This window comes from Nostoc sp. (genome assembly GCF_036919575.1).
Taxonomy (GTDB): domain Bacteria; phylum Cyanobacteriota; class Cyanobacteriia; order Cyanobacteriales; family Nostocaceae; genus Nostoc.
Genome location: NZ_JBALBY010000034.1, coordinates 1 through 57,671 on the forward strand (window position 1 = coordinate 1; position 57,671 = coordinate 57,671).

The following is a 57,671-nucleotide window of genomic DNA, read 5'->3' on the forward strand; positions in this document are numbered from 1 at the left end:
TATCACTAAGAACATCAATTGCAATGTTCTTAGATTACATCTTATGCTGACTTTTTGCTTAAGTTGACACCAATGAGCAATGCTGTGCCCCTACCAACGTATTTGTATCATTATTAAAGTGAAACGGTATGAGTCAGTAGTCTAATAGTAAAGAAAAAGGGGGAAATATTCCCCCTTTTTCAGTTAATCTTTTACCCCTTTACAGTCTAATTAGAAATTTGTCAAGTAAAAAATAAGCTATTTTAAAATTTCATGGGTTTGTGTTACACTTTTGAGTTGAAGTGCGGATATAAAATTGCCAGAGCATCCCCATGCACAACAAATTATTTAATAGTAATATCGACAACGCTAACATTGAGAACGATCGCGTTTTGTTAACTCCCAATGAAGTCAAATCAAAATTACCTTTAACACAATTAGCCGAACAAAGAGTTTTAGCATATAGGCAGGAAATAGAAGATATCCTGGATTTTCAAGATCGCCGAAAATTTATAGTAGTTGGCCCATGCTCAATCCACGACCCAAAAGCAGCACTCGAATATTCTGAGAGGTTGAAAATATTGGCCGAGCGAGTCCAGGATAACCTGCTACTAATTATGCGAGTATACTTTGAAAAACCAAGAACAACCGTCGGTTGGAAAGGGTTAATTAACGATCCAGATATGGATGATTCTTTCCATGTAGAGAATGGGTTATTAATTGCACGGGATCTATTATTAAAAATTACAGAGTTGGGATTACCTGCTGGTACAGAAGCACTAGATCCAATCATACCTCAATACATTAGTGAACTGATTACATGGTCTGCGATTGGAGCGCGCACAACCGAATCACAAACTCACCGCGAAATGGCAAGTGGACTTTCGATGCCTGTAGGTTTTAAAAATGGTACTGATGGCAATATTCAAGTAGCTTTGAATGCCCTACAATCAGCTGGAAACCCGCATAATTTTCTGGGAATTAATCAAAACGGACAGGTTAGCGTCTTTCAAACTAAAGGTAATGCCTACGGTCATGTAATTTTAAGAGGTGGGACTCAGCCCAACTTTGATCCAGCAAATGTCAAACTGGTAGAAGAGAAATTAAAACAGGCAAATTTACCACCGAGAATTGTGATTGACTGTAGCCACGGCAATACCAATAAAGACTACAAAATACAAGGTAGTGTCTTAGAAAATATTGTTCAGCAAATAGTGGATGGTAATACATCAATAGTTGGCATGATGCTGGAATCGCATTTGTATGAAGGTAGTCAACCAATTACTGGTAAACAAGAAGAATTAAAATATGGTGTTTCTGTAACTGATAAATGTATTGGCTGGGAAGAAACCGAAAAAATTATTTTGGCTGCTCACGAAAAACTTAAATAAAGACAATAAGTGGAGGCGCACAGATATCATAAGCTGTTGCGCCTTTAATTTGCACTAATATTTTTTTCAATATGATTGTGGGGTGGGCGACACGAGAGCCGGTAGCCCAAGGCGGGCTTTTCGGCCCACCCCACAAGATTGGATAATTTATTTGTTGTCAGTCCCTTAGAGGATGTTTTAAAAGTAGTTTGCTGTGATTTTAGGCACTTATTGATCCCCCCTAGCCCCCCTTAAAAAGGGGGGAACCGGAATTAAAGTCCCGCTTAAAAAGGGGGATTTAGGGGGATCTAAAACGTTTTGTTACCGAGAAGAGGACTTTTAAAACATCCTCTTAGATAAAATCATTTTTCAGACTATTGATAGACCGTGATATCCGTAGAAAGATAGAAAGAATGCTTCAGCCAATCAGGTAACATGAATGTTAATCCTTATAATTGCTGTGTTTATTCAGATTATTTTTCAGTGGTCTTAGTTCTCACAAGTATTACCCCGTTTCTCCTGCGGGGTTTTTCTTTGAATTAGCGATGTCTACGACGAGCTTTGCTTACGCCAGGAAATCTACTAAGCCTGTAATGCCTTAAACCACTTATTCAAAACTGTGCTGATGGTTTTCTTAATCTGATGGTTACGGCTCCACTTCTGGAATGCCATTTCATACTCTTCGCCTTTGGTTTGAAAGGTATTCCAGACATCAAGCCCTATAGGTAATCCGCAGAATAGCAAAATGTACAGCGACCAAGAAATTCCGCCACCAGCGATTAAATCGACCAGTATCAAAAAGCCATTGAAAATTGCATAATTGCCTAGTCGCTTCTGAAATCTTCTGATGCGGTAGGCGTCAAAAGCTTTTCGCTGTTGCACTTGACCTTGTTGTACTAACCAATCACCTTCTGCTAATTTTAAAGACTCAGGTGAAATTTCTAACTCAGTAGCAATTTCTAATATCTGCTGATAAGAAAATTCTGTATCTTTGTCATCAGCTTGACGTGCGATCGCTAAGTGTAGAATTTGTTGTACATCTTCTTGGCTATAATAGCGGATGCTCTTAGGTTCAAATTCCGTCATAACTAATATCTCTTAGTGTTATTTTTAATAATTCCTCGCCCGATAGCCATAACACAGCTACGCCACCATCAACACAATTCGCACTAAATCTACACTAGCAAATTTAGACAGCGCAGGAGGTAGAGATTTCTAGACTGAAAATCTCTATTTAAAGATACTCAAATCACCAGAATCCTTGATAGGCAAGGATTGTAGGTCTTAGTTACCCGTAAACTTAAAATAACTAAAAAATAATTTATAAATTAATACTATGGACTCATTCATAATCTTAGTTGTCAAACGGGAACTCTAATCTTCTAATCTAAGGATGTAATTCAATGGTTGAAGAAAATGGATCGATTCGTACCCTATCGGTTGATATTGGCGGTAGTGGCGTTAAGGCTATGGTTTTGGACATTACGGGGAATCCTGTAACCGAAAGGGCGCGTTTAGATACACCCCAACCTGCTACACCAGATGTTGTAATTAATGCAATTGTTGTGTTAGCAGCTGCTCAAGGTGAATTTCATCGCGTTTCGGTCGGTTTTCCCGGTGTGGTGCGGTCTGGAATCACGGAAACAGCAGTAAACTTACATCCAGATTGGATCGGATTTGATTTGGAAACAGCATTATTAAAACACTTAAACAAGCCTGTACGGGTGATTAATGATGCAGATATGCAGGGGTTTGGTGCGATCGCTCTTAAAGGTGTAGAATTGGTGATTACTCTGGGTACAGGGTTTGGTTCAGCTTTATTTGTGGATGGTAAGCTAGTGCCGAATATGGAAATGGGACATCATCCGTTTCGCAAAGGACAGACTTTCGAGCAGCAGTTGGGGCGTGCAGAGTTAGAAAAAATTGGTGAGAAAAGATGGAATAGGCGTTTAGAAAAAGCGATCGCATCCTTGGAACATCTATTCAATTATGATTACCTTTACATTGGCGGTGGTGAAGCTGTGAGAGTGAATTTACAGCTACCGTTAAATGTCAAACTCATCCCCAATATCACTGGTTTATTAGGCGGTATTGCTTTGTGGCGAGATGAGAAAAGGTAAAAATTTTTTCAGTATGCACTATCCCAGGCAGCAGCAATGTTGTTGGTTAAAAGAAATATTGGTTGAAGTAAAATGAACCACAATGACTGAAATTGGCCTGATGATGACGGGCGTGTTAACAATAAGACAAGCATCTGAGGCCAATTTGCCACAGCAGCAATTATTTCAGATGGAAAATAACGTAAAGCAGTCAAAACAGAGTCAGTTAGAGATAACTGCTAAAGTCACACCACCTGAATTCATGCAGACAGATGGGATTTCCCAGGCTTCTCTCACAGATGTCGCAGTAGAGAAAGAAGATATACTTCAGAAAATCAGCAAAAAGAACCCGCGACTAGTTTTGTCTAACTTAGGTGAGTCTAAGGAGTACTCTCAGTCTGGAGGTAAACTCCGTGCAAAGGCTACAGGGCGGTTCAAGAAGTTTAGTAGCCAACCTCTGCCGACTCTTTATTTCGGTAGCTCTGGTGTTGCTGTCAGTGCCTTACAACGGCTGTTAGTGTCCAACGGTTATGCCGTTAAAGTGGATGGGGTTTTTGGCGCACTGACAGAGACTGCTGTCAAAGCCTTTCAAAATCAGCGGAATTTAAGAGTGGATGGAATAGTTGGTCAACGAACCTGGCAGGCGTTGACAATTTAGTCATTTGTCCTTAGTCCTCTCTTACAAAGTTCTGATCGGAGGAAACCTCCGCTCAGACTTTGCGCTTTGTCATTTGTCCTTAGCTAATAACAAATGACAAATGACAAATGACAAATGACAAATGACAAATGACAAACTAACGATACTTGTGCTGCTCTAATAGCTGTTGCGCTCTTGGCTTGTAAATTAAATAGAACAAAGCCTCAATATAACGCAACAAATCTTCCCGGTTTTCCTTCGAGGTAAAGTTCCAGAAGCCATAAATCCGTGCTAATGATAACAGCTTGGTTGTGTGAATTTTCCAAGTGTAGGAAGTGTAAACTCGCTCAATTCCTCGCTGTGAGATTTCATTCCAAGAGTTAGGGTTCTGTTCGCATTTAGTGATAAAGTCCACTATTTTGGTGGCTGTTTCGTCTAAATTTGTTGGGTTAATGTAAAAGCCATTAACCTTGTCTTGAATAATCTCCAGTGGTCCACCAAACTGTGTGGCAAAAGTCGGTAATCCTGAAACCATCGCCTCTAAAATTGTCAAACCAAAAGCTTCAAATAAAGCTGGTTGTACAAAAATTCCCTGATGATCGGCAATTACTCGGTAAATTTCGCCAGAATCAGTTTTAGACAGGCGCACACCCAACCAACGAATCTTTCCGTGGAGATTGTACTGGTCAATTATTTGGTAAAGTTTGATAATTTCGTCACGTTCTTCGTTGTCGCCTGATTCTTCGACACGTAACTTACCCGCCACCAAAATTAAGTTGCAATGCTCTTGTAATTCTTGACTTTGACCAAAGCATTCAGCTAAACCTGTAAGGTTTTTAATGTGGTCGAGACGCGCCATTGAGAAGAGAGGACGCTTGTTAGGATCGTCGAGTTTGCCAAAGATTTGCGCGGGGTCTTCCAGAGTAAAGAGTGTTTCTGCAAGGCGTTGGCGATCGCTCTCCACTCGGTCTTGAGTCTGCGAGTAAGGGAAATAGTAATTTTCGTTTACTCCCGGCGGTACGACATTAAATTTGGGACTAAATAATTCAATCCCATTCGTTACATGGTACAACTCCGGCATGGTGAAACATTTGTAAGACTCGTACTGTCCCACACTATCCGGTGTCCCGACAATTTCTTGGTAGGTGCTGCTAATAATAAAATTAGCAGCATTCATCGCAATTAAATCAGCAGTGAATTGCAAGGAAAAATGATATTTATCTTCCAAATCTTGCCAGTAGAGGTTACTGAACAAGTATTTAGATTTTTCTAAAGCATGGGCAACATTACATTGGGTAACTTTCAACCGTCGTGCCAGCAAAAACGCCACTAAGTTCCCATCAGAATAGTTACCAACTATTAAGTCAGGTGTGCCGTGAAATTCTGCTCGTAGTTCTCTTTCTGAGTCAATGGCGAAAGTTTCTAGATAAGGCCAAAACTCAAACCGAGAAATCCAGTTTTGAGTCATGTTGGGATTAAATTCCCGCAAAGGTACTCGCAAAATCCAGGCATTTTCGGTACCGTGGACTTTTTCTAGCCGTTGATTACAAAGGGTGCCATCACTGTTGGGAATCAAGCGGGTGAGAATAATTACCTTTGGCTGGACATTCAATCCCTCTAAACCAGCTAGCAGGACATCTTCTTGTAGCTGCTTCTCTAGGCTCTTTGCTTGATCGAGGACATAAACTACTTGACCGCCGGTATCGGGACGCCCCAAAACGCCCTCTTGCCCAAACCAACCGTGAGCTGACACTAAGACGATTTTAAAAATCATCGGAACACGAGAAATAAAGGCTTCTAGTGTCTGGGGATCGGGAGAATCAATCAATTCATCGAGAATATTTAAGGTTTCCCGCACTCGCCCTACGGTGTTACCCCAACCTGGTTCAAAACCCATTGTTTGCAATTGGAGCCGCAATTGTTCGTAGGGTTGATCGTCAGGGCGATTATTAACAAAATCTATAGCTTTCTTAACTTGCTCGGAAAGTTGCTGCTGTGATTGAATGCGATCGTTGATCAGCAGTTGAACACCGTTGTAGTGGTGCAGGCGCAAGAAATTAAATAAGCTGTCCAGCAATTGTTTGGAGTCTTGAAATAGTTGGCTGGATAGATAGCGGTTGAGAAACTGTACCCCCTTACCAATATTTTTCGGGTCGCGGATGACTGGGGTGTAGTCATAGAACGGGCCGAAGTCCAATTCTAGCAGGCCGCCCTCGTTAGGATGAAATTTGTTCACCAAGCGATCGCGCAAATCCAACAGATCCTGCACCGTCATCGGCTCAATACTCAAGTCTGATGTCAACCAATAAACTTCTTGGCTAGCAATCTTAGAACGGATGATGAAACAAAAGTTTGAGTCTTCCTGAATAATTTCCTGAGTATAGTAAATAAGTTTACCTAACTCAGAGGAAGTGTAAAAAGCCTCTGGTTTCTGGGACTTGGAGCAATACTCACTATATACATTAAGTATGTCGTTCCGCAGCAAATACTTCTTTTCTTGTTGGCGTAATTCACTAATAAAGGAACGCAAATCACTTCTTTCTTCACTATCTAAGACTGCTTGAAGCAATTCAGACATAGCAACTCCACTAGATGACGATGTTTGCATTGTTGACTTTCAAGGCGAGACAAATAAGCCTCCACCTTTTCTTAGACCACATATAAACACGAAATAACACAGATAAATCATATTTATCTGTGTACTACAAGTATCAACTTTTCAGATGGCACTTAAATCATGTTCTACTTTCTTTAAAGTATCTATGACTCAGTATTTTTGGATCTAACTAAAGGAATACAATTTTTATTTCTTTTGATAGACGTTAGGAAGTAACTTGCTATCATCTAGGAATCATATTTGATTTCTGAAAAAATTTCGGTAGTCTTGTAGTAGACTGTCTAGGCTAAAATGTTGCAAAAAAATTGTAGGTTGGGTGGAGCTTTGCGTAACCCAACATCCTGATAATCAGTTGGGTTGCGCTCCGCTCCACCCAACCTACGTCTACGTCTAATGCACTATTAAAGCCATGAGGGTCCACTACGCGCATTTCAAAAATCAAATACTAGTCCTATAGCTTTTTCCAAGGGGTGAAACAAAAGTTAATAGTTAAGCTTTCAGCTAAACTATTCATTTGAAGTTCAATGAATTAAAATCAATTTTTATTCTAGTATAGAGTAATTCTTATTTGCCCTAGTTATAATTTCAGCAAAAGTTGTTTAAACTAGGTCAATTTATATGGCTACCAATACACATAAGTTAACAGCTTATGACCACAGTATAGGCAACATCCTGATTATATGTTTACTTGCCTTCTGTGGACTGACTTTTTTCATTCTTCTAGGCATTTTCTAACAATTGAATGTGTGATAAGTAATTAAAGGTTTGTAGTAAGAGGCTTTAACCCTGAAAATAGGGCTAAAGCCCCTTACTACGAGCTAATTTACATCAGTTTTCATGTATTTGAACCACATCTATCGTAGGGGCATAGCACTGCTGTGCCCCTACCTCGTGGTCTATCTACCTGAAAATTGCTGTAATTAAATTTATATTGCGTAACATAGTTTGATTTATTTTTGGACACTTACTTGTAAAAGTTTTTACACTATTGGCGTTGCGTAAGTCCTATTTCATTTAGAAAGTAGATTTGCTTATATACATCAACTTCTTGATAAGATAAGCTAATTAATCATCGTGGGTTTGCGATCCTTTCAAGTCCATGAACTCGCAGATGGCAGATCCTTGCTAAAGTAATGGTTATGAATATTCAGAACCACAACCCATCTTTTATAGGAATATATGGATCAGTATGAAATTATGTAGGGCGAACGATGGGAATTGAACCCACGAATGGTGGTACCACAAACCACTGCCTTAACCACTTGGCTACGCTCGCCATTCAACAATTTCGATTATAGCAATAATTTGGCAAGCGATCAAGTGTTTTTGTTTAAGGAACGGACTCAGTTGATTTAGAGTCTCTGGAATCTAACGATTACAAGGAATTTTACTTGGCAAACATGAAACCCTTAACCATCATTGCATATACTGGAGCAGCAGCAGGACTCGCCGTTTTGGGTGTGGCAATGGCGAAGACCAATCCTAGTCAGGTTGAATATGAAGAATATGCAGTGCAACGGCTGACTAAATACTTAAAAACCGATGTATGTAAAAAAACTACGAATATTATAGAAAATTTAATCCGTTTTAATTGTGATAAGTTGGTTGACTCGGCTAACCCGCAAATCCAAGAAATTGTTACGAGGACTACAGAAAGACAAAATTACATTATTTTTAGCATTTACCGTACAGATTTAAAAATAAATTCTTGGATACCTTCATACAAATTTGAAACAGTGGCAGCCTTTGATCAATTTTATACTTACACTGCTGAACAACAATAAGGTGAGCTGCTTTTTAGAAGGAGTTGCATTTCTGCTAAACTTGTATTGATTTTAGTAAAAATAAGGAAATGTATTTTTCACTTGACTATTAGAGCATTCATAACGTATAAAGTATTTTTTAGATGAGATGATTTCAACTAAAAAATATGTCTAGCAAGCATAGAGCTATTGATCCTCCTAATTTACCTTTATATGAAACAATGAATAAGGGTATACCAGATAACCAATTATATGAATTAGAAAGCTATCAAAATGTACATTTATCAAATTGCCAGATTGAGGGAACGAAAGGAGTAGATTTTCAGTATGCATACTTTGATAATGTTAAATCTATAAATACTTACTTTAAAAAACTTACTCTACAAGATGTTATAATTGCTAAAAGTGATTTTGCCAATACTGAATGGGAAGAAGCTTCACTTAATAGAGTTGAATTTATTAACTGTAGATTGCTGGGATTTCAAGCAATAAAGTCCAGATTCAAAAATGTTATTTTTAAAGGCTGTCAAGGACAATTATCACAATTTAATTCAAGCAAATTTGATCGTGCTATTTTTGACAATTGTATCCTTGAAGATTCTACATTTATAGAATCTTCTCTGATAAATGTAAAATTTATCAATTGCCAAATGAATAATGTTATCCTTGCTGATGCTAAATTTAAAAATACAGATTTTCGAGGTTCTAATATAGAGGGTTTACAAATTAATATAAATCAGCTTCAAGGTGCAGTTTTAGATGTATTCCAAGCGGCTTATATTCTTCAAAGGTATGCAAATGTAATAGTTAAAGCTGTTGATGAAGAAACAACGGATAACGCATAAAAGTTGAAAGTAAGTTTTGATTTGTCGTTGTAAAAGACAACAACTCTAGTACATCAGCCTTCTCTTTATCCGGGTGCATCCCGATTTGGCAGATTTACAGCGCATTTCAAGTTGGTGAGGTACACAAGCAAAGTCTCAAACCCGTGTGTAAAAGCTATTTTACTTCTGAATTCTGACCCCTGAATTCTGAATTCTGCTGTATTTGTAGTCATGCATCTTGCTCGCTGCTATCTATTACGCGAGCTACATATTACATTATGGGATGCTCCCCTGCACGAATGACCTACGGTGTATACACAAGTCAAATTACCCCCCTTAATCCCCCCGATAGATTAGGGGGAAACAGGAAATTTAGTTCCCTCCCCAATCTATCGGGGAGGCTTAGGGTGGGGTAAAACCTTGGTGAATCAGCTATTTCAGACTTGTGTATACACCGTAGGCATGAATGACAGGGGCTTTACGCATCACGAGTCGTAAAATATGAGAATTAGTAACTGAGAGTTCAAGTTTTACCAATGTCATCTGCCTACCTGCTAGTATCTCACGGAAGTCGCGATCGCCGCCCAGAAATTGCTATGCAGCAACTAGCAAAGCTGGTATGTCACAAATTGCCAAAAAACTACAATTCATCAAATAGCGAACATCTGGTTGGGATAGCTGCTTTAGAAATGAGTCCTCAGCCTTTACACGAGCAGATTCAACAATTTGCCAAGAGTGCTTTTGGCGATACCTGCGACGGGCTACGCCTACGCACAATGTCTCAAAATGAAAATCGCCTCAAAATTGTACCGCTATTTCTGCTGCCGGGAGTGCATGTCATGACAGATATTCCCGCCGAAGTAGCACTAGCACAACAGGCTGTTGGTCAAGATACGATCATTGAGTTGCAACCATATTTAGGCTCTCACCCCCATTTAGAGAAATTGCTGTTAAAGCAAATAGCTGCTATAAAAGCAGAAGCATGGATTCTATTAGCTCATGGTAGCCGTCGCCCAGCTTCTGAAGAAACTGTGTCAGCAATGGCGGCGAATTTGGGAACTGTGGCTGCTTATTGGGCTGTACCTCCTAGTTTAGAATCACGGGTGAAAGAGTTGGTAGCTGCTGGTTATAAAGAAATTGCCATTTTGCCATACTTTTTATTCGCTGGTGGAATCACCGATGCGATCGCTGCCTCAATAGAGGAGCTAAAATTACAATTTTCTGCGGTGAATTTCCAATTGGCGCAGCCCTTGGGAGCAAGTGCAGAATTAGCCGAGCTAATTTGGGATTTAACAGATAAATGAACCGCACAGAAAAACAGGAGAATAAGTATTTGGGAAAGGTTTATTTAGTAGGTGCGGGGCCAGGAGATCCAGGACTAATAACCCTGAAGGCGAAAGGTTTATTGGAATGTGCAGATGTAGTTATCTATGATGCCTTAGTCAGTCCAGCAATTCTGGCAATGATTAATCCCCAAGCAGAGCAAATTAATGCTGGTAAACGTGCGGGGAGACATTCGTTGTTGCAAGAAGAAACAACTCAATTGCTGATTGATAAAGCGCAGGATCATGCAATTGTGGTGCGACTAAAGGGTGGCGATCCGTTTATTTTTGGTCGCGGTGGCGAAGAGATGGCAGAATTAGTCAAAGCTGGAATATCAACGGAAGTTGTGCCAGGTATCACATCGGGGATTGCCGCCGCCGCCTATGCAGGTATCCCTTTGACTCATCGGCTATATAGTTCTTCTGTAACATTTGTTACTGGTCATGAAGCGGCGGGTAAGTATAGACCGATAGTAAATTGGAGTGCGATCGCTCACGGTTCCGAAACCATTGTAATTTATATGGGAATTCACAATCTGCCTTATATTGTGGAACAATTAAGTGTAGCTGGGTTGAATTTAGAAACGCCCATTGCTTTGGTGCGCTGGGGTACGCGACCAGAACAAGAAGAATTGATTGGGACTTTAGAGACAATTGTAAAGCAGGTAGAGCAAACTGGATTTGGTGCGCCGGCGATCGCAGTCATTGGACAAGTCGTAAATATGCACAGCATTTTGTCTGGTTGTCGTCCAGTTTGATAGTTGGCACAAAAAAATAAAAATCACAAGTGTAGAGAAAGCAGCTTAGATGGCGGAGTTTTACTCTTCAGTGTCTTTAACAAGTTTAGGGGTTTAAGTTTCATAGCTTCTATCAAGCAGCGCGAATTGAAGCCTAAGCTAAATCCCCGTCACAAAACTTACTTGCGACTTGCGACTTGCGACTTGTTTTAAGTTTCTCGAATCCAAAATGCCAATCCTCCTCCACGACCGCGAGCCGCAATGAAATCTTCCGTCACTAAAAAGAAGCCAAAGAAGGGTAGTTTAGCTATGGGCTGGTTGTAGAAATCTTCTATTTTAACTTTCCCAAAACGGATTGGTCTGTTGTAAATAACACGACCAAACAGACTGATCAGGATATGGTTAAAGTCAAAGCCCAATAAATTTTTCTTAGTTGAATATTGCACTAGCCCGGTGAGCTTCAACAAAACTGGGCCAAATTCAACCTGATTAACAATTTCGCCTCTGCCTGAATCGTCTTCTAAAATGGCATTAAAGGAAACATGGACTGTTATAAACTTGGCTACATAGAAACCCTTGCCTAATAGAATTCCCCCGCGCTCTCTAACTTTCTTAGTGCCAGTCACAAAGGAAAGTTGCCATTTACCTAAAAGAGACTCAAACGGATAAGTTAACCGTTGCTGTTTGGCAGATTTTTCAGCTTGTAGCAACGCATTTACTAATATTTCAGCACTAGGGCGTGTGCCTCTCTGTCCTCGATACGCAGCCGCAGCATGGGATAGCACGGTAACAAAGTCAAATGTCGCTGTAGATGTCAAATCAGCCATCATGAAGGGACTCTTGATTTAACTATTTCTTGGCTTTTCTGATAGATTGTACCGTTATCGGGAATCGGGAAGAAATATTTTTATGGTTGGTTGTAAGATTTTATCGGGATTAAGACCCAAAAACTATTAACCTCTCGTTCGTGGGCTGCTGCTGAATTGGACTAAGCTTTTCCACATTTAACTTGCTCCCATTAGGGCGGGCAAGATGCCCACCCCACAAGAGTTTGTCTTTAATTTGGTTATGCTTTCTGAGATGTTTTTCAGCTTATAGGCAGCAGCCCCTAGATGGGCATTTCCATGCAGAACATGGGAACGAGATCATGTCATGTCACCTTGAGAGGGCTAATCCCAATACGGTTCGGTTAAGGCAAGAGACGCGATAAATCGCAGTCTCTACAGAGGACTGATTATTGTAAAGACGGCGATTTATCGCGTCTTTGCGATTAGCGGCGTGTCATTAAAAAACCTTATCCGAACCGTATTGGGGCTAATCCTACCTACCCTACGAAAATACACTGCGTCTAGACCTTTGGCTCTTGTTATGTTCAAATTCTGTGACAATGGTTAACAATAAACCGGAATACTGAATCGAAACTACTCATGAGCCAGAGTTCTCAAAACACCCCTTTGCCACCTAAACCCGTTCAATCATATTTCCATTGGTTATACGCTTTCTGGAAATTCTCTCGCCCTCACACGATTATTGGTACAAGTCTGAGTGTTTTGGGTTTATATTTAATTGCCATTGCCATTAGTAATCGTACTGATTTACTATTCCCTAGTACAGACGCGATTAATCGCGTCTCTACCCACTCCCTACTCCCTGTCTTAGGCGCATGGATTGCTTGTTTGTGTGGAAATGTCTACATTGTGGGGCTGAATCAATTAGAAGATGTGGAAATTGACAAGATTAATAAGCCTCATTTACCGTTAGCATCAGGTGAGTTTTCCCGACAGATGGGGCAATTAATTGTTGCTTTGACTGGGATTTTGGCGCTAGTTGTGGCGTGGCTAACTGGGCCATTCTTATTGGGTATGGTAGCAATTAGTTTGGCCATTGGTACTGCTTATTCTTTACCGCCAATTCGCTTAAAACAGTTTCCCGTTTGGGCGGCGCTGTGTATTTTTTCGGTGCGCGGTACGATTGTTAACTTAGGATTGTATCTGCATTACAGTTGGGCATTGCAACAAAGCCAAGGAATTCCGCCCGTGGTGTGGGTGCTGACGTTATTTATCTTGGTGTTTACCTTTGCGATCGCCATCTTTAAAGATATACCAGATATAGAAGGCGATCGCCTCTATAATATCTCTACTTTCACGATCAGACTCGGTTCCCAAGCTGTGTTTAATCTGGCTCTTTGGGTGATAACTGTCTGCTATCTGGGAATAATTCTAGTTGGTGTGCTACGTATTGCCTCAGTTAACCCCATATTTCTGGTAGTTACTCATTTGGGGCTGCTAGTTTGGATGTGGTTGCGGAGTTTCACAGTAGACTTACAAGATAAAAGTGCGATCGCTCAATTCTACCAATTTATCTGGAAACTCTTTTTTATGGAATATCTAATTTTTCCTATCGCCTGCTTTTTGGCTTAGACAATGCTAGAAACCTTTCCCACTACTTCTATTATCGCTGCTCTTGTAGTTGTTCTCAGTCTCTCAATCCTGGGGTATTTCGCTTGGAAAACTTTGATTACCTCAGACTTGTTTCAAAAAGGAATGAATCTGGCTCAAGCAAAAGATTATCAAGGTGCAGAAGCAGCGTTTCGCAAAGTGATTTCCCTCAACTCTACAAATGATGTGGTGCGCTTGTTTTTAGGAGATGTTTTAAACCATCAAGGTCAAGTAGAGGAAGCAACAGAATTATTCCGGGAAGTGATTCGCCGCAGTCCGAAAAATCCTGATGCTTACTTGCGTCTAGCAAATGTTCTCATGCAGCAAAAGCAAGAAGAGGAAGCTAAAAATAACCTGCTACAAGCTAAAGATTTATTACAAAAACAGCGCCAACCTGAAAAAGCTAAAAAAATCACTCAGCTTTTAGATAAAATGAGTGCTAAGTCAAGTGAATCTTAAGTTGAGTGAGAATTGCGGAGATTAAATTTTCTTGTTGCGTCTCCTAATTTTATTTTTTTACCATTCCCATCATGATGGTGAGAATGGTTTTTATTTTGGAATTTATCAGTGTGTGCCGTAATTATGTCAGGGTAAGGTTCAGTTAAAGTTTAACTCTTTGTCAAAGTCATTTTTTTTACCAACCGCAACGCGCTGCCTCTCCTTTGCGGCTCGTTTACTCATTCTCTTATTCCTATCTTCAGACAGGATATTATTAAATTTTATCGCTTAAAAAAAATCAAGTATTTATGTCAGACATAATATCAGAATTGTGGACTAATTTTTTTACATCAGGATCATTTATTCCACATGGACACTGCTATCTATGGCAAACGAATTTAGTTTGGTTACACATATTATCTGACGCATTCATTGCACTAGCTTATTACTCGATTCCAGCTACACTCTTCTACTTTGTCCGCAAGCGGCAGGATTTGCCCTTTGATTGGATTTTTCTACTATTTAGTGCATTTATTGTAGCTTGTGGCACTGCTCATTTAATAGAAATTTGGACACTTTGGCATCCAACCTATTGGATGTCGGGGTTTGTCAAAGCAATAACTGCAATCATATCTGTAATTACAGCAGTAAATCTTGTGTTTTTAGTTCCACAAGCACTGGCACTTCCTAGCCCTGCTCAATTAGAACAAACAAATCAAGAACTTCAAATACAAATAGCCGAACGCTTAGGAATAGAGGAAGAACTGCGAAAATACCAGAATCATCTCGAAGAAATGGTTGCTGTTCGCACCAATGAAATTACCAAAACCAACGAGCAATTACAACAAGAAATCCTTGAGCGCCAACGTATCTTAGAAATTCTCCGACAAAGCGAAGAACGTTACCGTTACTTGGCTGAGGCAATTCCTCAACTTGTATGGACAACCAATGCTAACGGTGAATCTGATTATTTTAATCAAAATTGGTGTGAATACACTGGACTAACATTAGAGCAGTCCTTGGGTTATGGTTGGTTGGCGGCATTGCATCCAGATGATGTCCAAAGTGCTGATGAAGTCTGGTCTAATGCTGTAAAAAATACCACTATATATAATAATGAATATCGCTTCAAACGGGCTTTTGATGGCTCCTATCGTTGGCAGCTAGCGCGAGGTTTGCCACTCAAAGATGAGCAAGGTTTTGTAGTGAAGTGGTTTGGAACATGTACAGATATTCACGAACAAAAACAAATACTTGAAGAACGGGCGCACCTGCTGGAATTAGAACAAGTAGCACGAGCGAAAGCAGAAACAGCCAATCGAATTAAAGATGAATTTCTGGCCGTCCTCTCTCACGAACTACGCACCCCACTAAACGCAATTCTCGGCTGGTCAAAGTTGTTGCAAACCCGCGCTCTTGACCAAACAAAGACATCTGAAGCACTAGCCACAATCGAGCGGAATGCCACCTTACAGGTTCAACTCATTGAGGACTTGCTGGATATCTCCAGAATTTTACAGGGCAAACTGACGCTGAATATTACGAAGATTAACCTAGAGTCTACAGTATTGTCTGCGCTAGAGACAATGCACTTAGCGGCAGAAACAAAGTTGATTGAGGTGAATACAGCATTTGCACCGGATGTACGACAAGTTATGGGCGACTCGACTCGTTTGCAGCAAGTCGTCTGGAATCTCGTTTCTAACGCTATCAAATTTACACCCAAGGGTGGAAAGGTAGAAATACGACTAGAGCAAGCTAATGACTATGCTCAAATCATCGTTAGCGATACAGGTAAGGGAATTAGCGCTGAGTTTTTGCCTTATGTGTTTGATTACTTCCGCCAAGCAGATAGCACCTCTACTAGAAGTTTTGGTGGATTAGGATTAGGATTGGCAATTGTGCGTAATATCATCGAAATGCATGGCGGTATCGTCAAAGCAGAGAGCGAGGGTGAGAGTAAAGGAGCAATATTTACTGTTAGCTTACCGCTTCTGCCAGATGAAAGCCCAAGCCTGACGGATGAACGAAACTACCCTGCATTCTTAGCTACTAACTCCTTACTTCTCGCTGACGTTCGGGTTTTAGTTGTCGAGGATGATGATGATTCCCGAGATTTTATTACTTTTGTATTAGAGCAAGATGGGGCTTTTGTAATTGCGGTATCTTCCGCATTTGAAGCATTGCAAACCCTAGCAGAGGTAAAGCTAGATGTGTTGGTCAGCGATATTGGTATGCCCGATATGGATGGCTATATGTTAATACATCAAGTGAGAACTTGGACAGCAGAACAAGGTGGAGAAATTCCAGCAATTGCCTTGACTGCCTTTGCTAGAAACGATGACCAGCAAGAAGCCCTAAAAGCTGGGTTTCAGTTGCATTTATCCAAGCCTCTTAACCCAGAAGAATTAATTACAGCCATTGTTCAACTTCTCGAAACAAAAGTGTCAGGAATTACCTAAAAAATAATTGTAGGTTGGGTGGAGGCTTTGCGTAACCCAACATCCTGTTAAAGAAGTCGCAAGTCGCAAGTACAGTTTTGTAACGGCGATTTAGACCCCGCCACAAAACTTAAAGCCGTGCTAGAAGCACGGGGTTTTAAACCCAATTTTTTGATAATCAGTTGGGTTACGCTCCGCTCCACCCAACCTACGTCTAGGTCTAATGCAGTATTTTAGCCTAAAGGTCCACTACGTGCATTTCAAAAATCAAATACTAGTCCTATATCGAGTTAGGTTAATCACTTATAATTCCTGTTATAACCCAATACGCTTGGGTTAAGAAAAATAGTAGGTTGTGTTTTTATGATTGCAATTAGCCGAAATCTATATTACACGTAAACCAAGCAGATAAGGTAGTAAAAATGCTGAAAAACAAGGTTCTACTGGTAGCAGCTATTATCTGCTTGGGTTTGAGTAATGCTAGTACTGCCTTTGGTAAAGATGTTGGGGTTGTTTTATCAAAAATTGATGACTCTGCACAGCCCGCAGTTCCTCAGAACAAAAACGCAGTTGCTCACTTTGAGCAAGGAACCAATCTCTATAAACAAGGAGATTTAAAAGGAGCAGAGGCGGCTTTTAGGAAAGCAATTGAACTGGAACCCAACTTTGCACAAGCTTATATTGCTTTGGCAAATACTCTCGACGATCAAGGCAAACCACAAGAAGCGATCGCACTTTACAAAAAAGCCATTAGCCTCGATCCTAAAGACTCTGAAGCATACTTTAATTTGGGTTTGACTTTCGCAAGACTGAATCAGTTAGAAGCAGCGATCGCCCAATATAAGCAAGCCATCAGCCTTGAACCAAAATATGCTGAAGCTCACTATAACTTAGGAAATGGTCTGTACGCTCAAGGCAAGCTAACAGAAGCTGTTACCGAATATACAGCAGCCATTCGCCTCAAACCCAGTTATGCCCCAACTTACACGCGTCTGGGAAATGCTCTGTACGATCAAGGTAAGCTAGCAGAAGCAGTTAACCAATACAAAAAATCCATTAGCTTTGATCCCAACTATGCAGACGCTCACTATTACTTAGGGAACGCCTTGTACGCTCAACAAAAGCCAGCAGAAGCAGTGGCCGAATATACAGCAGCCATTCGCCTCGAACCGAAAAATCCAGTAGCTTATAATGCTTTGGGTAATGCTTTTTACGCTCAAGGCAAACTAGAAGAAGCGATCGCCCAGTACAAAAAAACCATTAGCTTCGCTCCCAGCTATGCAGACGCTCACTATAATTTAGCAAGCGCTTTTTACGCTCAAGGCAAGCTAGCACAAGCAATCGCCGGATTTACCGAAGCGATTCGCCTTGATCCCAAACATGCACAAGCTTACGCAGGTTTGGGAAATGCAATGGACGATCAAGGTAAACCTCAAGAAGCGATCGCACATTACAAAAAAGCCATTAGCCTCGTACCCAACGATGCATTCACTTACTATAATTTGGGAATCACTTTGGGAAGACAACAACAGCCACAAGAAGCGATCGTTAATCTCAAAAAAGCCAGAGAGTTATTTCAAGCTGACGAAAACAAGGAGATGGTTGAGCAAGTTGATCGGTTAATCCAAAAAATTAATCCGCAAACGAAATAAATGGGAGTGGGGAGTGGGGAGTGGGGAGTGGGGGAAGCAGAACTATTGATTATTGACAAATGACAAATGACAAATGACAAATGACAAATGACAAATGACAAATGACAAATGACAAATGACAAATGACAAATGACAAATGACAAATGACAAAAGAGGCAAAGTCTACCTCGTAGGTGCTGGCCCTGGAGATGTGGCATACCTAACAGTAAAAGCTTACAATCTCTTAGCTGCTGCTCAGGTTTTAGTCTACGATGCCCTGGTAGATGCTCAATTATTGCAGTGTGTACCACCTGATTGCTTGAAATTGGATGTCGGGAAACGCGGTGGTAAACCCAGTACAACCCAAACAGAGATTAACAAGTTACTGGTAAAGCATTGCCATCAAGGAAAACAAGTTGTACGGCTCAAATCAGGCGATCCGTTAATTTTTGGGCGTTGCACTTCCGAAATTGAAGCGTTGAAAGCATCTGGTTGTGATTTTGAACTAGTACCAGGAATTTCCTCAGCCCTTGCAGCACCTTTGTTCGCAGGAATTCCCCTGACAGATCCGGTGTTGAGTCGCACTTTTGCAGTGCTTACAGCTCATGAACCAGAGGTTTTAGACTGGGAGGCACTCTCACGCTTAGAGACACTGGTAATTTTGATGGGAGGGCAAAATCTGCCAGAGATTGTACATCAACTGGTGCGACACGGGCGATCGCACTTAACACCCATTGCCATCATCCGTTGGGCGGGAACTCCTCATCAACAAATTTGGATAGCGCAACTGGGCAATATTCTAGAACAAACCACCGAATTATCCCTTTCTCCAGCAGTAATTGTGATTGGCGAAGTTGTTGGGCTACGCAAGTACTTACAACCTGAGAATATATATTTAGACGAAATTATCAGGCATTCCCAGGCTGAACCTGTGAACGAGAGTACTACCACACCCCAACCTATGTTAAATAACTTCCCCCCATCTCCCCCATCTCCCCCATCTCCCTCATCCCCCTCATCTCCTCTTCCCCTGACTGGCAAAACAATCCTGGTGACACGTTCAGTCGGACAATCGAGCCAATTTAGCGATCGCCTGATCGCATCAGGTGCAACAGTCATCGAAATGCCTACTTTAGAAATCGGCCCGCCTTCCACTTGGGAAGCTTTGGATAATGCGATCGCTCATTTATCTGACTTCGACTGGTTAATTCTCACTTCTACCAATGGCATAGACTACTTTTTTGAAAGGCTAATCGCTCAAGGTAAAGATACCCGTGCCTTAGCAGGCGTTAAAATTGCCGTTGTTGGCGAGAAAACAGCCCATAGTCTCAAACAACACTCTCTCCAACCAGATTTTATTCCCCCCAACTTTGTTGCCGATTCTTTAGTGGAAAATTTCCCAGATCAACTGGATGGTAAAAAGGTTTTATTTCCCAGAGTTGAAAGCGGCGGCAGAGAAGTTTTAGTTAAGGAATTAACTGTTAAGGGAGCAAAGGTGATAGAAGTTGCCGCATATCAATCTTGTTGTCCTAGTGGTATTCCACCTGTGGCAGAGTTAGTTCTCCAAAATCGCAAGGTAGATGTAATTACCTTTGCCAGTTCTAAAACTGTGCAATTTTTCTGTCAACTTACTAACAAGATATATTCCAACAACTCTGATGCTAGCCAATTCTTAGAAGGAGTTTGTATTGCCTCTATCGGTCCCCAAACCTCGAAAACTTGTCATGCTTTATTCGGGCGTGTAGATATAGAAGCCCAAGAATATACTTTAGATGGTTTAACCCAAGCACTGATCGCATGGGCGACAAATTCTTAGATGAGGGAGCAGGGGGAGCAGAAGGAAAATAACCAATGCCAAATACCCAATGCCCAATGCCCAATGTCCAATGCCCAATGCCCAATGACAAATGACAAATGACAAATGACAAATGACAAAACGCATAATCGGCTTAACTGGAGGTATTGCCACAGGCAAAACCACTGTCACCAATTATTTAGCTAGCGCTTATAATCTGCCGATTTTGGATGCAGATATTTATGCTAGAGAGGCAGTATCTTTAGGTTCGCCTATTCTGGGTGCGATCGCTCAACGTTATGGCGAACAAATTTTACTACCAGATGGCAGCCTCAACCGCCAAAAGCTAGGCGAAATTATCTTTAATCGTCAAGATGAACGCAACTGGATAGAGAATTTGATTCATCCTGATGTGCGCGATCGCTTCCTGAAAGCAATTGCCCAATCCTCCTCACAAACACTGGTGTTAGTAGTGCCTCTATTATTTGAAGCAGAAATGACTGATTTGGTTACAGAAATCTGGGTAGTGCGTTGTTCCCAAGAGCAACAGCTACAAAGATTGATACAACGAAACCATTTAAATAGAGAACAGGCACGAGCCAGGATCAATAGCCAATTATCTATCGAAGAAAAAGTGGCTCGTGCAGATGTCATTTTAGATAACTCCTCCACCCTAGAAGTATTACTAGAGCAAGTAGATCTAGCTATAAAAACCACAAATAGGGAATAGATCCTATTTGTCTGAAAAAATATACCTAGACGACATTCTTAAGACATAAAAGATTTATATAATAATACCCCTGTCTGACCAAATATTGTTTAATAATTCGGTGATTTTACAGTTGAAGCTGCGGTTAATAGTACTGTAAATTTAAGTCAATAATAAAGGCGAGCATCTCAGTTTTACAAATATACCAGATGAGAAACAAGGTTCTTGCTCCCTCTCCTTACTAAGGAGAGGGTTGGGGTGAGGTTTTACAAGGCTTTTTACGAAAGTGAGATGCTCCCATAGTAAAGTTATTAAGCTAGAAAACATCTAATTTGCTTGAAAACTAATTCTGTTTTGATAAAAATTAGTATAAATTAAACATTAATATCTCAGAATTAATGTCTTAAAAAAGTGACTTTTCAATTATTAGTTCGATTTTTAAATTTTTGTTAAGTGCCTTATCTTAAATCAGAACAGGTATGAGTTTAAGTTTTAGTTTTTTAAAAAAAATAGCTCTGGTTAACTCTCCAGCAACCGAATTAAAAAAGAAGCATAAAATACACGATTACAGCCAACAAGTTTGGGGAAGCGACTATGTATTTGAGCGTCTCAACGAAGGAATGATCGGGTACATGATTGGAATAGGGAAAGGCATCAAACCCGGCGATCGCATTATTTTACGAGAAGGGAGTGAATCTTATCAATATCAAGTTGAAGAAATTGATTACTACTCCGATCCATCTGATATGTGGATGGCTTTACTCAAGCAAGTACTGGTTGAGTAAATATTAAAATCAACCAGTTATATCAAGTCTGGCTAATTAGTTATATAGCAGTCCTAAATCATTTGTTAAAATAAATTAACCGCAGAGGCGCAGAGAGAGGAATCGGAGATTTTCACGACTCATTTAGGATTCAATACTGCGTAGGTTTTGAGTCGATCCCCCCAACCCCCCTTAAAAAGGGGGGCTAAAAATGCCTTATTTTTCCCCCTTTTTAAGGGGGACTAAGGGGGATCTCAAATGACTATGCACCAAAACCCGAGCAGTATTGATTTAGGATTGCTATAGATATAGCGTTTCCTAATCACATAATGTACATCATAGCCCCCTCTCGAAGAGCGGGGAGGGGGTTGGGGGTGGGGTTCAGTATCTACTCAATCAAGAACCGCCATATCTATTTTAAGTTGATCAAAAAATGAGCTATTAAAGTATTCCTTTCGTAGGATAGCAAGTAAAGATGCAAAAGATTTGGGTTATCTTTATCAAGATGCATCACTGAACCATCAACTGCTAAGTGGTGATGATCTATCCAACGTTGCTGTGAATCTACTAAAAAACTGAAGTAGGGGCTGACATCTGGATGATTTTTCGTTAATTCATCGTAGCTTTGATAAAAAGGAGGTATCCCAATTCCCATCGGCATATATAAGCCTTTAGGATACTCTTCTACAGGCAATTGAGGAAGCGTTTTCAGATTAACGCCACTAATGAATAATCTATTTTGTTCACTAGTCTTAATATCTGTGAATACTAACTCAATTTCCTGTAAATTAGTTTCAACACCAATCGGTTTAATGTTCCTTAAAATGGCTTTGTCAAATTTGCCTATTCTCCAGTATTCATTTCCCCAAGGCTTATTTTGATCGTAAAATCCTGGGGATCGAAAACTTGCAAATTTAATTTCATTGTTAGCATCGTAAAAATCTCTCCATTTTGTGATATTGGTCGCTAGCGTAGTTCTAACTTTTCTACTTTGTTCTGCCGATACAATTATCCTTTCATCAAGGGGGAACTGAGTAGCAACTTCTTTTTCATCAATTACGTTTCTCAGAAGATTAGTCTTTACTATTGTGCCACTTGGATCTTGCCAGTGTTCTAATTTCCACCAATGCTGCCAATAAGAAATCTTATTAATATTTTCAAAAATATTTTTATAATGTCCCATCGGGAAGGTAAACCAACTTTGATAATAAAGGGATTTATTACCATCGTCTTTAGTGAAAAGTAAAATTTCCCAAAGTCCTGCATTTAAGCAATTATTAGCCAAAGCGACCTCTACGAGGTTTTGCTTTTCAAAACCGTCTCCTCCGACAATTTCTAGATTTTTTGAATTAGCAGGAAAACTAACCTGTTGTCTGTTCCACTCGCGGTCTGTAAAAGCGATTGTTTCTAAACCTTGATCTTTTTTAACCCATTCGGGTGCTTTAGGGACTAATAGCTCTAAATCAACATTTTTTATAATTATTTGTGCCGTTTTTTTGTCTGTTGGCTCAAGCACAAAATCGAAATGTGTATTATCTCTCTTAATAATTGTTAGTTTTCTATGAGAATATCTTTGAAAGTTTTTGCCTAAAGGCGCGGGATTTACTGGATAATCGACATTAGATAATTCTTGTAGTTTTACACTCATCTGATTATCAAATTTATATCTGGATTTAAACCAGAAACCACTCAGTCCCAGTAAACCAAGGCATAGGATGAGGGTACTAAATAAAATCTGTTTCTTCGTGACTCTGAAATTAGGGTTGCCAAATCGGGAAATGCCTGCACTTCTTTCCTTCGCAGAGGTATTTTTCATCGAAAAGTTTCTTTTTATGAGAATGCTGATCAACAGCATAACCTTTCTCTAAAAGTAATTCCTGATTTCTATTAGCAAAGCTCACATTAATAAATAGTTATCTGCAATTAAAGGGTTAAACAAATTCTGAGAGTTTAAGTCAAGAGCTTCATCAAGTGAGCTACTTCTTTTAATTGGATAAAGTCGAACTAAACTGTCGAAGAAACTCAATATTCAAATCTAGCTTTTTTCCTAACCATAGGGAATGAACCGCGTGGTCTGCCACAGCATCGCCTGTCTCAGGGTGGACGAGAATATCCAATCCCTCACGATTAAGCATTAACCAAGGAACGACTTTATCAAACTGATTTGGTAAGAAAGCAACTTGATACATCCCTTGTGGGTGAGGTCCGATGGGCTTGTCAAACCAGCGTCCGAGTTGCACATCAAATCTAGCGCCCAATCCTTCACGTACACGCGCAGCTACATCCCGACTCGCGCTATCGAAGTAAACATGAGCGTGAAAACCAGTGATCTCGATAGTATCTTCTTTCATAAATCCACTTTTCGCTCTCAATTCTAATTTTAGCTGGATCAGCAGAAGCCTCACACTCACTCTCATTGGGAGTGTGTGGAGTACGTCACATAGCAGACTTTTTCTTTCTCACTGAAAACAACAAAGCAACTCTACTCTAGCCTGAGTTATTTAAAAAAACTGGGGCTACCGATTTGGCTGGATTTGTCTAGTGTTTATAGCGATCGCTAACCAAATAATTATTGAAGAATAATTCAGAAGCCAGAATTCAGAATCAAGGGTATCTCTTCCCAAAGCAAGCTACTTGCAGCGTCTCGTAGAGAAGCGACGTAATGGCGATCGCTGGTTTTGCTGAAATAATCTAAATTTCGTAGTACCAAATTTCTTCTTCTCGCAGCACAATTCGATGCAGGGAGAGACGATTAATCAAGCCTTCTTGCTCAAACTGCCCAAGAACACGAGTGATGGTAACACGAGTTGAACCGAGCATTTCCGCCAAATCTTCATGAGTTAGACGCATATCTATTAAACGTCCCTTCTCAACTTCCGAACCAAACTTTTTGGATAACCATGCCAACAGCTTGATGAGCATAGTATCCACTTTTCTATGGCTACGAATGATCATCAATTCTTGAGCCTGTTGGATATGGGCAAGTAGAGTTTCTGTTAGTTGAGTCCATTCCTCTAAAGGTAAAACTGTCGCTTCCACTTTAGTTAGGCATTCCATCTGATAAGGTTCTAATTTTGACAAAGCCTTACCAACGATATCTCCAGGACCCCACAATCCCAGAGCGACGGTTGTACCATCCTCTAGATAGGTAAAAGTCCTAACAAAACCCGTTTCAATCTTCCAAAGTCCGTTTTTATGCTCTGGCAGAAATGACCTACGGGCAAAAATTTGCTTAGTATTATTACTAGTTGAGCTAGATAAGCTTGTGTACAAAGACACCATATTGTATAACACTATTCTCCGATAAATTAACCGTAGTATTATATTTATATCAGGTTCTAAGAGCCTATGGGTATTTTAAAGAGGGGAGTGGGGAGTGGGGAGTGGGGAGTGGGGAGTGGGGAGTGGGGAGTGGGGAGTGGGGAAGAAGGGGGAGATGAGGGGGATGAGGGGGATGAGGGGGACAAGAAAATAACTATGCCCAATGCCCCATGCCCCATGCCCATTTTCTAAATTCCCGCACCATCAAGAAAATCTTCAATCATCCCATCAGAATTTCTGCTCTTAGGTTTGTCGGTTGGTTGGTCGCCAAGCTCAGTTGGGGACAAACTTGATTGATCTTCCAACTGCTCGAACTGTTTCTCTAGAGCCTTGACGCGTTCAAATAAAGCGCGGATGACTTCAGCTTCTACATCGCGTACTTTATCATGATCCAGAACATTTGTAGCCAAGTTGTTCTGACGAGTTACACGCCCTGGAATCCCAACTACAGTAGTGTTACTGGGCACATCTCGCAGCACCACAGAACCGGCTCCAATTCGGACGCGATCGCCAATTTGAATATTTCCCAATACCTTCGCACCCGCTCCCACAACTACATGAGAGCCTAAAGTGGGATGGCGTTTGCCGCTTTCTTTCCCAGTCCCGCCAAGGGTGACACCTTGATAAATTAGGGCATAATCACCCACGATCGCAGTCTCACCAATCACAACTCCCATACCGTGGTCTATAAAAACTCCCTGGCCAATTAATGCCCCAGGATGGATTTCAATCCCGGTTAAAAACCGACTAATATGAGAGATGAATCTTGGTATAAAGGGAATGCCAATTTTATGCAGCCAGTGTGCCAATCGATGAAATACCAGGGCTTGAAGTCCAGGGTAACAGAACAATACTTCTAGCCAGTTACGGGCTGCTGGGTCACGCTCAAAAATGGTTCGCAAATCAGTTAGTAGCATACTCTGTTGAGATTTTTGTTGGTAGGTGAGGCTCTGAAAACAGAAACTCAGGATAATTTCCCCAAAAACATTAAGTCATTCATGGGAATTTTCTCAGATCATAATCTACGGTAAGTCGATAGAGTATAGTGTTTTTGTGGGCAATAAGTGGGATGCTATCACATTCCACACTTGGAAAAAATTAATTTCGGATAAACCGCGATCAATCCCCCAATTCACCGTAGTATATTGAGTACAGTCTTGAATAGCCAAAACTACGCTCTTTTGGATCTGTCTTCCAAAGTGGAATACGCGCTGCTAGCACTCTTAGAACTGGCAAGTCACCACGGAAAAAAAGTTCCCCTGACCATGAGCGAGATTACCGCCAAGCAACCTATACCTGAGCGCTACCTGGAACAAATTTTGACCAACCTCCGGCGTGCTGGTGTGGTGCAGAGTCAACGCGGCTCTAAAGGAGGTTTCGTTTTAGTTCGTGAACCTTGGCAGATCACAATACTTGAAATTGTCACTTTGGTCGAAGGTGAGCGGAAAGAGAAAGATACTTCTGACTCTCCGACTCTGGAAAAGACTCTGGTTTATGAAGTTTGGGAGCAAGCTAACACTGCCTCAATTGAAGTTTTGGGTCGCTATACACTCCAAGACTTGTGTGAGGAAAGAGAAACTCGCGCCCAGCAGAGTCCAATGTATTATATTTAGACACGACGGAGTACCCACATGCGGATAGCGAAAGATATCACAGAGTTAATCGGACGAACTCCTTTAGTTCAATTAAACAAGATTCCCCAAGCTTCGGGAGCGGTTGCTCGGATTGTGGTGAAGCTAGAAAGCATGAACCCAGCATCTTCTGTGAAAGACCGGATTGGTGCGAGCATGGTGGAAGCGGCAGAAGAAGCAGGCTTGATTCACCCCGGAAAAACCGTTTTAGTAGAGCCGACTTCTGGAAATACAGGAATTGCGCTGGCGATGGTGGCGGCTGCTAAGGGTTACAATCTTATTCTAACGATGCCTGACACAATGAGCCAGGAAAGACGATTGATGCTCAAAGCTTATGGCGCTCAACTAGAGTTAACGCCAGGGGTAGAAGGGATGCGAGGAGCGATCGGTCGTGCAGAGCAGATTTTAGCTCAAACGCCCAATGCTTATATGTTGCAGCAGTTCCGCAACCCCGCTAACCCGAAAGTTCACGCCGAAACCACAGCAGAAGAAATTTGGAATGATACCGATGGAGAGGTGGATATTCTCGTGGCGGGAGTCGGTACTGGTGGGACGATTACCGGAGTTGCAGAAATTATTAAAGGGCGGAAGCCGAGTTTTCAAGCGATCGCAGTTGAACCAAGCAACAGCCCAGTATTAATAGGTGGTAAATCAGGGCCTCACAAAATCCAGGGTATTGGTGCGGGATTTATCCCAGCAATTTACCGTCCAGAACTGGTAGATGAAGTGATTCAGGTAGCAGATGAGCAAGCGATCGCTTACAGCCGTCGTCTAGCAAAAGAAGAAGGATTACTATCGGGGATTTCTACTGGCGCTGCTTTATACGCGGCTATTCTAGTGGCACAACGTCCAGAAAATGCCGGTCGCCTAATCGTCATGATCCAGCCTAGCTTCGGCGAACGCTACCTCAGTACTTCACTGTTCAAAGACCCAGAGGAGAATGAGTGGTTGAGTAAAGTTTGATTCCATATATAGCAGTCTGCTTTGATTTCTGTTCGCGCAGCGTGGCGTAGCCATAATTATTTGCGTAGACAGGGAGTAGGGAGTAGGGAGTGGGGAAGAAGCTTTTTTGGGGTGTACTGATTTTTTTCAAAAATCAAATACGAGTCCTATATAGCATTTCCTAATCACATGAGGTACATCTTAGCCCCCTCTCGAAGAGCGGGGAGGGGGTTGGGGGTGGGGTTCTAATACCTCACTCAAGCGAGAACCGCTATACTAATTTTGGATTTTAGATTTTGGATTTTAGATTTTTAATCTAAATCAAAATCTAAAATTAGCTTGGTTATCTACTAGAATTTTCGCCAATTTCATCGACACTTTGATTATTTTTTACCAAAATCATCAAACAGAAACAACTAGCAGCTAGCTTTATTAAGCTCAAAGCTTCACTTTTTAATACAATAAAAGCGCCTAATCCTATCAGAACAAAAGGCACAAGATTATTAATGTACCGAGTTAATACATCAGCTATGACTCTGTTGTTTGTTAATTTGTATGCAGTGTAGCACCAAACTCCTAACAAGAAATAAAATAATCCGATAATTATCAAAAAACTCTCTAAGTTGCTGCTAGCAAATAAAGGCACATAGACACTAATATTATCGCTACCATTAGCAATTGTAACGGCTGCTACACTATAAGCTTGGGGAGAAAAAAAACTAGTAATTGTTGATGCTTCAGCTTCTTCTGTTTCCGCTACAACTTCTTTTGATGAATTTTCTTCCCGATTCACTAAGCTACTAATACCTATGGACATTGGTAGTAAACCGAGTAATCCAATCCAGCTTTTTGATAAAACTAACCCACCAAATAAACCAGGAAGACTAAGGATTAATAGAACCGTAAAACCTAGAAACTGACCAGCAACTATATGCCGGAGGCTAAATTTAGCATTTATTTGAGAAAAAAACAACAATAGAATAACAATATCATCAATGTTAGTGGCAATGAACGTAATTGCCCCGGTAGTAATTGCAGTAACTAACTCGTTCATATAAAAATAGCTGAAACCGTAATTATAGGCATTGACCAAATCCTGTCATTCAAAATAATTGCTTTGTCATTTTAAAGCTTAGTTGTGCCAGAAGGTTACAGGACTTACGCAAACAATAGCCGAAAAGAGTGATTTTCTTCTTAGGGCAATTCATGAACATACGTGTCAACTTAACGTTAAAAGGGCGGTTAGAAACCGCGTCTACACGAGACTTTACCCACCTTTCCTGCGGAACGCCAAGGGCGAACGTGGGTTAAGAATCTTTGATTTTGTATTAGTCCACGAAGGTGGACTTTGTTTGTGTAGCCGCGAATTCCATTCGCCAAGGCTTAAGTTGACACCAATGATTCATGAATTGCCCCTACAGCGTGTGGTTTTGCGTAAGTACTAGGTTAAAATAATTCGTAATTGATCGTGACGATCGCAGACTCGCTGACGTAATTTGTAATTGAATTAGTTTCGGATTTAGACCCCAACTTTCTTCTAGACCACCAAAAAAGACAATTATACGCGAGTGTTTCGCCAATAATTACAAATTACGAATTAGTGAATTTGCTATGGTGGTAGATTGTAGGTTATAAAAATCCAGCATGAGTAAGCTAGGGACACTCTTCAGTGAAGGGATAATTGCCTTCATAGCCACTAACATAGATGACATCATTATCTTGTTAATATTTTTTACACAGGTAAATGTTAATTTTCGCCCCCGGCATATCTTACTCGGTCAATATCTGGGTTTTGCAGCCATTATCATCGCTAGTTTACCAGGATTTTTTGGTGGATTGGTTAGCCAGCGAGAATGGATAGGATTGCTAGGACTGCTACCAATAGCAATTGGTCTTCAGCAATTAGTATCTAGAAAAGAAGAAACTATAACAGTTCAGACAGTCAACAATGATTTTAGTCAGTCCACACCTACTAACCCCATATTGTCTTTTATTTTGAGTGTTTTGCACCCCCAAACCTATAAAGTAGCAGCAGTAACGATCGCTAATGGTGGTGACAATATTAGTATATATATTCCCTTATTCGCTGGTCACGATCTTGCCAGCTTGGGAGTAATTCTAAGTATATTTTTTGTCATGGTAGGGGTTTGGTGTGCGATCGCTTATTTTTTAAGCCGTCAACCTACCATTGCTTATATTTTAAATCGCTACGGTCAAGCTGTCGTACCTTTTGTGTTAATTGGCTTGGGTCTGTTCATTATGTATGAACGAGGTACATTTACTCTACTACCTTGGGTGAGAAGTTAATCAATGTTGGATGCTGGATTTAGGTAGGACTTACGCACCAGTTACGGAATAACGTAGACACGAAGTGGCTTCCCGTTCGCGTAGCATCTCCGTCAGGAGAAGGGTACCGCAAAGAGCGCAGAGTACACTGATTTCTCAGTGTTTCAGAGATATTTTGCGTAAGTCCTATTAGGGTTGGAAATCTCAAATTGCTCACACCTGATGAACTAATTTCCAACTTACCATCATCAAAATGGCGTAAATGATAAACCGTAACGGGCGTTGCGGAGCTACTTGGCAGACTTTAGCACCTAGTAACACCCCTGGAACAGAGCCTAGCCATATAGGAAGTACCAAACTCCAATCAACTGTTCCCAGACTGAGATGACCGAGGGCTGTAAACAGCAGTAAAATTGCTGCGTGTGAAATATCTGTACCCACTAACTTCCGTGCATCAAGGCGGAAAAACCCAATCAGCACTAGGGCAAACATTGAACCTGATGAGACGCTAGTTAGACCAACCAAACAGCCTAAAATTGCTCCCAAACTGATTGTTAAGAAGCGACCAAAATTAGTTTCTAAGTCTAACTTTGGCAGTTCGGGTAAATTAAACTTGGGGAAAAAAGTCAATAACAACAATTGCACTAGTGCTAACACTGTGACTAACAAAATCATCCCGCCAAGCAAACGGAGCAAGATGTTATCTAGGTTATACTCACCTGTACGTTTAATGAAGTGCAAAATTCCCACCCCAAACAGTGAGCCTGGAACACTCCCGAATGCCAACCATTTGACAACTTCTGTGTCAAGGGTTTTCTGTTCCCAATGCTTGACGCTACCAACAATCTTCATCAATGTGGCAGCTACAACATCAGAACTCACAGCGATGGAAGGCGGAACCTGAAAAACAAAAATCAACATTGGGGTGATGAGAGAGGCTCCGCCAATTCCCGTCAAACCAACGATGATGCCAACAAAAAAGCTTAGGAGTGGTAGTAATAAATAGTGCATACTCTTCGGGGGTTTCAACAATGAGTTATCAGTTATCAGTTATCAGAGTTTTGTTGAGTCTCCCACTTCTATAAGTGAGCAGCGTCGGTTAGGGTTTAAATCCCTAAACGAAGCTTTGATAACTTTTCACTGACTTAACTACGAGCAGCTAGAACCGAAAGTCAGACAATTTTGGATTTTGGATTTTAGATTTTAGATTTGTTTCACGTAGCTTGCTTCTTGCAGAGCAAGTATAAATTTGCTTGCTCTGCAACCCTTTGTAAATTTTGGGTTTTGAATCTTCAATCCAAAATTTAAAATCTAAAATTCGGTCAGCTATAAAGTTAGGGCAGAGGATTCCTGGACAACTGAAAACCTGTCTGGAAGTTTTTGTCAGCATGACAACTGGCATTTAGCTGAAACAGACTTTGATAACTGCTTATGGGTCAGTTGCTCTGCTAAACTCAACTTCTAACTGGTTTTTCTGTGGCTTGAGATATAAAAGCACGTAAGGCGATGCACTTACCGTATTTTACTTGTAAGCATGAGCAAACGTCCAGCGTATTCGCGTTGTATATCGCTAGATTCTCTGGATAATACACCCCAGTCAGTTAAACTTCTGAGGACTGGTTGTTAAAAAAATTACCTACAATTTACAGCAGTTTTCATGTATTTGAACCACATCTGTTGTAGGGGCACAGCAATGCTCATTGGTGTCAACTTAAGCCAAAACCCTTTTAAAACCTCGTTTCCAGCAAGAAGCTGGAAATGCAGTTCCTGGTGGCTCTGCCGCAAGTTACGGAGGCGGAACCTCAATGAGGAGCATTCCCAGTCGGAGACTGGGAACGAGATAAACGAGATAACCTTGTAGAAAAGATATATCGCATCTCTACATCTGGATTTATACTGCAATTGGGCAACGCCGTGAACTGATTACAATGCTAAAAAAACGTTGACTTTAAAGTAACTCTTATGCTAATTTAAATCAGGCCATTCGGTCGGTAATATTTTATTTAGAGCAATTTTTAATTTAACAAAGTATGTTCAGTTTAATTCCCCCCTCTTGACAGGCAGCAAGTTTTGATGTCTAAATCTAAATCACCACAGCATTACTTAATTACGAATTACGAACGCGAGTGCGTGCCGGAGGCTCAATTACGAATTATTTAATAACTTCCTATTCCCCACTCTAAAAATCGCTGTAATGTCCAAAGGCGAAGAAACAAAAAGCAGAATTCTCTACCAAGCAGCCGAACTGTTTAACCAACAGGGGTATGCAGGCTCATCGATGTCAGACATCATGCGTGTCACTGGATTGCAGAAAGGAGGAATTTACAATCACTTCCAAAGTAAAGATGATCTAGCGCTACAGGCTTTTGACTTTGCGATCGCTCGCATCAAGCAGCATACTAGATTTGCATTGCGAAGTAAACGCCACGCAGTAGAACGCCTGCAAGCAATCATTGGCGTATTTAGTAGCTTCGCAGAAAATCCACCTATCAAGGGAGGGTGTCCACTGCTGAATACTGCTGTGGAGAGTGATGATGCTCATCCAGCGTTGCGAGAACGCGCTCAACAGGCGATGAACTCTTGGCTGCATCTGATTCGTCGAATTATTGAAACGGGAATTGAAAAGGGTGAAATTCGCCCGGAAGTGAGTGCTGATGAAATCGCTACTATCATAATTGCAACACTTGAAGGAGCCATAATGATGAGCAAACTTTATGGAGATTCGATTCACATGCACAGGGTAATTAATCACCTGAATCAATACTTGGAAACTCACCTTTAAATTTATTTTCATTTTTTTCAGGCCGAGCAGTATTAAAAAATAATTTATCGAGAGAAATAATGCTAGTAAATAACAATTTGCATAGACCATTAGAAGTAATATTAACAATTCCTGTAAGAACTTATGACATTGACTTTATGGGAATCGTGAGTAATATTGTGTATATCAGATGGCTAGAGGATTTACGTTTAAAGTTTTTAGATGAACATTGGCAACTCAATCAACAAATTGAGCAAGGATATACACCGATTCTAGCTGGAACTGAAATTGAATATAAACGTCCGATAAAGATTATTGATCAAGTGATTGGACGTTTATGGCTGAGTAATTTAGGACGCTTGAAGTGGACTGTGCAAGCGGAAATTTTATCTAATAATGAGTTAGCAGCAGTGGCGACACAAAAAGGTGCTTTTATTAGTTTGCACAATGGTCGTCCTATTAAAATTCCAGAAGAATTGCAAAAGAAATATTTCCAGTGTCAGCAAGTGACTCAGGAAATTTGAATTTGATAAAAGCTGAAATTTTTTTAACTATTTTCAGACTGAACGGTTTTATTTATCAAGGATTCACCATGCTGAAATTTTACTACAATCCGCTCTCGCCAAATGCTCGTCGTGTATGGCTGACCTTACTGGAAAAGGAGATACCCTTTGAATCAGTTTTGATTAATTTGGATGGCGATCAATTACAACCAGAGTTTTCGACAATTAACCCCTTTGATCACATTCCGGTTGTGGTGGATGAGGGTTTTCGAGTTGTAGAATCACTGGCAATTATGGACTATTTAGAAAGTAAATATCCTACACCTGTAATGTTACCTTCTGAGCCTCAGGCGTTAGCAAAGGTAAGGATGGTGCAATTAGTCACTGCTAATGAATTATTTCCACAAGTGATTTCACTAATTTATGAAAGTGAAGATTCACCACAAGCTGCACAAGCAAAGCAGCATATAGATAAGGTACTGAAATTTTTTACACAAGTGCTTGGCGATCGCAGTTTTTTTGCTAGTCACCAGTTAACTTTAGCAGATATCGTTGCGGGAATAGGTGTACTTTCATTACCTAATTTAGGTGTTAATCTCAGTGATTACCCCAGGCTAAATGAATGGTCTGAGCGCTTAATGCAACGTCCAGCATGGCAGAAAACTAAATTGAGCAGCGAAGAATTTGAAGCATTTAAAGGGCGAGTTAGAGCTTTAGTGAGGTTGCGTAGGAGTAAAGCGAACAAAAACAAATAGCAAGAATTAGCGAGTTTGTGAGTGTTGAGGCGGGATATCAAAAAGTAATTGCGATCGCTAACAAATCAAGTACACTCTTTAATGAAGTCGGAAGTCGGAAGTCGGAAGTCGGAAGTACAGTTTTGTAATGGGGATTTAGAAAGAGCCACAAAACTTAAAGCATTGCGTGAAGCACGGGGTTTAAAACCCAATTTTTTGATAACAATCTCCAAAATTGGCATCACTACTGAAGTTATCATATCTTTAAGAACATGAGGAGTGAGGAAAATTTATCCTCATCACTCCTCATCAGCTACTCTTTACACCAATTTACTTAGCATCAGCCAATATGCTTTTGATGTCTTCTAGCTGCACCACTCCTGAAAAAGTTGGACTATTAATTACAAAGAAAGGTGTGCCAGGAACAGCCAATTTCTCAGCTAGCTGGATATCGTTCTTAATTGCGGGAGTGGCAATAGTCAGATCGCGTTTAAATTTACCCAAATCCAGATTCAGTTTTTTAGCAATATCTAAATATAACGCTTCACCTAGTTGCTTTTGATTAGTAAATAGTGCATCATGATATTCCCAAAATTTGCCCTGCTGATATGCTGCCCAAGCCGCGATCGCAGCTGGCAATGCTTCAGAATGAATTGAAGTCAACGGTAAATTCTTGTAAACTAATCTTAGTTTATCTGGATACTTTGCTAACAATTCTTTCAAGGTTTTATGCGCCTCAGCACAATAGGGACATTGAAAATCTGAAAATTCTATTAGCACAGTTTTTGATTGAGTTGAACCTGTGGTGGGAGACTTACCAATTACTGTTTGAGGATTCGTTTTTAAATCCTCTAAAAATGCTTGCTGTACTTGTTTTACTTTCTGTTGTTGTTGCTGCTGATAGGCTTGAACAGACTCAATAACTACCTCTGGATGTTCCCGGATAATTTGTAATACTTGCTGTTCCAACTGCGGATCAATGGTGCTGCTAGCTTGTGCAGGAAATGACCAGGTGACAACCAAACATAGTAGACTGATTGCTGTCCCAGTACGCAGATACTGAAATAAGGGACTAAACCAATCAAATAATGTACTCATACAAAAACTCATAAATATTTGTTCAATTGTTAAAAAGATCCAGCAATCATCCCAGCAAGTAAAATAAAACCAATCCACACGTTTTGCCGGAACATCTCACCATAAACAGGGTTAGCTAAGTCTTGCTTTGTTAATCGTAGAGACTGCCAAACCCATCCGATAGTAGCAATTGCAAGGCTAATCCAGAAAGCTAAGTGCAGATGTATGAGTACACCTAACCAAGCCAATAATAAGATTGTGCCAGCAAAGAAAATTCCAATAGCTACAGGGGCATAATTCCCAAAAAATAGAGCGCTAGAATTAACACCAATGCGGCGATCGTCTTCCTTGTCGCTCATAGCATAAACTGTATCAAATCCCAATGTCCACAATACAGTCGCGCCCCAAAGTAACCAAGTTGCTTGGGAGATGGTTTGTGTGACTGCACTCCAGCTAATCAATACGCCAAAACCCCAAGCGATGGAAAGTACCAGCTGCGGTACGGGAAAGACTCGTTTTGCACCTGGATACAGCAGAATTACCGGCACTGCTGCCACACATAACCAGAAACTCAGGGGGTTAAGATAAAAGGCCAGGACTGCTGCACATGCTAGCGATACGATCGCAACTACAATCCCAACTTTCACAGACAGGGCGCGAGAAGCGAGAGGGCGTGAGCGTGTTCTCTCCACTTGTGGATCAATATCCCGATCCCACAAATCATTCACAACACATCCAGCCGCACTCGTGGCCAGAGTCCCCAATATAATCACACCAACCAGAGGTAAAGGCGGTTTCCCAGAGGCTGCCAAAAACACAGCCCAAAGTGCAGGAATCATTAAAATTAATCGTCCTTCTGGTTTATGCCATCGTAAAAGCCGGATAATTACTAGCCAAACTGGTGACTGGGGGCGTTCTGGCGTCGTTAACATATAAATCAACAAATAACTTTAGATAGATAAATTCACACATCTTTTATAGAATAACCTTATTTGTTATTTGTAAAAACATAACCCAAAGTGGCAACCTTAAATATCTTTAAATAGTCACTACGGTTAGAAACATTAGGGTGAATATACTTAGCTCAGTTACCCTCGACCAACGGTCAATTTCTCAGCAAGTGTATTGCAACAAATATCAGTGCCAGCTACCCCCGACATACCACCGTTTGCCATCATTTCTTATAAAGAGAGAAAACTAGATGCTGAATTTAGTAGCTTCGGCTAGCTGGGAGAGTGTTCCAACTCAACCACTTAAGCAAGATCGGATTATTGCTGCCATTGACCTGGGAACAAATTCTCTACACATGGTAGTAGTCAAAATTGACCCCACACTACCAGCTTTCAGCATTATCGCTAGAGAAAAAGAAACCGTGAGACTTGGCGATCGCAATCTTAGTACTGGGGAACTCAAACCGGAGATAATTAAAAAGGCGATCGCGGCTTTAGGACGCTTCCAAGAAGTTGCCAAAACTATCAACGCTGAAACTATCATTGCTGTGGCAACTAGTGCTGTGCGGGAAGCCCCCAATGGGAAAGATTTTTTGCACAGGATAGAAACGGAGTTGGGTTTAAAGGTTGACTTGATTTCTGGTCAAGAAGAAGCGCGACGAATCTATCTTGGCGTGCTATCGGGGATGGAATTTCACAACCAGCCCCAGATGATTGTTGATATTGGCGGTGGTTCCACAGAATTGATTTTAGGCGACAGTAACGAACCGCGTACTCTCACTAGTACTAAAGTCGGTGCAGTGCGACTCACTAGCGAGTTAATCACCACCGACCCCATCAGCAACACCGAGTTTCAGCAGCTGCAAGCCTATACACGCGGGATGTTAGAACGTTCCGTGGATGAGGTACTAGCAAACCTCCAACTTGGAGAATCTCCGCGTTTGGTGGGTACATCTGGCACGATTGAAACCCTGGCGATGATTCATGCACGGGAAAAGTCGAGTGTTATTCCTTCCACTCTCAATGGCTACCAGTTCAGTCTGAAAGACTTGCAAGAGTTGGTAAATCGCTTGCGGAAACTGAGTAACTCAGAAACGGCTGCCATACCTGGGATGCCAGATAAGCGGGCTGAAGTTATACTTGCTGGCGCAGTAATATTACAGGAAGCGATGACCCTTTTGGGTAGTGAATCGGTTACAGTTTGTGAGCGTTCTCTGAGGGAAGGCGTAATTGTAGACTGGATGCTAACCCACGGTTTAATTGAAGATAAGCTACGCTACCAAAGTTCAGTTCGGGAACGCAATGTTCTAAAAATCGCTAACAAGTACCACGTTAACTTAGAATATAGCGATCGCGTGGCCAAATTTGCCGAGAGTTTATTTGATCAAACTCAAGGTACCCTACACCACTGGGGAGTTGACGAGCGACAACTGTTGTGGGCTGCTGCAATATTACATAATTGCGGTCATTATGTCAGCCATTCGTCTCACCACAAGCACTCTTACTATCTAATTCGCAATGGTGAATTACTCGGTTATACAGAAACCGAGATTGAAATCATTGCCAATTTAGCGCGTTATCATCGCAAATCACCGCCGAAGAAAAAACATGAAGATTACCAGAATTTGCTGACTAAAGACCAGCGACAAATGGTAAGTCAATTGAGTGCAATTTTAAGATTGGCAGTGGCATTAGATAGACGACAAATTGGTGCGATCGCTCAAGTGCAATGTGAATATTATCTACAATTACAGCAGGTAAACTTGCTAATTTTTCCATCTAAATCTGATGATGATTGTGCTTTAGAACTCTGGAGTTTAGATTATAAAAAAGGAGTGTTTGAGGAAGAATTTGGAGTGAAATTAGTAGCGAATTTAGAAAAGTCTAGCGTTGCTAACTTCTCCTAGAAACAAGTAATTAGGGTGCGTTAATGATGTGTAACGCACCTGCTGAATAAAGTATAAGCGCACATATATGCGCCACTACAAATTATCTGTGATTTACAAGTATGCTTTCAAAATTCCAGTTAAATTCTTATATATGTATACTTTTTCATCCTACTTAAGGATGAATTGATAAACTACCCAAAGAATGTAGTTTAAAAACACAAATTAGAATTATAATTAGAGCATCGTTAATAGTCTATTTAATATAGGTTATGTTGCTATTGGATATCTAAGCTGGGAAAACTTAGATATCCTTATATAAAATTTCACTAAAGCAGGCTAAATTGCTCAGTTTTCTGCATTGGAGCAGGACTTACGCAAACAATAACCGAAAAGAATGATTTTCTTCTTAGGGGCAATTCATGAATTGCCCCTACAGCTTTTGCGTAAGTCTTATGGAGAATACTCAGACTTCAACATATAGCTTGCATATATAGAAGCTGATCGCAGTCAAATTGACTTGGAGAATGAGATAAGGTGAGTATTGTGTAGATATTAGATAAAGATAACTTATCCTTTCAGTCAGCACTTAGTTATTGACTAATGTTATAATCAATATAAAACTTGAAAGATAAAAATATTATGAATTTAGCTGTAAAAACTACCTTTCCAATAACCGCACCAAAGTTAACTTATGATGTGCTGATTGAAAATCAACCAGATGGCACAGTCAAAGCAATATTGTTAGGTTTACCAGATTGTCAAGGTTTAGGAAATACGGAAACGGAAGCAATAGAGAAACTCAGTCAAAGTTTGGAAACTCGGTTAAAAACAGCCAAAATTGTGACTTTAGAAATTGAAGCGCCCAAAGTAGAAAATCCTTGGTTGAAAATAGCTGGTATGTTCAAGGATGATCCGCAATTTGATGAAATGCTGGAATATATAGAAGAATATCGACGTGAACTTGACGCAAAAATGGAGGAACATTATCGGCAAATTGATGCGGAGAATGAAACTAAGTGAGTTTATGGATACTTGATACGGATCACATCTCACTTTTTCAACAGCAGCATCCAGTTGTCACGCAGCGTATAAATGCAGTCAATCCTGAAGACATTGCCATAACGATAATTACAATTGAAGAACAACTGCGTGGGAGGTTTAATATAATCAGAAAGGCTTCCTCATCTGATACATTGGTATTAGCTTACGCAAAGCTACAGGCTACTTTAGAGTTTTTCAAAAACGTGCGATCGCTAGGATTTAACGAGTATGCTATCAATTATTACGAAGACTTTATTCGTCAAAGAATCCGCATTGGTACTCAAGATTTACGCATTGCGGCAATTACGCTGTCAGTAAATGGGATTTTAGTAACCCGCAACCACAACGATTTTGAGAAAGTTCCTAATTTGCGTTTTGAAGATTGGACTATATCTCAATACGATTCAGTTAACGCTAAAACTCTGTTGTCAAAGCCCAATTTTTTAAGGAAACGTAAAGGACGCAAAGGAACAGAAGGAAGAAATGCTTAACTGAACCGTCTTGGACTATATCTTAATTTTTATCAAGGTTAATTTAACCTATTTGTTTATAGTTAAAAACTTCAGAGTAATATTCTTAGCTTGCCAGTATTCTTTAGCTGAATTTAAAATATCCACTGCTATTTGGTACTGTGTCGGTTCAGCTTGAGCAAAGATATCAGCATCGTCATACAATATGACGTATCTTTCAGCCGGACACCATGTTAAATCGGTGATACATTCATCAAAAGCATCCCAGTTTGCACCAAAGTATGTAGGAAATTGCATTGCTTCAGCAGCGTTACTTAAAAATGTTGGTTCTTCAGTACCTGTTATGCCAAATTATTAGTTAAACATCAAAATTTGGCTTAAAAAATAAGGTTAAAAGCCAAAATTATTGCTAAAACCCTAAAATGTTAGTAAATAATGTTAATTATGTTGATAAATAAGGGTTTCAGGGTTTTATCAAAGGAATTTAGCATAGTAAGTACTAAAGAGCCAAAATGTTTCTTTGCTATTAATTTTTTTACCATCAAGATAAAAAACTTTAGTTCCTGATTCTGCGGCTAGTGAATCCACTCTTCTTAATATATGTATCGAGATAAGTACCATGAGATGTGGCACTCATTAACCCTTGATAGAGGGACTGAGGAATATTAAAATACTGATATAAAGAGCCATTTAAAAATTCAACCTCTAGTATTTGATGTTCAGCATCGTAACCAATAGAGGCGACGTTTGATGATGACACAGACGTTCTTTGCATTGTTCTTTATCTTTACTATTCCAAATTAGATTTGCTATGTTACTAAGTTTAAGTGCAAGCCTTTGTTAGACGATGCCACCCCATAATAAAGTTATTTATCTGGAGGCTGAAACTTAGTTCTATATAAATTGATAACTTCATTGTTATTACTAAAAGATGTGGGAATTTTGTCTAGAATTGCGTTAACCATTTCTGAAGCTGTATTACAAGCCCATCGTGCCGCTTTAGCAGTACTGACTAATAGCGTTATTGATTCCACTTGTGTATGGTTTTGAAATATCCCTTTACTGCGAAGTCTTTCAGTTAGCTTTCTTCCAATATATTTAAATTCACCATTCTCTCCTTCTTCTATGCGATCTTCTGGCTTAAGATGACCTAAACAATCACGTAAGCTGAATAGGTCTGCGAAGTTTTGATAGGGATTCTCTCCCTTTTTGAAGCCGCTATTTAATGCTTCACTGGCTAGCATAAACTTCTCTGGCGTGCTTTTTTTAAAGGCAGACTCGTCAATAGCATCAATCAATTTATCCAAAAAAGCTTCGCTTTCTCCAGCTTGCTTTGCATCTTTAGCAAGAGACAAAACTTCATTTATAAAAGCCTCAAGTGCCAGTGCGGAAAAAATTATAGAGATTAGTGCATCATTTTGTCTGTGAATTTCAAAACCTTCGCTTGCTTTAAAATATGCATCCTTCGCAATTTGATAGAAGTGATAGGAATCTGCAATAAACCCCTGAATTGGTTGCATACTTTTCGCTTTCCTCACACAATTTTTAGTATATTTTAACACCAACAAAAATAATTGGTGCATTTAAATTCGTCAGAAATTAGCTGTTGGTAAATATTATTAATAATTTTTTGTCATCTTTAGATATTACAGCTTACGAATCAGAACAAAAAGTAAAGCAAAAAGCAACAGAAAAATACCAAGTGGAAGCACAAACCACGCAGATCCTGGAACACTCCCTGCAATCACAAAAAAAACTCCGTAACCTAACCAGAGTACCAAGAAAAACACCTCTATAATAGTAAATGATGAAGTAGTGGTAGGTGTTGCCGATGGTTGGGTTATTACAGGTTGAATGTGAGATGTAGAAGCTGCTGGTTGAGGAATGTTAGATTGAGTTGGCTTAATTGGTGATGAAGTGGCTGTATTGCTGCTTGATGATATAAGCTGCCAAATATTGATAGTATTGTTATCACTCCCATAGGCAAGGGTTTTACCATCTGGGCTGAACGCTACCAAAGCAGAATGCCCCTGAAGAGTGTGGATTTGCTCTCCTGTTGTCACATCCCATAGTTGGATAGTCTTGTCATTACTCCCACTGACAAGGGTTTTGCCATCTGGACTGAAAGCTACCGAACTCACGTATTCGGAATGCCCTTTGAAAGTGCAGATTTGCCCTCCTGTTGTCACATTCCACAGTTTGATAGTCTTGTCCTTACTTCCACTGGCAAGGATTTTGCCATCTGGACTGAAAGCTACGGAAGTAACCCAGTCGGAATGCCCTTTGAAAGTGCAGATTTGCCCTCCTGTTGTCACATCCCATAGTTGGATAGTCTTGTCATAACTCCCACTGACAAGGGTTTTGCCATCTGGACTGAAAGCTACCGAACTCACGTATTCGGAATGCCCTTCGAGAGTGCGGATTTGTCCTCCTCTTGTCACATTCCACAGTTTGATAGTCTCGTCCCCACTTCCACTGGCAAGGATTTTGCCATCTGGACTGAAAGCTAGCGAACGAATCGAGTTGGAATGCCCTTTGAGAGTGTGGATTTGTCTTCCTGTTGTGACATCCCACAGTTTGATGATATTGTCCTGACTCCCACTGGCAAAAATTTTGCCAGTGGGACTGAAAGCTAAGGAAATAAGCCAGTAGGAATGCACCTTAAGAGTGTAGATTTCTCTTCCCGTGCCTACATCCCATAGTTTGATGATATTGTCATAACTCCCACTGGCAAGAATTTTGCCATCTGGACTGAAAGCTACGCAAGTAACATAGTCGGAATGGCCTTGGAAGGTATGGATTTGCGCTGCTATTGCAACATTTTCTATAATTTTATCTGCGGCAAAAGCTTGAGGTTGTAATGTTGATACATAAGCAGACTGTTGTTTTGGTCTAGCAAAGCCAGGAAATATATCAATATGAAGTTTTGTAAAGCGATCGCACCAATAACATTTACCATAAGTTCGGCTGTAGTAGTGGCTGTCTACCTTTCCACAGATAGTTAACTCATTAACAGCAAGTCTGAGCGCCTTTACCCAATCCTCAGCAGTTGGGCGTAAATTAGAATTTTGATAACCATCATTAAAGCATCTGAGAAAACATCGCTTAACCTCTGGGTGAACAATCTCAAGAGGAATTATCCATTCTACAGGTTGAATCAAACTGTTTGGTGCATACAACCATAAACCCTGACGGATACGATCATTAGTGTCTGGGTCTTTCCCTGCGCCTATCCACGTTCCTGCAAAAGGACTTTGACCACCAAACAACAATTGATAGATAATCACTGCTAACCGGAAGCGATCGTGTATTTCCGTTTGATCAATGCTAGAAAAATCTTGATCAATCAGTTCCGGTGGTGTATAATCTGGTGAACCAACTGGACAACGATAAATCTTGCCATTTACCGGATTCCGAACCTGAAAGGAATCAGTATCAATAATTGAAGGTAAGGCGCGATCGTTTACAAGAATATTTTGCTGCTTGATATCACCCAAAACATAGCCAGAAATATGAATTGCTTCAATAATTGAGGCGATATTCAGCGCAGTTGTGTGCAGAAAACGCCAATCAACCTCAAGTTTCAAATGCTTGCGACGCTTGAAGTTGTATATATCAATAAGTTCTTTTGCTTCCTTAATTTCCGGCATCAAAAAGCCCACACAATCACCGTGAGCATCTTTCAGTAACGACTTAGGCCAAGCAAAAGAAATATGATTGAGATGAGAGTTTGGCTCTTTGGGTCGGTGCGCTATCATCACCGCCAACTTTTGCACACGCTCAGGAGTTTGTAAGTGGTAAATTTTTGCTAAGTAACCATTGCGATTAGTTTGCCAAACCTTACCTTCACCACTATCAGCTATTGGTTGACCCAGCAGAGTAATCGATTGACCCGTACTAGCACAGGTTAAAACTGTCATCGAATTTTACTCTCTATCAAATAAGCACAAAAGTAAGGTTTTATCATCGTCAGTGCGAGAATTTAGCCGTTCAGAGTTGAGGAATTCCATCAGATATTTATCTTTCTCCTCTTCATTAACTTGTTCGTGCAAGTATTCCTCCAAAGGTTTAAAGAAAGGTGAGAAGGCTTCCCAGTCGCTCAAGCGAATTGCTACTTTTTCTAGTCCATCAGTGGAAGCACAAATAAACTCTTGTTTTTCGGAAATAACCTTTACCTGCATTTCTTTTACTGCATTTGCTGAGGTGATAAAAGTCGTTTCATTAGCAAACTCACCTTTATCTGGCTGAAACAACAGTTGATATTCTGAATCTTGGGAACGCATTACAATAAATCCATCCCCGATTTGCATAGCTGCAAACCAGTCAGGAGTTGCCAGGAAAACCAACAATGTACAAGCTAAATCATTGACAGAATAATTTTCTTTGGCTGCTTGCTCATGTAACTTTGCAATAGCTTTTTTCACAATTGTAGCAAACAGTTTCTCAGCCTCTTCTTTGGACAGTCCTTTAGAATAACCTGGCTCTAATTCTTCTTCCTTCTGAGGAGATTCATTAATATCAGAAAAGCATTTGAGTACGGTTTCTACCGCCAACTTAGCACCAACATCAGAATGTTTAGCACTGCCAGCACCATCAGCAACGGCGCCGACAATAATCACATCTTGAAAGATGCGATAATCCCCATAATCTTGACAAACTATACCCTGTTTTTGATGACTTGTTCCGATCGCAGAACGCGCAACAGCTTTCCAATTCACAAAATTTCCTCCTAACTGCTAATTTGACCCCATCCCATAGCCGGTAAAGCTACAGCTTGTCCTACTTTGCCACTAGAAACCCGTTTCACCGAAGCAGAAAGCCAGACAAACAACTCACGAAAATCTAAGCCATTTAGCGTAACTGGTGGACGTTCAGGAGGAGAAATTTGTTTGAGGATATTCATATCAGCACCCTTTACACCAACTGCAAAAAATGACAGTCGGCTTTGTGCTTCTGCTTCTCTCAATCTTTTCGCGGCTGAATCCCAGGAGTCTGATGGCGCTCCGTCTGTAATCAAAAACACCCAGGGGCGATAATAGAGAATACCGTTGTTTTGATAAGTCTTTTTCCGGTTTTCTAGAAAATCCAAAGCATACTCAATCGCCGCGCCCATTGGGGTTAAACCATCTGCTTCCAATGTAGGCGGTGTAAATTGGTCAATCGTCACAAAGTCTTGCGTGAGTTTAACTATGGGGCCAAATGTGATCATGGCCACCTCGACACTCAGCGATGCTTGAGCATCTTTTAGTACATCTTCTTTGAAAGCAGCAAGTCCTTGATTTAACTCTTGGATAGGCTGACCTGACATAGAGCCAGAAGTATCGAGTAAGAGAATTACAGGGCAACGATTTTCTGGATTTTCAACGAATTCAGGCAATCCTACAGGCATTCGACGCTCCTAAATTGAGTCAACTGGTCTGAGAGATCAATCACCTACATTATTGGCTAAAAAATACACTTTTACAGTAGTATTTATACGTACAAATACTACTGTCTATTTGCCTGATTGAAAGCGTTTGTACTTGTTAGCTGATTAACCAAGGTTTTACCCCACCCTAACCCTCCCCTTATAAAGGGGAGGGAACTAGATTTCCGATCTCCCCCCTTTATAAGGGGGGATTAAGGGGGGTAATTCCGTAGCCTTCTAGGAGAGAGGTCAGAGTCTATTGCATACAAATGAAAATCCCTAAAGCTTCTTAAATCTACCTATCTCATTAAAATCTTCAGCCTCCTGTAACCTTAGCTACACCTGAGTATTAATTCCTTGTCTTCGAGAGGCTACGCGATCGCACAACTACATAATTCGGTAAAATTGGGTAAAGCAATTTTTGCGCTTGTTAAACAAAGGCATCAGCAAACCCATGCAACTGAAACTCAGTGCATCTCAACTTCCCTTCGCCCCTATGCTGTTAATTGCCCCCTTTTTCCTATGGGGGACGGCAATGGTAGCCATGAAAGGAGTCATACCCCACACCACACCGTTATTCATGGCGGGAGTGCGTTTGATACCAGCAGGGGTGTTAATTCTGATTGCAGCAGCATTCATGGGTAAACCCCAGCCGAAGGGTTGGGCTGCATGGCTGTGGATTGCCTTATTTGCCTTGATAGATGGGACGCTGTTTCAAGGCTTTTTAGCAGAGGGATTAGTCAAAACCAGTGCGGGGTTAGGGTCTGTGATGATTGATTCGCAACCCTTAGCTGTTGCCTTGCTGTCGTTGTGGCTATTCCAAGAACACATTGGTTTTTGGGGATGGCTGGGGTTAGGCTTGGGAGTCACAGGCATTAGTTTAATTGGTTTACCTGATGAGTGGATTTTACATTTTCTCGACTCAGGCGCAAATATTACAATTGGCAACTGGCAAGATTTGTTTGCTAGTGGCGAATGGTTGATGCTGTTAGCAGCGCTATCAATGGCAGTGGGAACAGTGTTGATTCGGTTTGTCTGCCGACACGCTGACCCAGTAAGCGCTACAGGATGGCACATGATTTTAGGTGGATTGCCACTATGGGGAATTTCATCAGTTGTTGAATCCCAGCAGTGGGAGAATTTAGGAACATCTGATTTAGTGGCTTTGAGTTATGCTACCGTATTTGGCAGTGCGATCGCCTACGGGTTATTCTTCTACTTTGCCTCTAGTGGCAGTCTCACCAGCCTTAGTTCCCTCACCTTCCTAACACCCGTATTCGCCCTACTATTCGGCAATCTCTTTCTCTCAGAAGTCCTCAGTCCGTTGCAGTGGGTCGGTGTTTTCCTCACTTTAATCAGCATCTATCTGATTAACCAACGTGATACCTTAGCTGGACAAAACGATACAGTTACCGTCGGCGAAATAGCTAATATACCGCAACCAGTTTTAGAAGCATCTGCTAAAAAATTGAACCCCATAACCCTAGCAGTCAGAGAATCTGAACCGGAAATTTTGCCATAAGCACTAAGTCTCTTCTCTACCAGACGCTGCACTTCGGTAAGGCTCTGTTACCATGCGAACAATTTTGAATTTTGAATTTTGAATTTTGAATTGTTATTGTGGTATCGAAGACTTCAAAAGCACGTTCAGGCTGAAACTTGCAATATGAGGCTACGCCCTTCCTTAATCTTGATATTTACCTGTTTTTCTTGCCTCGGTTTTTACCCAAATCGCGCAAGTACAGCTACACCTAACCTAGCACCTGAAATTTTAGAACTTGCACAAGCTAGTTCGACAGTTACTGCACTTCCTGCTGTTTTGAGTTTCGGTAGTCAAGGGTCAGATGTGCAGAGACTACAAACTCAATTAAAGCAGTTGGGATACTACAGTGGCGTAGTAAATGGACAGTACAACGCCAGTACGAAAATCGCTGTAGCTAGATTCCAGAAAGCAAAGGGTTTAAAAGTAGATGGCATTATGGGTCTGGCCACTAGCGGGAAACTGCAAGCAGCAATGGAGGCTAAAAATCAGATTATCACCTCTCGAATATTCACCTCTCCTGCTGCGACTTCCAAACCAACTGCAACACCCAAGCCAATTGAGAGAGGTTTTGTCTGGTGGTTAATATTTGCCATCGGAGTTCTAGGAAGTATTGGCGCACTTATTTACCTGCTGAGGTGGTTTCGTCAGGTCAAACAAGTGGAAAATTCCGAAATATCAAATACTAAAAGCTTGACTGAAGCTAAGAAAAACCCGATGCCACCACTCTTACTAGAGACTGTAACTATTCTACAAACAGCTACGCCACCACTTACCACACAATTACTGCTACCAGAAAAAACTTCCCGACTGGCTAAACTGAATATCATTGATGAATTAATTCAAGACTTACGCAGTTCTGACCCAACCAAGCGACGCAAAGCTATTTGGGATTTGGGTCAGCAGGGAGATTCGCGGGCAATTCACCCAATGGCTGAACTGATGATTGATGCTGATTCTCAAGAACGCAGTTTAATTTTAGCAGCTTTGGCAGAAATTGGCACCCGCACACTCAAACCAATGAATCGTGCTCTAGCAATTTCAATCCAAGATGAAAGTCCACAAGTGCGGCAAAATGCGATTCGTGACCTGACGCGCGTTTATGATATGATGGGTCAAATGAGTCAGATGTTGCGACATGCACTAGAAGACCCAGATCCCGATGTGCAAGCAACAGCACGATATGCTTTAACTCAAATGAATCGAATGCGTGGCTTGCCGGAACAACAGAGTCTACCGGAAGATTCATACAATGATTCCCAAGAAGAAGTCTAAAAATATTTCAACTGGATTTGGATATTGGTGTTCGGGCCTGCCACTAAAAATGCTGCTTCGCTAAATTTGGGCGCTCTTGTGCGAATTTCTGGGTTGGTGGAAAATCCAAAGCCTTCCTTTGGTATACCAAAACTATTACTATTGAGAGTGCGGTCATTATTTTGATCGTGGAAGACAGCAACGGCGTAACTACCTGCTTTCAAGTTCTCAAAGGTAATAGTTAAAGGAATGTCAGTAATCTTCCTACACTGCTTTTGTAAGGCGCGATCGCGATCGCTAGGAAATCCTTGACTGCTTGCAAATAGACTGGTACAAACTTGCCCTTCTTTATTCTTCAAGCCATCAATTTCGATGGTGAGTTTGCCGTTAAAATTTGCCTTGGCACTAAATGACCATACCAGATTTCCCACCACTGCCAATAGCAGGATACTAACTCTCAATCCTTTTACCATAAAATTTTCACAAAATAAAATAACTTTTGCTCAAACAAAGCAACGCAGATTTCCAATATCTATCCTGAGATGTCTATTGGTCGAGCTATTTACAGAATAATTATCACTCAGTTAAATCTGATTGTAAGTATAAACTCACAGGCGATCGCTATCTTAATTGATCAGCTGCACCAGTTGAGCAAAGACACTGATACTGTTGGCGAATGTAATACATTATTGTCTTGTTAAGTATTACGTAAGCTCAAACCTTCAATCTGTAGTTGCGGCTTTGAGTTGTAACACTTTTGTCCGTGCGTTTGTAACACTTTCGCCAACAGTATCAGACACTTCGCTTACCTCTTATCTACTCCCTCCAATCCTAAAACCTGAGAAAATACCTCTTCGCTTGCGCCTAAGTTCTCTACTATTCCAGCAGCAAATGCGACAGGGGAGGATATATTACAGCAATAGAGAGCAAATATAGGGCATATTTATAATAGTAAACATGGCGTGATCTTTTTCAACATGACACACCACACTAGTTATAATTTCCTATAAGTTGAAAAAACTCTTAAGATTTAGCGTAATAATTACGCTTCTCTCACACCGACTAGCTGACAACCACATTAGGAGGACTATCTATGGCGCTTGTACCACTGCGGCTGCTGTTGGATCACGCAGCTGAAAACGGTTACGGCATCCCAGCTTTCAACGTTAACAATTTGGAGCAGATTCAGGCGATCCTGAAGGCTGCTGTCGAGACAGATAGCCCCGTAATTTTGCAAGCTTCTCGTGGCGCTCGTGCTTATGCAGGAGAAAACTTCCTCCGCCACCTAATTTTGGCAGCAGTAGAAACCTATCCTCAGATTCCCATTGTCATGCATCAAGATCATGGGAATGCACCTGCTACCTGCTACTCAGCAATTAAGAACAACTTCACCAGCGTGATGATGGATGGTTCTTTAGAAGCTGATGCTAAGACCCCCGCTAGCTTCGAGTACAACGTCAGTGTTACCCGCGAAGTTGTAAATGTAGCTCATGCTTTGGGTGTCAGCGTTGAAGGTGAACTCGGTTGTTTGGGTTCTCTAGAAACTGGAGCTGGTGAAGCTGAAGATGGTCACGGGTTTGAAGGTACACTCGACCACTCTCAACTCTTAACTGACCCCGATGAAGCTGTTGAATTCGTAGAAGCAACCCAAGTAGATGCTTTGGCTGTTGCCATTGGCACAAGCCACGGTGCTTACAAATTTACCCGCAAGCCGACAGGGGAAATTTTGGCAATCAGCCGCATTGAAGAAATTCACCGCCGTTTGCCCAACACCCACTTAGTAATGCACGGTTCCTCTTCTGTACCTGAAGATTTACTTGCACTGATTAACCAGTATGGTGGTGCAATTCCTGAAACCTACGGTGTACCTGTAGAAGAAATTCAAAAAGGCATCAAGAGTGGTGTACGTAAAGTAAACATCGACACCGACAACCGTTTGGCGATTACTGCTGCTGTACGTGAAGCTTTGGCTAAAAAACCAGAGGAGTTTGACCCCCGTCACTTCCTCAAGCCTTCTATTACATATATGCAGAAGGTTTGTGCTGAACGCTATCAGCAATTTGGCACAGCTGGCAATGCAAGCAAGATTAAGCAAGTTTCTTTAGAAGATTTTGCTGCTAAGTATGCTAAAGGTGAACTCAACGTTGTTACCAAAGCAGCCGCTAAAGTTTAATTTTGCCAACAAATAAGTAGTAGCACAGTGCTGCTATGCTCCTAAAAGACTGAGGATTCTCATATTGGCATAAACCGGGTGTTTACCCGGTTTTTTGTTTTATTCATAAGTAATGGGCATTAGGCATTGGGAAAGAGGAGGTAGGAGGCAGAAGTTCTTTAATTTAGAATTTTGAATTTTGAATTTTGAATTGATTTCCCCCTCATCCCCAGCGCCTAGAATACCCGATGTTGTAAAGAGGGCATTTGACGGCGGACTTGTTCAAGCCTAGTGGGGTTGATTTCAGCGATCGCAATTCCCGGTTTTTCCCCAGCATCGGCTAAAATTACGCCCCAAGGGTCGATAATAACGGCGTGGCCGTGGGTTAGACGGCGGGCGTAGTTGTTGCCTGTTTGGGCAGGAGCAATGACGTAGGCTGTATTTTCGATGGCTCTGGCTTGTAATAGTACTTGCCAGTGATCTTTACCAGTAAAGGCGGTAAAGGCGGCGGGAATAAAGATAACATCAGCTCCCTTATCTGCCAGATGACGGTACAGTTCCGGGAAGCGGACATCATAACAAATAGAAAGTCCTAAATTGCCAAGTTTTTCTGAGAAATAAACGGGGGGTAGTTGCGTACCAGCCACAACGGTGCTGGATTCCCGATAAGTGATGCCATCGGGGACATCAACATCAAATAGATGTACTTTATAGTAGCGGGCAAGTTCTTGACCGTTTGGGTCGATGAGTAGAGTGGTGTTATAAACTTTGCCTGTATTGTCTACCGGAAGTGGAAAGCTGCCGCCTAAGATCGTAATTTGAAAGCGTTGAGCCATTTTTTTGAGAAAATTTTCACTTTCACGAGCGATCGCATCGCCTTGGGCGAGTTTGTCTTTTTCTTCTCCCATATAGGAAAAGTTTTCTGGCAAACCTACCAATTGGGCACCTTGACGCACGGCAAGCTCGATTAATTCTTCTGCCTGTGCCAAATTTTTCTGTAGATCGGGCACACTGGTCAATTGAATAGCGGCGGCTAAATAAGACTTCATAGATTCAACAACGAACAGTTGATTTATTGAAGATAGATTATCAAAATATATCGCTACTTCAACATCTGTGGCACTTAATTAGAAATGCGTTAGCGTTGCTTTCCTTTAACAGACTTGTTTTATTGCTGATCTTAATCTTCCTCTGGGTTCTAGCAAACTGAGCAAGATTGCGATTGTGTTGTGATCAAAGCCTGATAAAAGCTGTCTGCTATGGATATTTATTTTGAATTTTGACTTTTGAATTCGGAGCGTACTTCTTCTCTTAAGCAAGCCACTCGCAGCGTCTCGTACAGAAGCGACGTGACTCAGCTTTTGGGCTTTCTGTTGGCGATGCTATAGCGGTTCTCAATTGCATGGAATATAAACCCACTCGTATGAGCTTTTTCTGTGCCGCTACCATGTGTTGCATCCAAACGAAAATTGTCATAACACTAGAAATTGCTAGTGCAGCAATTAGGGAGTTGTTTTTGAGGTAGAAAACTCCTAAAAATATTCTGAAACTGTATACAAATGTAAACGAGTTTGAGAGACGAGAAATTCGCGTCTCTCAAACTTGTTTATAAAAATTAACCTAAACTTAGAACAAAATGGATAACTCAAGAGGATTTTATTGCCGATTGAGTTTCAAAGATACTTTTCGAGAGTGGAAGCTAATGTAGTTTTAGGCACAGCGCCGACCACCATATCCACTTTTTGTCCACCCTTAAAAATCATTAATGTGGGAATGCTGCGGATGCCATACTGGCTAGCAACATTCGGATTCTCATCTGTATTGACTTTTACAACCTTTATTTGACCTTTGTACTGTTCGGAGATTTCATCGACAACAGGAGCTACCATACGGCATGGTCCGCACCAGGGTGCCCAAAAGTCAACTAAAACGGGTACATCGCTATCGAGTACTTCTTGCTTGAAACTAGAATCTGTAACTTGTGCGGCTGTTGACATGCCTAAAACCTTCGCCAATAATATCTGAACTTGGTGAAAATTCTACCATAGCAAAAACCTCGGCTTGGGAGTAGAGGATGTACATTTGCAAAGAAGCTCTCTTATTTTATTTACAAACATAAGGAACCGCCCGAACAGTAGTCCGGGCGGAGTGTGGTGTGAGGAGTGAACGGAAACATGCGTCTCCGCTATCTCTATTGTAGGCGACATATCAGATTTTTCCAGCAATTGTTTAGGGGGCTGGAAAAATTTATTGAAGAATTAGGGAGTGGGGAGTGGGGAGTAGGGAGTGGGGAGTGGGGAGTGGGGAGTAGGGAGTGGGGAGTGGGGCATTAATTATTTCTTACCCATCTTCCTCATCTTCCTCATCTCCCTCATCCCCCTCATCCCCCTCATCCCCTCATCCCCCTACTCCCTACTCCCCATTCCTTTTATTTCCCCATACCTAATTGTTGAGCTTTTTGGTAAACTTTACCCTCGGTTAATAAGGAAGGCGCAATCACAATTTCCACTTGTTGCATTTCTTTAATATTTTTGGCTCCTAAGGTGCCCATGCTCGTCTTTAAGGCTCCTAAAAGATTGTGAGTGCCATCATCTAGTCCGGCTGGGCCAATGAGGATTTGCTCTAGGCTCCCAGTGGTGCCAACGCGAATCCGGGTGCCACGGGGTAAAACTGGGCTGGGAGTCGCCATACCCCAATGATAACCGCGTCCTGGGGCTTCGGCGGCTCTGGCAAAGGGGGAACCAATCATTACACCATCGGCACCGCAGGCGATGCATTTACAAATGTCGCCACCGGTGATTAAACCGCCATCAGCAATAATCGGGATATAGTTACCAGTTTCCTTGTAGTAATCATCTCGTGCCGCAGCACAATCTGCGATCGCAGTCGCCTGTGGCACGCCCACACCCAACACCCCACGAGAAGTACAAGCAGCACCAGGCCCAATTCCCACCAGTACCCCAGCCGCCCCAGCTTTCAACAAATTCAAAGTCACTTCGTAAGTCACGCAATTACCCAACACCACGGGGATGGGCATAGAACGGCAAAATTCTGCTAAATCAAGAGGTACTAAAGACTCTGGTGATAGATGTGCAGTAGAAACTACCGTAGCCTGGATAAAAAATAAATCTGCCCCAGCTTTCGCCACCGCCTCACCATATTTACTTGCACCGGCTGGAGTTGCACTCACCGCCGCAATCCCACCAAGTTGTTTAATTTGCTGAATACGTAGTTCAATTAATTCTGGCTTTATTGGTTCGGCATACAGTTCTTGCATCAGGGCAACAAATTCATCTTTACCCACAGAGGTAATCCGAGCTAATATTGGCTCTGGGTCAGCATAGCGAGTTTGAATCCCCTCTAAATTGAGGACACCTAATGCTCCTAACTGTGACAAACGTACAGCCATGCGAACATCTACTACGCCATCCATCGCACTGGCAATTATCGGGATTTCTCGCTCAATATTGCCAATCCGCCACTTAGTCTCTGCCAAACTGGGGTCTAGTGTTCTGTTACCGGGGACTAGAGCAATTTCATCTATTCCGTAAGCTCTGCGAGCTGTTTTTCCCCGCCCAAGTTGAATTTCCACGCTTTAATATTTCTCAAATCTGTTTAAGCTAGGGTATCAAATTGTGGAGGGGATTGGGACGTTTTTTCCCGGAACTACACAGTTAAAGAAGTCGGAAGTCGGAAGTCGGAAGTCGGAAGTACAGTTTTGTAACGGGGATAAAGACTCATTGCCACAAAACTTAAAGCCGTCCTTTATGACGGGGTTTTAGACCCATCTTTTTGATAAATTCGAGTTACCCAAGCCACCGCTCGAAACTTTGGTGGACGCAAAGTATTCATCAAGCAACCAAATGAGCAAAAATTGTTAATTGGTTTTTATAAGAAGAATTCATAACTCAGAAGCGGAGCCGGAGCAGGGCGAAAGCTCCGGTCAGAATAAAGTCATGAATTCTCTATGAGTGGGTGATGAATATTGGTTAAAACCAAGCCGAATTGTGGGCGAAAAAAATTAAAATATTCTCGCCTTAAAACTCTATCCCTGTCTTAGAGGATGTTTTAAAAGTCCTCTTGTCGGTAGCAAAACGTTCTAGATCCCCCTAAATCCACGCCACGTGCTTCAAGTCGGGAAAGCCGCCGCTCCGACTTTGCGCTTTATGGGTAGAGTATTCACCAATTCTGAATTCTGAATTCTGAATTCTGACTCCTGTTTTATCGTTTATTTTTAGCTGCATCCATACCCGTGTAACCAGTTGCTAACCAAAGTATTGCTCTAGCTCCATCACGAATAGATTTTTTGATAGATTCAGGGGGTTTTTCTGAAGGAACTGGCACTGGTTTTAAATAAATACCTCGACTACCCAAAATAATTTCGCCGATGACACAAGCCCGGCGCATATGGAAGTCTGAAGTAATCAAATAAACGCTCTTAATGCCGCGAGCTTGCAAGTCATCCACCAATGTAGTAAAATTAGTAACTGTATCTACGGCTTCATAGTCCAAGTGTAAACGTTTAGGATCAACACCAGCCTTGGTAAAGACTCGTTGGGTGAATCTAGGTGGACTACCCCCACTAATCCAAATTGGTATATTTGGATGCTGGCGGACAAATTCGGCCGTAAACTTCTCTCGCTCTAAACGTCTGGTTGAACCACCTAACACTACAACTGCTTGCGGCTGTACAAATTGGTTTTGTACTTCTTTATATCCCCACCAGATGATTAGCGGTAGGAGAAAAGCCATAAAACGAAAAGATTTACCTGTAAACAGTAGCTTATTCAAGGCTCGATAACTTAATTTACTGAATTCAAAATTTCCTCTGGCTAGAAGAAAAGTACAGTTGATAGTAGAGTAGCAAACTCCTCAAAAATCTGCCCAAATATAAATTTGGGTGATTGTCATGTTACAGCGCGATTAAGCGTGCTTGAAGTTTTTCCGCTAATTGATGAATTATCCTAACCTGTATCGGACAATGCATCAAAGGGTTGTAGCAGCTTGTCAAACAATTTTGGATTTTGGAGAAAGCGATTTTGGATTAACCTCGCCCACCCTTCGACTGGCTCAGGGCATCGCAAGGGGACAAGGCTTGAAGATTTAGGATTTGGGATTTTAGATTTATTCCGCTTGACTTCGGGGAGCCACTGCGGTCTTGGCTCGTAGCCAAGATGAGCAAGTGGCGTCGGGGCATGAACCAAAAATTCTTTTAATCCAAAATCTAAAATCTAAAATCTAAAATCGCTAGTCAAAGAATAATTGGCATCTATCTTACTCACTAGTTGCTGCTTCCAGCCAGACTTCTACATCATCGGCTAGCAACTTCTGTGCTGCATCCAGCATTGATGCTGCGATATCTTTGAGGTCTTCACGATTGTTCAAGTAAGTTTTCAAGGCTTCCATTGGGTCGATGCTGCTACTTGCACTCAATTCAGGAATCCGGGGCCTGGCTAATTGACTGACTAATTCTGCTTGAATGGTGTAGGTATGAGCCGGACTTAAAGCAGTATGTAGAGAGGAACTGTCAATTAAATCCATCTGTTCGGAGCGGAGTTTGTAAATTAGCCGCACTACAGCATCTTGAATATCATACTTGGCGATCGCTTTCATTAATACCGCTTGCGGATCATCTGTTTTCGAGACATCCGCTTCAATGGTGCGGAAAGTCCGAACTGTTAAGGGGCAAAATTCCCATTCAGCGCTGCCCCGCTCCAGTTCTAGCATTACATAGCCTTTGTCTTCTTTTTCTTCACTAAAATCTACCCGCTCAATACTCCCTGGATAAATCACCGGCGGGTTGTTAGATTTATTCAGATTTTGGTGGCGGTGGACGTGTCCCAACGCTACATAATCAAAACAAGGTCGCGTCAGCAAAGATAGGGGTAAAGTAAAGCCTTTACCTACTGCTAAAAAGCGTTCTGCGCCTAAAGTAGCATTGTCAGCCATCAAGTGAGCCAAAAGAACAGTTGGCACATTGGGGTCAAGACGGCGAATTTCCCCTTCTAGAACAACTCGCAGGCGTTCCGTTAACAGTTGGTTGACTTCCGCCAAAGACAAACCTTCAGTCTCTAGGCGAGTCATCAGGGTGGAACGGGTCAGCCAAGGGAGGGTGATTACTTGCACTTTGCCATTACGGGTTTCGATGCAGTGAGTAGTTAATGTATCACCGACAACAAATCCTGGTACTCCCAAAGTGCGGTAAATATTTAAACTTGCTCCTCCTTGTCCTTGGGAGTGTTGGTCGTGGTTGCCCACCAACAGCACTGTTGGAATATTGGCATCCATGAGACGGCGAAACTGGCTAGCAAAAGCTTGTTGTACATAGGGTGGTGGTGTCGCATCTGGGAAAGCATCGCCACCAAATATCACCATATCTACAACATCTGTCAGCGCTCGGTCAATACATTTAGAGAGTGTATTGACAAAATCCTCTAGCCGTGTATTTAATCCAGTTGTGGGATTAATTCGTCCGTGGGAGAAGCCGCTTCCCATGTGGATGTCGGAGAGGTGGAGGATTTTAATCATATTTGTCATTTGTTCTTTGTCTAATACTAATGACTAATAAGTAAATAACGCGATGAATGAGCGATATTTTGAATATCCGCCGCGTTGATTAAAATAACGAGTCGGTGTCCCAGTTGGTAGGGTGCGTTGACGGAGTGTAACGCACCAATTTAGAAGTCGAACCACAGAGGCACAGAGGGCACAGAGGAAGAGAGGAGGAAATTACTATTCCGTGTTATTACTTAAATAATTGTATTATATTTGCTAATTCAAAATCGACACCAGTATATTTTACATTTTTATTATGCTTCGTCTGTCATAACTTCTGTTAAGACGTGATGTTATTTGGAAACTCACGTCTTTTTACGGAATATTTAGTTTTAATTTATTCAATCTTCATGTTTTAGCTGTGGAGATTACAGGTGTTAGTTAGTAGTAATTAAAGCTTGATGAAAGATGCTGTCGCGCTAGATGGAATAATTACATATTTTATTAACTATGTTCGCCCAGAAGTTAAAGATTTTCGTGAGGCGATTGAAACATTTAAGGAAGACTTACCGAGTGTTTTAAATGCTTTGCGTGACTTAATTGATAGTCAAATCGAAACAAACGCAGCTTTTCAAACAGCGAGGGCTAAATTTTGGGGTATCTGCAAAGAATCTATTAATCCTGAAATCACTTTGCTGGATGTTAGAGAAATGATAATTCAGCATATTTTAACTGAAGACATTTTTATTAGCATCTTCAATGAATCTCAGTTTGATCGAGAAAATAATATTGCTCGTGAATTAAAAACTATAATCGATACCTTTTTTACAGGTAGCACTAAAAAGAATACTCTTGGTACTATTGAGCGTTACTATGGTGTCATTAGAAGAACTGCTGCGAATATTTATAATCATCATGAAAAGCAGAAGTTTTTAAAAGTGCTTTATGAGAATTTCTATAAAGCATATAATCCGAAAGCGGCTGACAGGCTAGGTATTGTTTACACGCCGAATGAAATTGTGCGCTTCATGATTGAAAGTGTAGATTATTTAGTTCATCAAAATTTTGGTAAGCTGCTTGCTGATAAAAATGTCGAAATTTTAGATCCGGCTACAGGAACAGGCACTTTTATTACTGAATTAATTGATTATTTGCCTAAAAATAGTCTGGAATACAAATATAAGCATGAAATTCATTGTAATGAAGTGGCAATTTTGCCTTATTATATGCTAACTTGAATATTGAGTACACCTATAAACAAAAGATGGGTGTGTATGAGGAGTTTGAAAATATTTGTTTTGTCGATACGCTGGATCATACATCATTTGCAGGCAAGCAATTAGATTTGTTTGCTATGAGTGTAGAAAATACTGAAAGGATTAAAAGGCAGAATGAAAGTAAGATATCGGTGATTATTGGTAATCCACCATATAATGCTAAACAAGAAAATTTCAATGAGAATAATTCTAATCGTTATTATGGAGCAATAGATCAGCTCATAAAAAATACTTACATTAAATATAGTAAGGCTCAGAATCGGATTGTGGTTTATGATATGTATACTCGTTTTATCCGGTGGGCAACTGATAGATTAAGTAAAAATGGAATTTTAGCATTTATCACTAATTCATCATTTATTGATGCTAGGACATTT

The 57,671-nt window shown here is 41.1% G+C and carries 53 protein-coding genes, 1 tRNA gene and 1 pseudogene (1 of these 55 running past the window's edge); 29 read left to right on the forward strand and 26 right to left on the reverse strand.

Annotation, left to right across the window (positions count from 1 at the left end; genetic code table 11):
• Positions 1–311: 311 nt before the first annotated feature.
• A complete protein-coding gene (locus tag V7K27_RS10770; protein ID WP_334946939.1) occupies positions 312–1,370 on the forward strand; it encodes a 3-deoxy-7-phosphoheptulonate synthase in 1,059 nt (352 codons plus the stop codon).
• A 561-nt stretch (positions 1,371–1,931) separates the two neighbouring features.
• On the opposite strand, the gene V7K27_RS10775 is transcribed toward V7K27_RS10770, so the two are convergent.
• Positions 1,932–2,435, reverse strand: coding sequence for a 2TM domain-containing protein (locus tag V7K27_RS10775; RefSeq protein ID WP_334946941.1), 504 nt, complete (start codon positions 2,433–2,435; stop codon positions 1,932–1,934).
• Positions 2,436–2,752: 317 nt separating this feature from the next.
• On the opposite strand from V7K27_RS10775, the gene V7K27_RS10780 reads away from it, so the two are divergent.
• Both V7K27_RS10780 and V7K27_RS10785 read left to right on the forward strand, forming a co-directional pair.
• Positions 2,753–3,469 (forward strand): ROK family protein, encoded by a 717-nt coding sequence (locus V7K27_RS10780; RefSeq protein ID WP_334946943.1) that lies wholly within the window; start codon positions 2,753–2,755, stop codon positions 3,467–3,469.
• 82 nt (positions 3,470–3,551) lie between these two features.
• Positions 3,552–4,106 (forward strand): peptidoglycan-binding domain-containing protein, encoded by a 555-nt coding sequence (locus V7K27_RS10785; RefSeq protein WP_334946945.1) that lies wholly within the window; start codon positions 3,552–3,554, stop codon positions 4,104–4,106.
• Positions 4,107–4,242: 136 nt separating this feature from the next.
• On the opposite strand, the gene V7K27_RS10790 is transcribed toward V7K27_RS10785, so the two are convergent.
• Together V7K27_RS10790 and V7K27_RS10795 are read right to left on the reverse strand one after the other, a co-directional pair.
• Positions 4,243–6,663, reverse strand: a complete 2,421-nt coding sequence (locus V7K27_RS10790) for a sucrose synthase (protein ID WP_334947085.1) — start codon at positions 6,661–6,663, stop codon at positions 4,243–4,245.
• A 1,242-nt stretch (positions 6,664–7,905) separates the two neighbouring features.
• Positions 7,906–7,978 (reverse strand) — tRNA-His (locus V7K27_RS10795).
• 124 nt (positions 7,979–8,102) lie between these two features.
• On the opposite strand from V7K27_RS10795, the gene V7K27_RS10800 reads away from it, so the two are divergent.
• The 4 genes from V7K27_RS10800 to cobA (V7K27_RS10815) all read left to right on the forward strand — a co-directional run bounded on the left by V7K27_RS10800 (position 8,103) and on the right by cobA (V7K27_RS10815) (position 11,369).
• Positions 8,103–8,486 carry a DUF4359 domain-containing protein gene (locus tag V7K27_RS10800; protein WP_334947087.1) on the forward strand — a complete coding sequence of 128 codons (384 nt, stop codon included), beginning with the start codon at positions 8,103–8,105 and terminating at the stop codon, positions 8,484–8,486.
• Positions 8,487–8,632: 146 nt separating this feature from the next.
• Complete coding sequence (locus V7K27_RS10805) at positions 8,633–9,310, forward strand: pentapeptide repeat-containing protein (RefSeq protein WP_334946947.1); 678 nt, start codon at positions 8,633–8,635, stop codon at positions 9,308–9,310.
• A 515-nt stretch (positions 9,311–9,825) separates the two neighbouring features.
• Positions 9,826–10,593 (forward strand): sirohydrochlorin chelatase, encoded by a 768-nt coding sequence (locus V7K27_RS10810; RefSeq protein ID WP_334946949.1) that lies wholly within the window; start codon positions 9,826–9,828, stop codon positions 10,591–10,593.
• Complete coding sequence (cobA, locus tag V7K27_RS10815; RefSeq protein ID WP_334946951.1) at positions 10,590–11,369, forward strand: uroporphyrinogen-III C-methyltransferase; 780 nt, start codon at positions 10,590–10,592, stop codon at positions 11,367–11,369. The genes V7K27_RS10810 and cobA (V7K27_RS10815) overlap by 4 nt, the downstream gene beginning before the upstream one ends.
• A 188-nt stretch (positions 11,370–11,557) precedes the next feature.
• Here the strand turns inward: cobA (V7K27_RS10815) and V7K27_RS10820 are convergent, their stop codons facing one another.
• Positions 11,558–12,178 (reverse strand): hypothetical protein, encoded by a 621-nt coding sequence (locus V7K27_RS10820; RefSeq protein ID WP_334946953.1) that lies wholly within the window; start codon positions 12,176–12,178, stop codon positions 11,558–11,560.
• 597 nt (positions 12,179–12,775) lie between these two features.
• Between V7K27_RS10820 and V7K27_RS10825 the strand changes: the two genes are divergently transcribed.
• The 7 genes from V7K27_RS10825 to V7K27_RS10855 all read left to right on the forward strand — a co-directional run bounded on the left by V7K27_RS10825 (position 12,776) and on the right by V7K27_RS10855 (position 21,585).
• Positions 12,776–13,768 carry a homogentisate phytyltransferase gene (locus V7K27_RS10825; protein WP_334946955.1) on the forward strand — a complete coding sequence of 331 codons (993 nt, stop codon included), beginning with the start codon at positions 12,776–12,778 and terminating at the stop codon, positions 13,766–13,768.
• A gap of 3 nt (positions 13,769–13,771) precedes the next feature.
• Positions 13,772–14,245, forward strand: coding sequence for a tetratricopeptide repeat protein (locus V7K27_RS10830; protein ID WP_334946957.1), 474 nt, complete (start codon positions 13,772–13,774; stop codon positions 14,243–14,245).
• 287 nt (positions 14,246–14,532) lie between these two features.
• On the forward strand, positions 14,533–16,686 hold the full coding sequence (locus V7K27_RS10835; RefSeq protein WP_334946959.1) for a hybrid sensor histidine kinase/response regulator: 2,154 nt from the start codon (positions 14,533–14,535) through the stop codon (positions 16,684–16,686).
• Between the two features lie 401 nt (positions 16,687–17,087).
• The gene (locus V7K27_RS10840) at positions 17,088–18,317 is read left to right on the forward strand and encodes a tetratricopeptide repeat protein (protein WP_334946961.1); all 1,230 of its coding nucleotides are present in this window, start codon (positions 17,088–17,090) and stop codon (positions 18,315–18,317) included.
• A gap of 136 nt (positions 18,318–18,453) precedes the next feature.
• Positions 18,454–20,112, forward strand: a complete 1,659-nt coding sequence (gene cobA, locus V7K27_RS10845; RefSeq protein ID WP_334946963.1) for a uroporphyrinogen-III C-methyltransferase — start codon at positions 18,454–18,456, stop codon at positions 20,110–20,112.
• Positions 20,113–20,224: 112 nt separating this feature from the next.
• Positions 20,225–20,821: a dephospho-CoA kinase gene (gene coaE, locus V7K27_RS10850; RefSeq protein WP_334946965.1), complete on the forward strand. Its 597-nt coding sequence runs from the start codon at positions 20,225–20,227 to the stop codon at positions 20,819–20,821.
• Positions 20,822–21,279: 458 nt separating this feature from the next.
• Positions 21,280–21,585: a hypothetical protein gene (locus V7K27_RS10855; RefSeq protein ID WP_334946966.1), complete on the forward strand. Its 306-nt coding sequence runs from the start codon at positions 21,280–21,282 to the stop codon at positions 21,583–21,585.
• 391 nt (positions 21,586–21,976) lie between these two features.
• Here the strand turns inward: V7K27_RS10855 and V7K27_RS10860 are convergent, their stop codons facing one another.
• The 5 genes from V7K27_RS10860 to cysE form a co-directional block, all read right to left on the reverse strand.
• Positions 21,977–23,380 (reverse strand): hypothetical protein, encoded by a 1,404-nt coding sequence (locus V7K27_RS10860; protein ID WP_334946968.1) that lies wholly within the window; start codon positions 23,378–23,380, stop codon positions 21,977–21,979.
• Between the two features lie 169 nt (positions 23,381–23,549).
• A complete protein-coding gene (locus V7K27_RS10865) occupies positions 23,550–23,915 on the reverse strand; it encodes a DOPA 4,5-dioxygenase family protein (RefSeq protein ID WP_334946970.1) in 366 nt (121 codons plus the stop codon).
• Between the two features lie 340 nt (positions 23,916–24,255).
• Complete coding sequence (locus tag V7K27_RS10870; RefSeq protein WP_334946972.1) at positions 24,256–24,846, reverse strand: Crp/Fnr family transcriptional regulator; 591 nt, start codon at positions 24,844–24,846, stop codon at positions 24,256–24,258.
• A gap of 56 nt (positions 24,847–24,902) precedes the next feature.
• Complete coding sequence (locus V7K27_RS10875; RefSeq protein ID WP_334946974.1) at positions 24,903–25,064, reverse strand: hypothetical protein; 162 nt, start codon at positions 25,062–25,064, stop codon at positions 24,903–24,905.
• A 9-nt stretch (positions 25,065–25,073) separates the two neighbouring features.
• A complete protein-coding gene (gene cysE / locus V7K27_RS10880) occupies positions 25,074–25,802 on the reverse strand; it encodes a serine O-acetyltransferase (protein WP_442947609.1) in 729 nt (242 codons plus the stop codon).
• A gap of 213 nt (positions 25,803–26,015) precedes the next feature.
• Between cysE and V7K27_RS10885 the strand changes: the two genes are divergently transcribed.
• Positions 26,016–26,498, forward strand: a complete 483-nt coding sequence (locus tag V7K27_RS10885) for an RrF2 family transcriptional regulator (RefSeq protein WP_334947091.1) — start codon at positions 26,016–26,018, stop codon at positions 26,496–26,498.
• A gap of 18 nt (positions 26,499–26,516) precedes the next feature.
• Positions 26,517–27,479 carry a cysteine synthase A gene (cysK, locus tag V7K27_RS10890; protein WP_334946976.1) on the forward strand — a complete coding sequence of 321 codons (963 nt, stop codon included), beginning with the start codon at positions 26,517–26,519 and terminating at the stop codon, positions 27,477–27,479.
• 322 nt (positions 27,480–27,801) lie between these two features.
• Here cysK and V7K27_RS10895 read toward each other — a convergent pair whose 3' ends face one another.
• Positions 27,802–28,512, reverse strand: a complete 711-nt coding sequence (locus tag V7K27_RS10895; protein WP_334946978.1) for a cadmium resistance transporter — start codon at positions 28,510–28,512, stop codon at positions 27,802–27,804.
• 590 nt (positions 28,513–29,102) lie between these two features.
• On the opposite strand from V7K27_RS10895, the gene V7K27_RS10900 reads away from it, so the two are divergent.
• Positions 29,103–29,765: a cadmium resistance transporter gene (locus V7K27_RS10900; protein WP_334946980.1), complete on the forward strand. Its 663-nt coding sequence runs from the start codon at positions 29,103–29,105 to the stop codon at positions 29,763–29,765.
• Positions 29,766–29,957: 192 nt separating this feature from the next.
• Here the strand turns inward: V7K27_RS10900 and V7K27_RS10905 are convergent, their stop codons facing one another.
• Complete coding sequence (locus tag V7K27_RS10905; protein WP_334946982.1) at positions 29,958–30,755, reverse strand: sulfite exporter TauE/SafE family protein; 798 nt, start codon at positions 30,753–30,755, stop codon at positions 29,958–29,960.
• A 1,183-nt stretch (positions 30,756–31,938) separates the two neighbouring features.
• Here V7K27_RS10905 and V7K27_RS10910 point away from each other — a divergent pair.
• The 3 genes from V7K27_RS10910 to V7K27_RS10920 all read left to right on the forward strand — a co-directional run bounded on the left by V7K27_RS10910 (position 31,939) and on the right by V7K27_RS10920 (position 33,763).
• A complete protein-coding gene (locus tag V7K27_RS10910) occupies positions 31,939–32,526 on the forward strand; it encodes a TetR/AcrR family transcriptional regulator (RefSeq protein WP_334946984.1) in 588 nt (195 codons plus the stop codon).
• 59 nt (positions 32,527–32,585) lie between these two features.
• Positions 32,586–33,029: an acyl-CoA thioesterase gene (locus V7K27_RS10915; RefSeq protein ID WP_334946986.1), complete on the forward strand. Its 444-nt coding sequence runs from the start codon at positions 32,586–32,588 to the stop codon at positions 33,027–33,029.
• Between the two features lie 68 nt (positions 33,030–33,097).
• Positions 33,098–33,763, forward strand: coding sequence for a glutathione S-transferase family protein (locus V7K27_RS10920; RefSeq protein WP_334946988.1), 666 nt, complete (start codon positions 33,098–33,100; stop codon positions 33,761–33,763).
• A 309-nt stretch (positions 33,764–34,072) separates the two neighbouring features.
• Here V7K27_RS10920 and V7K27_RS10925 read toward each other — a convergent pair whose 3' ends face one another.
• A complete protein-coding gene (locus tag V7K27_RS10925; RefSeq protein WP_334946990.1) occupies positions 34,073–34,840 on the reverse strand; it encodes a DsbA family protein in 768 nt (255 codons plus the stop codon).
• 29 nt (positions 34,841–34,869) lie between these two features.
• Positions 34,870–35,751: a 4-hydroxybenzoate solanesyltransferase gene (locus tag V7K27_RS10930; RefSeq protein ID WP_334946992.1), complete on the reverse strand. Its 882-nt coding sequence runs from the start codon at positions 35,749–35,751 to the stop codon at positions 34,870–34,872.
• 269 nt (positions 35,752–36,020) lie between these two features.
• On the opposite strand from V7K27_RS10930, the gene V7K27_RS10935 reads away from it, so the two are divergent.
• The 3 genes from V7K27_RS10935 (at position 36,021) to V7K27_RS10945 (ending at position 39,190) form a co-directional block, all read left to right on the forward strand.
• The gene (locus tag V7K27_RS10935; protein WP_334946994.1) at positions 36,021–37,676 is read left to right on the forward strand and encodes a Ppx/GppA phosphatase family protein; all 1,656 of its coding nucleotides are present in this window, start codon (positions 36,021–36,023) and stop codon (positions 37,674–37,676) included.
• Positions 37,677–38,297: 621 nt separating this feature from the next.
• Complete coding sequence (locus tag V7K27_RS10940) at positions 38,298–38,678, forward strand: hypothetical protein (RefSeq protein WP_334946995.1); 381 nt, start codon at positions 38,298–38,300, stop codon at positions 38,676–38,678.
• Positions 38,675–39,190 carry a type II toxin-antitoxin system VapC family toxin gene (locus tag V7K27_RS10945; protein WP_334946997.1) on the forward strand — a complete coding sequence of 172 codons (516 nt, stop codon included), beginning with the start codon at positions 38,675–38,677 and terminating at the stop codon, positions 39,188–39,190. The genes V7K27_RS10940 and V7K27_RS10945 overlap by 4 nt, the downstream gene beginning before the upstream one ends.
• Positions 39,191–39,238: 48 nt before the next feature.
• Here the strand turns inward: V7K27_RS10945 and V7K27_RS10950 are convergent, their stop codons facing one another.
• The 6 genes from V7K27_RS10950 to V7K27_RS10975 form a co-directional block, all read right to left on the reverse strand.
• A complete protein-coding gene (locus tag V7K27_RS10950; RefSeq protein WP_334947092.1) occupies positions 39,239–39,514 on the reverse strand; it encodes a barstar family protein in 276 nt (91 codons plus the stop codon).
• 211 nt (positions 39,515–39,725) lie between these two features.
• Positions 39,726–39,944, reverse strand: a complete 219-nt coding sequence (locus V7K27_RS10955; protein WP_334946999.1) for a KTSC domain-containing protein — start codon at positions 39,942–39,944, stop codon at positions 39,726–39,728.
• Between the two features lie 91 nt (positions 39,945–40,035).
• On the reverse strand, positions 40,036–40,689 hold the full coding sequence (locus V7K27_RS10960; RefSeq protein WP_334947001.1) for a hypothetical protein: 654 nt from the start codon (positions 40,687–40,689) through the stop codon (positions 40,036–40,038).
• A gap of 126 nt (positions 40,690–40,815) precedes the next feature.
• Entirely contained in the window at positions 40,816–43,089 is a 2,274-nt protein-coding gene (locus V7K27_RS10965; RefSeq protein WP_334947003.1) for a protein kinase domain-containing protein, read from the reverse strand.
• Positions 43,090–43,095: 6 nt separating this feature from the next.
• Positions 43,096–43,887 carry a PP2C family serine/threonine-protein phosphatase gene (locus V7K27_RS10970; RefSeq protein WP_334947004.1) on the reverse strand — a complete coding sequence of 264 codons (792 nt, stop codon included), beginning with the start codon at positions 43,885–43,887 and terminating at the stop codon, positions 43,096–43,098.
• An 11-nt stretch (positions 43,888–43,898) separates the two neighbouring features.
• Complete coding sequence (locus V7K27_RS10975; protein ID WP_334947006.1) at positions 43,899–44,558, reverse strand: vWA domain-containing protein; 660 nt, start codon at positions 44,556–44,558, stop codon at positions 43,899–43,901.
• Between the two features lie 472 nt (positions 44,559–45,030).
• Here V7K27_RS10975 and V7K27_RS10980 point away from each other — a divergent pair, with 472 nt between their 5' ends.
• Both V7K27_RS10980 and V7K27_RS10985 read left to right on the forward strand, forming a co-directional pair.
• Positions 45,031–46,098 (forward strand): DMT family transporter, encoded by a 1,068-nt coding sequence (locus V7K27_RS10980; RefSeq protein WP_334947008.1) that lies wholly within the window; start codon positions 45,031–45,033, stop codon positions 46,096–46,098.
• 144 nt (positions 46,099–46,242) lie between these two features.
• A complete protein-coding gene (locus tag V7K27_RS10985) occupies positions 46,243–47,391 on the forward strand; it encodes a peptidoglycan-binding protein (RefSeq protein WP_334947094.1) in 1,149 nt (382 codons plus the stop codon).
• On the opposite strand, the gene V7K27_RS10990 is transcribed toward V7K27_RS10985, so the two are convergent.
• Positions 47,388–47,843: a DUF2141 domain-containing protein gene (locus V7K27_RS10990; protein ID WP_334947010.1), complete on the reverse strand. Its 456-nt coding sequence runs from the start codon at positions 47,841–47,843 to the stop codon at positions 47,388–47,390. The genes V7K27_RS10985 and V7K27_RS10990 overlap by 4 nt on opposite strands.
• 69 nt (positions 47,844–47,912) lie before the next feature.
• Between V7K27_RS10990 and V7K27_RS10995 the strand changes: the two genes are divergently transcribed.
• Positions 47,913–48,071, forward strand: a complete 159-nt coding sequence (locus V7K27_RS10995; protein ID WP_334947011.1) for a hypothetical protein — start codon at positions 47,913–47,915, stop codon at positions 48,069–48,071.
• Between the two features lie 392 nt (positions 48,072–48,463).
• The gene (fba, locus tag V7K27_RS11000) at positions 48,464–49,543 is read left to right on the forward strand and encodes a class II fructose-bisphosphate aldolase (protein WP_334947013.1); all 1,080 of its coding nucleotides are present in this window, start codon (positions 48,464–48,466) and stop codon (positions 49,541–49,543) included.
• A gap of 215 nt (positions 49,544–49,758) precedes the next feature.
• On the opposite strand, the gene V7K27_RS11005 is transcribed toward fba, so the two are convergent.
• Together V7K27_RS11005 and trxA are read right to left on the reverse strand one after the other, a co-directional pair.
• The gene (locus V7K27_RS11005; RefSeq protein WP_334947015.1) at positions 49,759–50,571 is read right to left on the reverse strand and encodes a carbon-nitrogen hydrolase family protein; all 813 of its coding nucleotides are present in this window, start codon (positions 50,569–50,571) and stop codon (positions 49,759–49,761) included.
• A gap of 624 nt (positions 50,572–51,195) precedes the next feature.
• Positions 51,196–51,519, reverse strand: a complete 324-nt coding sequence (trxA, locus tag V7K27_RS11010) for a thioredoxin (RefSeq protein ID WP_069070846.1) — start codon at positions 51,517–51,519, stop codon at positions 51,196–51,198.
• Between the two features lie 317 nt (positions 51,520–51,836).
• Here trxA and V7K27_RS11015 point away from each other — a divergent pair, with 317 nt between their 5' ends.
• Complete coding sequence (locus V7K27_RS11015; protein WP_334947017.1) at positions 51,837–51,968, forward strand: hypothetical protein; 132 nt, start codon at positions 51,837–51,839, stop codon at positions 51,966–51,968.
• Here V7K27_RS11015 and V7K27_RS11020 read toward each other — a convergent pair.
• The 4 genes from V7K27_RS11020 to V7K27_RS11035 all read right to left on the reverse strand — a co-directional run bounded on the left by V7K27_RS11020 (position 51,951) and on the right by V7K27_RS11035 (position 56,050).
• Complete coding sequence (locus V7K27_RS11020) at positions 51,951–53,114, reverse strand: GuaB3 family IMP dehydrogenase-related protein (protein WP_334947019.1); 1,164 nt, start codon at positions 53,112–53,114, stop codon at positions 51,951–51,953. The genes V7K27_RS11015 and V7K27_RS11020 overlap by 18 nt on opposite strands.
• Before the next feature lie 629 nt (positions 53,115–53,743).
• Positions 53,744–54,274: a YdcF family protein gene (locus V7K27_RS11025; RefSeq protein WP_334947096.1), complete on the reverse strand. Its 531-nt coding sequence runs from the start codon at positions 54,272–54,274 to the stop codon at positions 53,744–53,746.
• A 212-nt stretch (positions 54,275–54,486) separates the two neighbouring features.
• Positions 54,487–54,726, reverse strand: coding sequence for a hypothetical protein (locus V7K27_RS11030; RefSeq protein ID WP_334947020.1), 240 nt, complete (start codon positions 54,724–54,726; stop codon positions 54,487–54,489).
• A 70-nt stretch (positions 54,727–54,796) separates the two neighbouring features.
• Positions 54,797–56,050 (reverse strand): exonuclease SbcCD subunit D, encoded by a 1,254-nt coding sequence (locus tag V7K27_RS11035; RefSeq protein ID WP_334947098.1) that lies wholly within the window; start codon positions 56,048–56,050, stop codon positions 54,797–54,799.
• Between the two features lie 428 nt (positions 56,051–56,478).
• On the opposite strand from V7K27_RS11035, the pseudogene V7K27_RS11045 reads away from it, so the two are divergent.
• Positions 56,479–57,671: pseudogene (locus V7K27_RS11045) on the forward strand (type ISP restriction/modification enzyme); its annotated part runs 1,428 nt beyond the window's last position; the annotation flags it as partial.

Bases quoted from the DNA above. Each gene is read 5' to 3' on its own strand.
- V7K27_RS10870 (WP_334946972.1), bottom strand. From the start codon at position 24,846: ATGGTGTCTTTGTACACAAGCTTATCTAGCTCAACTAGTAATAATACT.
- V7K27_RS10975 (WP_334947006.1), bottom strand. From the start codon at position 44,558: ATGCCTGTAGGATTGCCTGAATTCGTTGAAAATCCAGAAAATCGTTGC.
- V7K27_RS10895 (WP_334946978.1), bottom strand. From the start codon at position 28,512: ATGAACGAGTTAGTTACTGCAATTACTACCGGGGCAATTACGTTCATT.
- V7K27_RS10955 (WP_334946999.1), bottom strand. From the start codon at position 39,944: ATGCAAAGAACGTCTGTGTCATCATCAAACGTCGCCTCTATTGGTTAC.
- V7K27_RS10965 (WP_334947003.1), bottom strand. From the start codon at position 43,089: ATGACAGTTTTAACCTGTGCTAGTACGGGTCAATCGATTACTCTGCTG.
- V7K27_RS10915 (WP_334946986.1), top strand. From the start codon at position 32,586: ATGCTAGTAAATAACAATTTGCATAGACCATTAGAAGTAATATTAACA.
- V7K27_RS10980 (WP_334947008.1), top strand. From the start codon at position 45,031: ATGCAACTGAAACTCAGTGCATCTCAACTTCCCTTCGCCCCTATGCTG.
- V7K27_RS10995 (WP_334947011.1), top strand. From the start codon at position 47,913: ATGTCTATTGGTCGAGCTATTTACAGAATAATTATCACTCAGTTAAAT.
- V7K27_RS10910 (WP_334946984.1), top strand. From the start codon at position 31,939: ATGTCCAAAGGCGAAGAAACAAAAAGCAGAATTCTCTACCAAGCAGCC.
- V7K27_RS10805 (WP_334946947.1), top strand. From the start codon at position 8,633: ATGTCTAGCAAGCATAGAGCTATTGATCCTCCTAATTTACCTTTATAT.
- trxA (WP_069070846.1), bottom strand. From the start codon at position 51,519: ATGTCAACAGCCGCACAAGTTACAGATTCTAGTTTCAAGCAAGAAGTA.
- V7K27_RS10785 (WP_334946945.1), top strand. From the start codon at position 3,552: ATGACTGAAATTGGCCTGATGATGACGGGCGTGTTAACAATAAGACAA.
- fba (WP_334947013.1), top strand. From the start codon at position 48,464: ATGGCGCTTGTACCACTGCGGCTGCTGTTGGATCACGCAGCTGAAAAC.
- V7K27_RS10875 (WP_334946974.1), bottom strand. From the start codon at position 25,064: ATGGGGCATGGGGCATTGGGCATAGTTATTTTCTTGTCCCCCTCATCC.
- V7K27_RS10830 (WP_334946957.1), top strand. From the start codon at position 13,772: ATGCTAGAAACCTTTCCCACTACTTCTATTATCGCTGCTCTTGTAGTT.
- V7K27_RS11025 (WP_334947096.1), bottom strand. From the start codon at position 54,274: ATGGCTTTTCTCCTACCGCTAATCATCTGGTGGGGATATAAAGAAGTA.
- V7K27_RS10900 (WP_334946980.1), top strand. From the start codon at position 29,103: ATGAGTAAGCTAGGGACACTCTTCAGTGAAGGGATAATTGCCTTCATA.
- V7K27_RS10905 (WP_334946982.1), bottom strand. From the start codon at position 30,755: ATGCACTATTTATTACTACCACTCCTAAGCTTTTTTGTTGGCATCATC.
- V7K27_RS10960 (WP_334947001.1), bottom strand. From the start codon at position 40,689: ATGCAACCAATTCAGGGGTTTATTGCAGATTCCTATCACTTCTATCAA.
- cysE (WP_442947609.1), bottom strand. From the start codon at position 25,802: ATGCTACTAACTGATTTGCGAACCATTTTTGAGCGTGACCCAGCAGCC.
- V7K27_RS10920 (WP_334946988.1), top strand. From the start codon at position 33,098: ATGCTGAAATTTTACTACAATCCGCTCTCGCCAAATGCTCGTCGTGTA.
- V7K27_RS10825 (WP_334946955.1), top strand. From the start codon at position 12,776: ATGAGCCAGAGTTCTCAAAACACCCCTTTGCCACCTAAACCCGTTCAA.
- V7K27_RS10780 (WP_334946943.1), top strand. From the start codon at position 2,753: ATGGTTGAAGAAAATGGATCGATTCGTACCCTATCGGTTGATATTGGC.
- coaE (WP_334946965.1), top strand. From the start codon at position 20,225: ATGACAAAACGCATAATCGGCTTAACTGGAGGTATTGCCACAGGCAAA.
- V7K27_RS10940 (WP_334946995.1), top strand. From the start codon at position 38,298: ATGAATTTAGCTGTAAAAACTACCTTTCCAATAACCGCACCAAAGTTA.
- V7K27_RS10860 (WP_334946968.1), bottom strand. From the start codon at position 23,380: ATGAAAAATACCTCTGCGAAGGAAAGAAGTGCAGGCATTTCCCGATTT.
- cysK (WP_334946976.1), top strand. From the start codon at position 26,517: ATGCGGATAGCGAAAGATATCACAGAGTTAATCGGACGAACTCCTTTA.
- V7K27_RS10985 (WP_334947094.1), top strand. From the start codon at position 46,243: ATGAGGCTACGCCCTTCCTTAATCTTGATATTTACCTGTTTTTCTTGC.
- V7K27_RS10865 (WP_334946970.1), bottom strand. From the start codon at position 23,915: ATGAAAGAAGATACTATCGAGATCACTGGTTTTCACGCTCATGTTTAC.
- cobA (WP_334946951.1), top strand. From the start codon at position 10,590: ATGAACCGCACAGAAAAACAGGAGAATAAGTATTTGGGAAAGGTTTAT.
- V7K27_RS10930 (WP_334946992.1), bottom strand. From the start codon at position 35,751: ATGTTAACGACGCCAGAACGCCCCCAGTCACCAGTTTGGCTAGTAATT.
- V7K27_RS11005 (WP_334947015.1), bottom strand. From the start codon at position 50,571: ATGAAGTCTTATTTAGCCGCCGCTATTCAATTGACCAGTGTGCCCGAT.
- V7K27_RS10770 (WP_334946939.1), top strand. From the start codon at position 312: ATGCACAACAAATTATTTAATAGTAATATCGACAACGCTAACATTGAG.
- V7K27_RS10775 (WP_334946941.1), bottom strand. From the start codon at position 2,435: ATGACGGAATTTGAACCTAAGAGCATCCGCTATTATAGCCAAGAAGAT.
- V7K27_RS10925 (WP_334946990.1), bottom strand. From the start codon at position 34,840: ATGAGTACATTATTTGATTGGTTTAGTCCCTTATTTCAGTATCTGCGT.
- V7K27_RS10840 (WP_334946961.1), top strand. From the start codon at position 17,088: ATGCTGAAAAACAAGGTTCTACTGGTAGCAGCTATTATCTGCTTGGGT.
- cobA (WP_334946963.1), top strand. From the start codon at position 18,454: ATGACAAATGACAAAAGAGGCAAAGTCTACCTCGTAGGTGCTGGCCCT.
- V7K27_RS10790 (WP_334947085.1), bottom strand. From the start codon at position 6,663: ATGTCTGAATTGCTTCAAGCAGTCTTAGATAGTGAAGAAAGAAGTGAT.
- V7K27_RS10820 (WP_334946953.1), bottom strand. From the start codon at position 12,178: ATGATGGCTGATTTGACATCTACAGCGACATTTGACTTTGTTACCGTG.
- V7K27_RS10990 (WP_334947010.1), bottom strand. From the start codon at position 47,843: ATGGTAAAAGGATTGAGAGTTAGTATCCTGCTATTGGCAGTGGTGGGA.
- V7K27_RS10800 (WP_334947087.1), top strand. From the start codon at position 8,103: ATGAAACCCTTAACCATCATTGCATATACTGGAGCAGCAGCAGGACTC.
- V7K27_RS10935 (WP_334946994.1), top strand. From the start codon at position 36,021: ATGCTGAATTTAGTAGCTTCGGCTAGCTGGGAGAGTGTTCCAACTCAA.
- V7K27_RS10810 (WP_334946949.1), top strand. From the start codon at position 9,826: ATGTCATCTGCCTACCTGCTAGTATCTCACGGAAGTCGCGATCGCCGC.
- V7K27_RS11035 (WP_334947098.1), bottom strand. From the start codon at position 56,050: ATGATTAAAATCCTCCACCTCTCCGACATCCACATGGGAAGCGGCTTC.
- V7K27_RS10855 (WP_334946966.1), top strand. From the start codon at position 21,280: ATGAGTTTAAGTTTTAGTTTTTTAAAAAAAATAGCTCTGGTTAACTCT.
- V7K27_RS10835 (WP_334946959.1), top strand. From the start codon at position 14,533: ATGTCAGACATAATATCAGAATTGTGGACTAATTTTTTTACATCAGGA.